This window comes from Corynebacterium sp. HMSC074H12, assembly GCF_001813755.1.
Taxonomy (GTDB): Bacteria; Actinomycetota; Actinomycetes; order Mycobacteriales; family Mycobacteriaceae; genus Corynebacterium; species Corynebacterium hiratae.
The window spans coordinates 105,970-162,826 of record NZ_KV813901.1; the positions used below are offsets into that span (position 1 = coordinate 105,970).

Sequence of the window (56,857 nt, forward strand, 5' to 3'; positions counted from 1 at the left end):
CAAGGTGATGCGCTACCAACTGCGCTACATCCGCGTGACGAGCTCTCGCTCGTCGCGGGCTCCAAATGGAAACCCTGTGCGCGATACTGGGATTGAACCAGTGACCTCTTCCGTGTCAGGGAAGCGCTCTCCCACTGAGCTAATCGCGCATATGTATTTATCAAGACCCTCCACTCACTTATGCCAAAAAGTTTGGCGTCAAGAAAGTCTTGGAGCGGATGACGAGACTCGAACTCGCGACCCTCACCTTGGCAAGGTGATGCGCTACCAACTGCGCTACATCCGCATTCGAAACCAGGCCCGGTTTCTAGGACAAAGTCCTTGTGCGCGATACTGGGATTGAACCAGTGACCTCTTCCGTGTCAGGGAAGCGCTCTCCCGCTGAGCTAAACGCGCTCGCAGCGCCCTGTTTGGGCGCCAGCATTTGAGGTGGAAACGGGAATCGAACCCGTGTGCACGGTTTTGCAGACCGTTGCCTCACCACTCGGCCATTCCACCGTGGCGATACCGCCTCACACACTACATGTGCTGGAGCGGATGACGAGACTCGAACTCGCGACCCTCACCTTGGCAAGGTGATGCGCTACCAACTGCGCTACATCCGCATTGCACGTTCCCGGCCGGTATGCCGTGGTGCGAGAAGAAACTTTATCGTGCGCCGCCGTAGTTTCCAAATCCGCAGCCCACGGCACTAATCCCCAGACTCCCCAAAGCCTGCGGATTACATCAGTGTGATTGAGACTGCAGTTACAGCGAGCGGCGGCGATGACAACAAGAGACCCCCTACCGATTCCACCACGACAGCCAGCGCCCACACATACAGCTTAAAGCGCGTTTGAGCTGGACGATTAGGGGGTTACTACACGCGCGGTGTACCTTAAGTGCTGCACCGAGGTTCTATAGCTCAGTGGGAGAGCGTTCCGTTCACACCGGAAAGGTCGCTGGTTCAATCCCAGCTAGAACCACCATCATAACTGCAGGTCAGAGACCTGCAGCATGTGGCACAAGCCTTCGCGTGGATACTATGTGGATTATAAATCTACATTAATGGTTTCTCGCGGGGGCGTTTTCTCATTGTGCCTCATCTTGGCCACAAGGGCTAGACGAAAACCTCGACGCGTTGGGGACACGGCACGGTTACACAAGACTGCATGACATTGAACCTGTCCCCCTCGCACACTTATCCGATTGCTCCATAAGGGTTCGATAGCAACAAGTGCAGGAATAGGGTGATTTTATGCGGTTGCCAAAGTGCGGCCCGGCCTGGGCCGGTGCCTTGATGGGTACCTCGATTGCATCGACTTTGTCGGGGTTGCATGGTTTAGGCGTAGCGCAGTTCGTCTTCGCTTTTATCGCAGCGGTGCTGCTGGTGATTGTTACCGCGGGGACGAAGAATGAGCCTCCCCGGCACCAGAACATGGCGGCGTGGGGCATGTACACGATGGGGCTGCTGGCGTGCGGCTCGGCATGGACCGCGCTTACCGGAAGCGATGCCTTCCAGTTGGCAAGTTGGTGGATTGGTGCACCGCTATCGGTGGTGGTCTGTTTGTGGCAGCTATGGGGGTTGTTCAAACAGCCGCACCTCTACGACAAGCCCGCTTTTCCTTGGGGCCTGGCACTTGTTTCTCCCATGGTGGCGGCGACCTCCGCAGGTCAGTTGGCTATCAACCACGGGCAGTTCTACCACTTTGCCGGCGAGTTATGCTTCTTCCTCACGTTCATCACCGCAATTCCACTATTCGCCTACTGTTACTGGTCCCTTGTACAACGCCGAGAAAGGCCGCGCGGGGCAGCTGCAGGGACAGCGTGGATCCCGCTCGGCGTGGTTGGACAGTCAACGGCAGCCTCGACACTGCTTTTTGACGCCCACCTCTACGGCATCATCATGTTCACCATTGGAGCACCCTGCGTCGCATTCGCAATGTACTGCTTCTACCGAGCGGTCTTCGAGTGGACTCCCTACAGCCCCGGCTGGTGGGGCTCGACCTTCCCGGTCGGAACACTGTGCCTAGGTTCATGGAATGAAGGCTGGCACCGGTTGTCCTTCGTTCTCTTGGTGCTCTTATTGCTCCATTGGGGAGCCTGCGCGCTGCGCTTCGGCACATGGCGGCTCCAGCGCGCCTAATGGCATGAGATCCACTTCCCCAGGCAGTAGCCACCCTTTGCGGTACCGTGGGGCGCCATGAGTGACACTGCGCTGATAGAACGCCTACTGGGGCCAGACCGAGAAGGAATCCGCTTGATTGCGGTGAGTACGCTCCACGGCTCCGCCACCATCGATGGCACTTCCGGTCCCATGGGTAACGACACTGACGCCGAGCTCTTGGCGGCTTTACGCGAGTGGTCCGATATTGCCGTCGTCGGCTCAGCCACGGTGAAGGCGGAGGAATATGGGCCGTCGACAAGCACGCGCCTCGCCGTGCTTAGCCACTCCCTCGATTTTGCCGGTTTCGAGGATTTCATTGCAGCAGGCCCCATCGTGCTTACCCCGGCAGAGCGCGCGTCTTCGCCCGAGGCACGGCGCTTGGCCGACGCCGGTGCCGAAGTCATCAGCACAGGTACCGGAACCATGAGCGAGGCTGTTTCAGCTCTTCACGCTCTAGGCGCGCGCCGCATCAGTTGCGAAGGTGGCCCATCCGTTTATTCCGCCTTTATCGCAGAAGGCCTCGTCGACCAGCTTTATCTGACGCTCGATCCGCACCTTTCCCCTTCCGTCGAAAAGCCCGTCGTCGACGGCGAGGCCACCTCCCCCGCGCTCAAGCTCGAGCTGGAGAACGTCGACACCGTCGACAGCACGGTGTTTCTGCGCTACCGGCGCGCACAAACCCCGTAAACTTTGCTGCCGTGACTTCTCCGGCTCCCTCATCCCCAGCTTCCGCGCGACTGTGGACGGCCGCCGCCTGGCCCGCCGCCATCGTTTTAGTCCTTCACCGCGTGTTCGTGCTCGCTGTTAACGGCTCGGTGACTGATGACTTCGGCACCGTCTACCGCGCGATCCGGAGGTTGTGGGAAGGCCACCCGGTTTATGAACAGAACTATTCCTTCGTGGAACCGCTCTACCTGTATAACCCAGGGGCCACCGTCCTGCTGTCTCCCTTAGGACTCGTGTCTGAGGAACACGCGCGCATCGCCTTCATTCTGGCCAACGCCGCTGCCATCGTCGCTGCCTTGGCCCTGCTGACCCGCTTCGTAGGTCACAGCCTGCGGGGCCCGCTGTGGCCGGTCAGCATCGCCGCAGCCTTCGCTACCGAATCAGTCATCAACACGTTGGTCTTTACCAACATCAATGGCTTGTTGCTGCTCGCGATGGTGGCGTTCCTGGCTTTGTTGGATAAACACGGATGGGCCGCTGGACTCTGCATCGGTCTGGCGATTCTGGTTAAGCCGCAATTTGCCCCGCTGCTCTTCCTCGCCTTGGTGCGCAAGCGCTGGCTCACCTTAGGTTTGGGCGTGGCTATACCGCTGGGGAGCAACGTTGCTGCATGGCCGTTCGTTCCGGGCGCGGAAGGCTTCCGCGCCAACCTTCTTCCTTACCTGTCCACCACGCGCGACTACGCCAACGCCTCATGGCCGGGCGTGCGCGCTTACTTCGATCTCCCCGGCGTCATCTACTACCCCATCTGGATCCTTTTCGCGGCGCTAGCCGCAGTGGCGATCCTCGGTCTGCTGCGCTGGCGCGACAGCGAGCCGACCTTCTGGGCGCTGAGCACAAGTGGTGCCATCATGGTCGGGATCTTCTTCCTTTCCTCCTTGGGACAGCAATACTACTCCATGTGGCTTATCCCAATGCTGTTTACGGTGGTGCTGGGCCGCTCGGTCTTCCACACGTGGGGAGCATGGTTGGCCGCATTTTTATTCTTGGCGCCGCTCGAGTGGACGTCGTCCAGCATGCCCACCGCCGCGCACTGGATGAGCGTGTTCATCGCCACCATCGGGTGGGGCCTGCTCATCGTCGTGACCGCTGCCTCCGTGGCCGGCTGGTGGAGCGCGGAACGAGGGGCTAGCCGGCAAGCTCAGTCGAGCGATAAGATTCCCGCATGACTGATTTCAAGCTCATTGCCGATACCGAATGGCGCCAGCGCCTGAGTCCTGAGGAGTACCACGTCCTGCGTGAGGCCGGCACCGAGGCACCGCACGTCGGCGAATACACCAACACCACCACCGAAGGCGTGTACTCCTGCCGAGCCTGCGGCGCCGAGCTCTTCCGCTCCACGGAAAAGTTTGAATCGCACTGCGGATGGCCGTCCTTCTTCTCCCCTTTGGCTGGCAACGCCGTCATTGAGCGCGAGGACAATTCACTGGGCATGCGCCGCATTGAAGTGCTGTGCGCCAACTGCGAGTCCCACCTAGGCCACGTCTTCGAAGGCGAGGGATACGATACGCCGACGGACCTGCGCTACTGCATCAATTCCATCTGCCTCAACCTAGAAGAAAAGCCGGTCGAGGACTAAACCCTCAACCGGCTTCCGGCGCTATAACGACCCTTTAAGGCAAAATCGCGATGAGCTCAGCCACATCCTTCACGCGGCGACCGGTGTGGAAGGGAATCTCCTCGCGCACGTGGTGGCGCGCCTCGGTGTAGCGCATGAGGTACATCAGATCCACGATGCGGTGCAGCTCCGGGGCCTCAAAGGCCAGGATCCACTCGTAGTCACCCAGCGCGAAGGCCGGCACGGTGTTCGCGCGCACGTCCGGATAATCACGCGCCTGCATGCCGTGCTCCATGAGGATGCGGCGGCGCTTTTCCTCGTCCATGGTGTACCAGTCGTAAGAGCGCACGAAGGGGTAGACGGAAATCCACTCACCGGGCTCCTCGCCCATGATGAAGGACGGCAGGTGGGACTTGTTGAACTCCGCCGGGCGGTGCAAGGCGTTTCCTACCCACGTCACCTCAGAGACCTGGCCCAGGACGGTCTCGCGGCGGAAGTCCGCGAAGGCCTTCTGGATGTCGGCGAATTCCTCAGCGTGCCACCAGATCATGAAGTCAGCGCTCTCCCGCATTCCGGACAGATCGTAGATACCGCGCACGGTAACCACGCCTGCTTCCTCGAGCTCAGAGAAGAACTTCTGCGCCTGCGCGACGATCTCCTCGCGCTCAGTGCCCAGCGCCCCCGGGATGACCTGGAACACCGCGTGCTGCGAGTAGCGCTGGACCTTGTTGAGCTCGGCGAAGTTGACCTTCGACATGCCTCTCTCCTTTTTCAACCGACAAAGTTTCTTATCCATCATAAGTTGGAGACGCCCTCGCGCGCCACTAGCCTTTCGGCGCGCCTTCCACCGCCACACGGGCGGAGCTTATACCTTGAACCCCGTGAGCAATTCCGACGTTTCTTCGCGCAACCTTGCAGGGGCACCGACCAACCTGCACGATCGCGCCGCCGCCTCTCCCGCCGAATCGCGCCCCGCAGAACCGAGCACTCCGGCTGCCTTCACGGAGGCCGTCGAGTCCCTCCACGCTGCGCAGCTGCGCCCAGAAATCACCTTGGGCACCATCCGACCCCCGCAGCGACTGGCCCCGTTCAGCCATGCCATTGGCCTGGAGGTTGAGCGTCACGAGCAGGAGGAGGCTATCCCCACCGACTCTGAGGGTGATGCCTTCGGCCGCCTTATCCTGTTGCACGACCCAGGCGCTGAGGAAGCCTGGGAAGGTGCGATGCGCCTGGTGGCCTACATCCAGGCAGACTTAGAGGATGCCGTAGCCGGGGACCCGCTGCTTCCCGACGTCGCCTGGGAGTGGCTCACCGAATCACTCGACGTGCGCGAGGCAACACACACCAACCTCGGAGGTACTGTCACCTCGACTGCCTCGGTGCGCTTTGGCGAGATCGGTGGCCCGCCGCGCGCCTATCAGTTGGAAATGCGCGCGTCCTGGACCGCAGCCGACCTGGATCTTGCCCCACACGTCGAGGCTTTTGCACAGGTGCTTTCTCTCGTCGCAGGCCTGCCGCCCGAAGGCGTCACCGAGCTCGGGCGCTAACATGAGCGAACTGCGCCAGGTCCCCGTCGACGGCACGCCGAAAGTCCTGCTTTCTCCCCGTGAGTTCCAGGCGGGTGCCGCGCGCCTGGCCGCGGGGACTGGACCCTTCGCCATTGATACCGAACGCGCGTCGGCCTACCGCTTCGATGACCGCGCCTTTCTAGTGCAAATTCGCCGGGAAGGCGCAGGCACGCTTTTGTTTGCCCCGGAGAATCGTCGGCATGAACTGAGTTCCGCGCTAGCGCCGGTGCTCAACGGTCAGGACTGGGTAGTCCACGCCGCTCCTTCCGATCTTCCCTGTCTGGCCTGGCTGGGGCTACACCCCGGAACACTGTTCGATACCGAACTCGCCGCCCGCTTCGCCGGTTTTGCACATCCCAACCTGGGGGCGATGGTGCTGGAGCTGTTCGACGTCGAACTGGAAAAAGGTTACGGGGATTCCGATTGGTCCCAAACCCCCATTCCCCGGACATGGCGCAACTACGCGGCGCTCGACGTGGAGCTGCTCAACGAGCTTGCTGTGACGTTGCGCGACATCCTTGCGGAAGAAGACAAACTCGACTGGGCCTTTGAAGAATTCGACCGGATCGTCGACGAGCACGCCGGGATTACCGGCCCTGAGCCTCGAACATGGCGGGAGCTGAAAGGTGTGTCTTCGCTACGCACACGCGAACAGCTCGCCGTGGCTCGCGAGTTGTGGCAACGCCGTGAATCCATCGCACGTTCCCAGGACATCGCCCCCAACCGGGTGCTGCCGCACCGCGTGCTCGTGGACATAGCGCGCCGCGTGCCTCGCACCCCGCACGACATCAATCAGATTAAAGGGTTCCCCCGCCGCCGCGGTGGGGCTACGTTGCGCTGGCTCGATGCCGTCACGACTGCGCTGGACAGCCCGCGCCAGGAGTGGCCAAAGCCACTGCGCAGCCCCCGCCCGGTGCCCTCCAAATCAGTATTTAACCGGGATTTTCCCGAGCTGTGGCAGCTCTACTGCGAGATCCGCCATGACTTCGAGGACCTCGGTGACGAACTGCGCATGAGCTACGAGCTGATCCTCAAACCCAGTCTGATACGTACAGCGGTGTGGGCAGCGTTCGGGCCAGAAGGCGGCGTCGCGGGGGAGATCGCGGAAGATGCCGATATCCCCGATTTCCTGCGCTCCCAGGGCGCGCGCGACTGGCAAGTCGAGCTGGCCACGCCGCTCCTGCAGCGCGGGTTAGCCCGGATGCGCCCTACTCCCCCGCGCTCTTAGCAGACTCCTCAGCATCGCGTGCAGCTACCCACTCACGTACTGAGTTCGCGATGCCTTCCGGGGTCAAGCCAAAGTCCTCGAGGATTTCTCCACGGCTGGCATGCTTGGGGAAGCAGCCGGGTACGCCGAGCCTGTGTACTGGAGTGTCCACATCGGCGGCGTCGAGGGCCTCGGCCACCATGGACCCCACACCGCCCCGCAGGATGCCATCCTCCACCGTCACCACGAGATCGTGATCGGCCGCCAACGCGATGATGGATTGCGGTACCGGTACCGGCCAGCGCGGGTCCACGACGGTCACGTTGAAGCCTTGGGCTTCGAGCAGCTCAGCTGCACCCAGGGAACGCGCGCTCATGGCACCGATGGCGACGATAAGCACATCAGTAGCCTCCTCCGTAGCGGCAGCAGCATCGGAATAGCTCAGGATGTCTACCCCGTCATCGAGCCGCTTGAGTTCGTCGCGGTCATCAAGGAGGTTGCCCTTGGGGAAGCGCACCACGGTCGGGCCATCCTCGATTGCGATGGCTTCGTTAAAGAGTTCCCGCAGGCGGGCACCATCGCGCGGGGCGGCGATGCGCATGCCGGGGACGATGCTCATGAGCGCCATATCCCACACACCGTTGTGTGAAGCGCCATCAGAGCCCGTGACACCGGCGCGGTCGAGGACAATGGTCACTGGCAGCTTGAGCAGCGCAATGTCCATGATGACTTGGTCCACCGCACGGTTGAGGAACGTAGAGTACACCGCCACCACCGGGTGCATCCCGGCCAGCGCCAGACCGGATGCAGAAGCCATGGCATGCTGCTCAGCGATGCCGACATCAAAAAAGCGCTCCGGGAACTCCTCTTGGAAGGGGGTTAGCCCCGTCGGCCCAGCCATGGCGGCAGTAATGGCAACGATGTCCTCGCGGGCGTGGCCCGCCTTGATCAATTCTTCCGAGAACGCCGCGGTCCACCCCGGTTGCTTCTGTCCCTTAGATACACCGGTGACCGGGTCGATGGCGCCGGTGGAGTGCATCTGGTCCTTCGGCTCGTTGACCGCAGGAGCAAAGCCATGCCCCTTCTCGGTGACCGTGTGCACGATGATGGGACCGTCATAGTCGCGGGCGTAGCTCAGCGCCCGCACAACTGCCTCAATATCGTGGCCGTTAATCGGGCCAATGTATTTGATGCCCAGCTCCGGGAACATCTCCGTGGGCATGACGGTCGACTTCACACCCTCCTTGACCGCGTGCAATGCATCAAAGGTGCGCTCGCCTACCCAACCCATGGACTTGAGGCGCTTCTTGCCCAGCGCCATGAACTCGTCGTATCCGTGCTGCGCACGAATGCGCCCCAGGTTCTCTGAGAGGCCGCCGATCGTCGGCGAATAGGAACGCCCGTTGTCATTAACGATGATGACAACGTTGCGGTCCTTGTCGGCAGAAATGTTGTTGAGGGCTTCCCAGCACATGCCGCCGGTAAGGGCGCCATCGCCCACGACCGCCACGGCATTGCGGTGGGATTCACCCCGAATCTTGAAAGCCTTGGAGAGCCCGTCCACCGTGGATAGCGCTGCCGAGGCGTGGGAGGATTCGGTCCAGTCGTGTTCTGACTCTGCGCGGTCCGTGTAGCCGGACAAACCGCCCTTCTGACGCAGCGTATCGAATTGGGAGGCGCGGCCCGTGAGCATTTTATGCACGTAGGACTGGTGTGACGTGTCGAAGACGATGGGATCCCGCGGGGAATCGAAGACCCGATGGATCGCCACGGTGAGCTCCACGACGCCCAGGTTAGGGCCTAGGTGGCCGCCTGTAGCGGACACCTTCTCAATAAGGCGCTGACGGATTTCCGCCGCGAGCTCAACCAGTTGCGTCTTGCTCAGGGCTTTAAGATCGCCTGGTGAGTGAATGGAATCCAGAATGCCCATAGAGCTTGCCTTAAACCCCTTCATCGATCGTTTTCTTCTTTACCACCGTACCCGTTGACACGCGTGACGCGTCAATCATTGCCCGACCACTCCCGCGGCACCCCCTGTGCGCCCTAGGCCAGTGGAACCAGGAGTGCCAGGGTTTCAAAGTGATGTGTCCCGGGGAAAGCATTCACCATGGCGAGGCGCTTCGCGCGGTAACCATGCTCCGACCAAGCAGCCAAGTCCCGGGCGAACGTAGCAGGATCGCAACCGATATGCAGGATGCGTTGCGGCTTTGCCGCGGCGACAGCGGCCACCACGTCGTTGCCAGCACCGGTACGCGGCGGATCCAAAATCACCGACGCCGGCTGCGGAAGCTGGCTGGCCACCTGCTCCACCTTGGCGGTGCGGAAGTGCACGTCAATACCTGCGAGCCCCGGCTGCGGCGCCGCTGCTGCGGGCGAATAATCGACGGAATACACGGTCGTGTGCCCGCCCTGGGGTGCGGTGACCTCTGCGAGCGCGGGAACGAACAGGCCAACGCCGCCATACAGATCCCAGGCCACTGCATGTACAGCGGACTCGTCCGCTGCCTCAGGTTCACCGCCGTTCCCGTGGCCTTCTGCGCCGAGCCACTCGCGTGCAAGGCTGGTGTAAACGTCCGGTGCTCCGACGTGCGCCTGCCAAAAAGCGGTGGGCGGGAAGCGGAACTCGTGGCCGTCAGCACGCTGCACCACGTTCTCAGTTGGCGCCTCGATGACCTCTCGAATGGTCTCGATTCGCCGCCCCCGCGGCGCCTTCCGGGTTTCCACGACGTGCCTATTGCCGTCGCTATCCATGACCGCGATTACCTCTGCACCTGGATTAAAGGTACGGGCATCAGGCCCCACTAGGCCGTCGACGAGCCCCGGAATCAGCTGGCTGCACGCAACGTCGGTGACGAGCTCCGTGGAGCCACGCTTGCGCAGACCAGCACGGCCCTGCTTGTCGACGCCCAACCGCACTCGCGTACGCCACCCGCGATGCGGTGCCACATCGATGGTCTCGACGTCGGGAGCATCCTCGATGTGAGCCACGCGGCGCAGCTGATCGAGCAAGACTGCGACCTTGATGTCTGGCTCCGCCGCGGGATCGAGCTCAGCGAAGTCACAACAGCCGGCGCCACGCTGCGCGGCCGGGCACGCAGATTCGACACGGTAGGGCCCAGGTTGTACGACGGAACTCAGCGCGGCTTCCACAAAGGACTTCTTCACCTTGGTCGCAGTCACCGTGACATGGTCGCCGGGGAAGGCACCCGGGACGAAGCACACGCGCCCGTCGGGGGCCGCCCCGATTCCGACACCGCCGTGCCCCATACGTTCGATGGTGGTGTCGAATGACTGCCCTTTGCTCAGGCTTCCGGCAGCGGCGCTCTGATCTTTCGCAAAGTTGTGATCAGTCGCGGTCATGGATCTTCTCCTTAGAGTTGTCGCTGCCCTGTGCTTCCTCCACGGCGGCATTCGCGCGGCGCACCATCCAGATAGTGAGGAGGGTGACAATACCCGTTAACGGCCAGCCCATGAGAATGCGGACGATACCAAGCGTTGTGGTGGCATCGGCATCGTAGAGCGCGCGTTGCACCGCAAAACGGGCGATGAACACCGTCGCCCACCCGGCGGTGGCATAGGCATAGGAGCGTCGCGCCCGTGGCACTGTGCGCCACCCCATGTCCTCACCGTTGAGGCCTTTCCATACCACGCCGACAAGCGGCCAGCGCAGAATAATGGAAACGATCGCGACGATGAACAGCACGAGCGACATCCAAATTCCGTAGAGGAAATAGCCTTTGGCATCCCCGGTAAACCACGCGATTCCGGCGCAGATGGCCACGCCCAGCAGACCAGAAAAAGCTGGTTGCAGGGTTTCCTTGCGGGCAAGGCGCCACAGGCTGATAGCCAGCGCCACGCCCAGTGCCGCAACAAGCGCCGGCCCCAACCCCCAGACGTTGTTGACCGGGATGAGAACCAGCACGGGCAGGGTCGCAGACACGAGCCCGGTCAGCCCACCCATCTGGTCGAGCAACGACGGCTCCGGATCAGCTTCTGGCGACACCGTCGCTTGTCCTGCCGCCATGTCGGCGCCAGGATTCGAGGATGGCTCAGGGGCAGGTTCAGTAGCGCGCTCGGTGGTATCGGGGTCATGCGCAGACGCCGGGGGGCGGTAAGGCTCGCGCTCTTCGGGAGTAGGGCTGGTCACGTGCTTAAGGGGTCCTTTTCGGTAGTGCCGGAGGGGTCTGGCCGGCAGGCTGAAGTGCGCTACTTGTTCTCGTTGTCTTCGAGGTCGCGCAACTGCTCGCGGGCCTGGGACTCCGCGGTCTTTTCTGTTTCCGTGGCCGTGTCCGCTGGCGCTGCACTATCCGCGCTGGCTGCCTGCGCGGCCTGCTGCTGACGTTCCTTCAGCGCCTGCTGAACTTGCTCAGCCAGCTGCTGCGGAAGCGTGACAGGCAGGGAGCTGCCAGCCAGGATGGGATCCTCACCGCGGTAGACAAAGGTGCGGGCAACGACTTCGCGCCCTAGCTGCGCCAATTCCTCTTCCTTGCCGGCAGGTGCGGCCAGGGTCAGGCGGTACATCCACCGCGGCCCCTCTACACCAATGATGCGTATGCCGCCTTTCTCGCTGCTGCCAACGATCTCAGAACCCCACGGGCCATCCTCCGGGTGGGCAGCGAAACCATCGGCTTCCAAGCCTTTGATGATGTCCTCCGCAGACTCCGCCCACTGCCCCGGCGTGCGCGGCGCGGCAAAGGCCACTGGGGTCATGCGGCCGTGTGGGGTGAGAATGTGGAGCATGCGCGGGCCTTCCTGGCCCATCTCCACCTGGACCTGTGAGCCCTTCGGCAGCGGGATGCGCAGTGAGCCCAGATCCAACAGGCCTACGGAGAAGTCCTCAAAGTTAAACTCAGCGATGTCGACATTATCCCCATCGTAGGGACCCATGTCGCCGTTGATGGCATCGTGAGCCACAGCCTTCACGGCTAGAGAAGCCTGAGTATCATCTTCATCCTCACGGACAAGACCCGCGGTTGGCTCGGGAGCGGCCTCAGCGGCGCCATCGTTTGCGTTCTCCGCTGCCGGGTTCACTGCGGTGGTGTCCTCGGCCACGGCCTCGGTAGCCACCTCTTCTTGGTGGACGGCAGAGTTCTTCTTCTTTTTTCCAAAGGGCCACATCGCCATAGTTTAAGCCTTCCTCATTCCGTGTCTGCTTTGTTGAACTTAGTTAACGCCGGTTGATCCATACCCGCCGTCGCCACGAGCGGTGTCATCAAGTTCCTCGACTTCCTGGAAGCCCACCAGCTCCACGCGTTGGACAATCAACTGCGCGATACGCATTCCCCGCGTGACCTCAAAGGTCTCCTCTGGGTCGTGATTAATGAGGCATACTTTAATCTCACCGCGATACTCGGCGTCAATGGTGCCGGGTGTATTCACGACGGAAATGCCGTGCTTGGCCGCCAGGCCCGAGCGCGGGTGGACCAAGCCTACCGTGCCCATCGGCAGGGCAAGGGCAATGCCCGTACCGACAAGAGCGCGCTCGCCGGGCCGCAAAATAACGTCGTGAGCAGCGTAGAGATCCGCGCCCGCATCGCCGCCGTGAGCGCGATGCGGCAGCGGAAGCTCCTTATCAAGACGCTTGACCTGAATGTCGCCGAAGGGACTAACCGGATCTACGAGAGGGTGTTGCTCATTCACGGGGCCCAGCCTACCTTGTCCCCTCCATCCCCAACCGTCAGGGCTGGAAGCCGCGTCAGCCTGGCAGCCGCGCCTACTCTGCGTGTTGGGCTCTCCCCTGCCCCGACGGCTAGACTCGAAGGTCATGACTTCGAGTTCTTCGTCTGCTTCTCCCTCGGCACCAGCCGCTTCCCCAGTGATCCTCTACCGTGAGCGCCAATGGGTGCCGTGGTACTGGTGGCTGATGGCGGCCTTTGTTGTCGCGATCTCCACCGCCACAGTCAGCCTCAACCGTGGAATCATGTGGGTCATCGTCCCCGCCATCCTGCTCAGTGCCATCGCCGCGTGGGTCCTGCTGACATGGTCCAACACGGTGGTGCAGGTGGAACAGGATGCCGACGGCACACGGTGGCTCACCGTCAAGGACGCGCAGCTGCCGAACGATGTTGTCGCCCGCAGTACCGCGGTGCCGGCCACTGCCCGCCGCAACGCGCTCGGTCCACAGCTCGATCCGGCTGCCTTCCTCGTCACACACGGCTGGGTACCCGAACACGTCATGCTCGTCCTCGATGACCCCGAAGATCCAACGCCCTACTGGCTCATCGGATCCACCAACCCCGAAAAACTCCTCGCAGCCTTTGTCCCCGAGCAGGCCGCAGCAGCTACAAGGCGCAGCAATTAAGGCTTGAATTAAGGCCTCAGCCACGCCTCGGTGAAACTGGCCTACTAGGCGCAGTCCATGCAGATTGGCTCGCCGTCCTCTTCATGGTCAAGGCGCTTGTTGGACTGCACCAAGAAACATACAGAGCAGGTGAACTCGTTTTCTTTGCGCGGAACGACGGTGACGTTGAGCTCTTCACCGGTCAGGTCCACTGACGGCGGTTCGAAGGCCTCGACGATTTCTCCATCGTCATCCATGCCATTGTTATCGTTTTCAGCCGCCTTCAGGCCCTCGAGGGAATCGGCCTCGAGGTCGTCTTCAGCGCGGCGACGCGGTGCGTCATAATCCGTGGCCATAATGCTTGCCCCTGTGAGTCAGATCGATAGGTATGTGTATTTATCGACGGCATCCTAAACCAGACTGGCCTCTGTGTCACACTCGCCCCGCCGTGGGGGCACCAAACCCTGCACTATCCTACCCCCTATTACGCCTCCTTCACCCCTGTGACCTGCTGATTCCAGCTCTATAGCGGGCCGCAAGAATTTCATCACAGTCTGTGCCTACCGCCAGCCCAAAAAGCGCGTCACGCACCGCAAACCGCACGGCACTACCGCTACTGCCCTTTTCATCCCTCGGATCATGCCGCATCATCGCGCGGGTCCACATAGACTGTCGGTATGACCGCCCATGAATCACAGCACCAGGACACGAAACCGAGCCCGCAGCACGAAGGCCACGCCTTCGGCATCGATGTTGGAGGCTCTGGCATCAAGGGTGCCGAAGTCGGCCTCGCAACGGGAGAGTTCGTTGGTGACCGCCTCAAGATTGCTACTCCCCAGCCCGCAACGCCGGACGCCGTCGCCAAGGTGATTGCCCAGATCATCGAAGAGAAGAACTGGGACGGTCCCGTCGGCATTACCATGCCAGCGGTGGTAAAGGACCAGGTAATCCGCAGCGCGGCAAACATTGATAAATCCTGGATCGGCACGGATGCACAGGAATTGTTGAGCTCATACCTCGACGTTCCTTTTACCGTGCTTAACGACGCCGACGCGGCCGGCCTCGCCGAGGTGGCTTATGGCGACGAGATTGCGCGCTCCGGCCCCGTCATCTTCCTCACTTTGGGCACTGGTATTGGTTCCGCTTTCCTGCTAGATGGCCAGCTTTTCCCCAATACGGAGATTGGGCACCTCATCGTTGGCGAGAAGGAGGCGGAGCACCAAGCTTCTTCAGCCGTCAAGGACCGCGAGGGGCTCAAAACCAAGCAGTGGGCGAAGCGCGTCAACCGCGTACTCCACGAGTATGAGGCCCTGTTTAACCCTTCAGCCTTCGTCATCGGCGGAGGAATTTCCCGCAAGTTTGACAAGTGGGGAGAGCACCTCCGCATCGAAACGCCCGTCGTTGCAGCTCAGCTTCGCAATCGCGCCGGTATAGTAGGCGCAGCCATGGCAGCACAAGAAGGTATTCGCCCATAAGGCAACCGGGGGCCAGCATTTCCGAGTTGACCCCAGTCACCGCCTAGTGCAAGAAATGATCTATACTGGGCTGTCGATTATCCAATATCCAGCGGCGCGCCTCCCCTGCTCATCTCGGAGGCGGGCTAGCATCGGGGACTAGTCGCGACTAACTTGCGCGTCCCCATAGTTTCCACTCAGAGAGCAAGTCGAAAGGGCGTACGTGGCAGCCACTGATTCTTCAGACCAGGTACTCGGCGCGGGCGAGAGCACCTCCGAGGCATCTGCACCTGCACAGAAGACCGCCAAAAAGACGGCAAAAAAGACCGCTAAGAAAACGGCCAAGAAAACCGCGAAAAAGACAGCCAAAAAGACAGCCAAGAAAACGGCTAAAAAGACGGCCAAGAAGGCAACAAAGAAGACCACCCGCAAGTCTGCACAAAAGGCCACAAAAAAGGCGGCCAAGAAGACTGTGCGTAAGTCAGCAGCCACAAAGGCAACGTCGCCTGAAGCTGCCAAGTCTTCCGAGGATCTCGCCGAGGATCAGACCGACGAGTTGGACGCCGACACCACTGACGATGCCGATATCGATTTCGATCCGGACAACGCCGAGATGGATGATGAAGACGAGTTCGGCGACGACGATGATGACCTCGAGGGCGACGACGCTGATGAGGACGAGGACGATGGTTCCTCGGTCTGGGACGAGGATGAGTCCGCAGCCCTGCGCCAAGCCCGCAAAGATGCGGAGCTGACCGCGTCGGCAGACTCTGTCCGCGCCTACCTGAAGCAAATCGGTAAGGTCGCCCTGCTCAATGCCGAGCAAGAGGTCTCCCTCGCCAAGCGAATCGAGGCTGGCCTCTACGCTCAGTACCGCATGGATGAGATGGAAAAGGCCCGTGCCGAAGGCGACAAGGCCGCCAAGCTTTCCCCCATGGAAAAGCGTGACATGCGTGCCATCGCTCGTGATGGCCGCAAGGCGAAGAACCACCTTCTCGAGGCAAACCTGCGTCTCGTGGTGTCCTTGGCCAAGCGCTACACCGGCCGCGGCATGGCCTTCTTGGATCTCATCCAGGAGGGCAACTTGGGTCTCATCCGTGCTGTTGAGAAGTTTGACTACACCAAGGGCTACAAGTTCTCCACGTATGCCACCTGGTGGATCCGTCAGGCTATTACCCGCGCGATGGCAGACCAAGCACGCACCATCCGCATTCCTGTGCACATGGTCGAGGTCATCAACAAGCTGGGCCGCATCCAGCGAGAGCTGCTGCAGGATTTGGGCCGCGAGCCCACGCCGCTGGAGCTGGCGAAGGAAATGGACATCACCGAGGAAAAGGTGCTGGAAATCCAGCAGTACGCTCGTGAACCCATCTCCTTGGACCAGACCATCGGTGATGAGGGTGACTCCCAGCTGGGTGACTTCATCGAGGACTCCGAGGCTGTCATTGCTGTCGACGCGGTCTCCTTCACCTTGCTGCAAGACCAGCTGCAGGACGTGCTCACGACCCTGTCTGAACGTGAAGCCGGCGTGGTTCGCCTGCGCTTCGGCCTCACCGATGGCATGCCGCGCACTTTAGACGAAATCGGCCAAGTCTATGGTGTCACCCGCGAACGTATTCGCCAGATCGAGTCCAAGACCATGTCCAAGCTGCGCCACCCTTCGCGCTCCCAGGTGCTGCGAGACTATCTCGACTAAGCCCGCGGACACGACAATGGCGGCGAGGAAAGATTTCCTCGCCGCCACTTTTCTTTCTGTATGTTCCAGGGCTCTGGGGTTCCTAGCGGCTCTAGGGATTGAGTCCCATGACCACCATCATGGCCATGGGAACGAACGGTGCGATACAACTCCAACAGAATCCGATGATCATCCCGGACACTGTGATGCCGGTTCGCCTATGCTCCGGGCTTCGCCCTGATCCGAGGATGAGCGCCACGATCCCCAGCCCCACCGCGCACCAACCGGTAAAGATCGTCAGCATCGACGACAAGAATCCCACTGCACCCCACAAGAGCGTCAGCACGATGATGACGAGTGGCGGAAGCACCGCCAGCCCCAGTACCCACGGCGCGAGGGGATTCGGCGTGGAAGGGTGTTCTATCGGAGACGTGTACGACCCCGCAGAGGAGTAAGGGGAAGTATTCGGATAAGCCTGTACGTAATCGGGCTGGTTCATGGATTCCCCGCTTTCAAGAGAACTCAACTAGGACGCTGCCTTTTACCCTATTCGAAGGCAGTGGGAGCGTCCTTCCGTACGGGGGACAGTGCCCGCACGCTTCTAACCGTCGAGCCCCAGCTCGATGGCCGTGGCAATCCGGTCGATGACTTCCTTATCGGAGATATCTCCGCTAATGGTCACCGATGCGCCCTGGCAAGCACCGAGCGACATCAGCATCATCGCGGAGTCTGCCTCTACTGCCTCACCGTTATAGGTAAGGACGATATCGCCCTCTGCTTCAGCCGCCATTTCAGCGATCTTGGACGCGGGACGAGCATGTAGTCCTGCTTCATCGGCAATGGTCACAGTCAGCGAGTATCGATGTGGATCTTCCTCTTGGTCTTGCTCGCGCACAGTCCCGGGATCAGCAGGCTGCTGAGGAGTGAAAGCCTCGATAGCTCGTCTAGCGGCGTCAGCAACTGCCCCCAGATCATCGCCTTGCTGGGCGGCGGTTGCCGCAGCGATAGTGGCCTCGACCAGTGGGGCATCAACGAACAGTGCTTGCTCTTCGTCCAGAAACTCCAGAACCGATTCGACGGTCATCGTTGCCGAGCCCAAGTCCGTGAGCACAACAACGCTGAGACCTTGACCTATGGCGTGGCTGATAGCGCCTTCGATGAAGTCATAGGACGTTCCGATACTGCCGTCTTCCAAGCCACCTGCAGGAAGGATGGTGACATCAGCGGCCATCTGGGCGGCGAGCTCAGCCAATCCTTCTGCGAGCTTCGCGGAATGCGAAACGAGAACGAGTCCAACGCGCGGCTGTGCCATGCTCTACGCCCCCTTCCCAGTAGTGTCGGCGGCGTCAGCAGCCGCAGCGAGGAAAAGCGCCGAGGAGGCGGCACCCGGATCCTTGTGCCCGGCAGAACGCTCGCCCAGGTAGGAAGCGCGTCCCTTAGTCGCAACCATCGGGATAGTAGCGTCCGCGCCGGCTGCGGCCGCGTCGGCAGCCGCGCGCAAGACCTCGGCGGGGCTCTGTGCGGCATCGGCGGCGTCGCGGGCAGCGCGCGCCGCTGGCGCCCAAGCATCGACCATGGTCTTCTCCCCTTCCGTTGCTTTGCCGCGGGTCATGATTCCCTCGAGGGCGGCCTCAATAAGCGCAGCCGTCGTAGAAGCATCAATGTCACCGGTGCCGGCGGCCTTCGCCGCACGCAAGAAGGCGGTGCCCAACAATGGGCCGGAGGCTCCGCCGACGGTGGACATGAGAGTCTTCGCGGTTAGTTTGAGTACATCAGCGACCGTTGAGTCATCCGAAGAGATATCCGCAGCAACCTTGTCGACGACGGCGCGGAAACCACGGTCGACGTTTTCTCCATGGTCGCTATCGCCGATGGCACGGTCGAGCTCGATGAGCTCCTCACGGTGTTCACGCGCGGCTTCGGCACAGCTTTTCATCCATTCCTGTGCCCACGCGCTTGAAAGAGTTTCAGAATTCGTCATAGTTAGATTGTTACATTCCTTGGCGTAGTGCGGAGGTGTGGCAGGGAGCGTCGAAAAGCGCGAGGTCCTCGTCGTCCGCTCGCATGACGGTAACAGAGCACCCAGCCATGTCCAGGCTGGTGACGAAGTTACCCACGAGGGAGCGCTCAATGGCGATGCCAGCCTGCTGGAGACGCTGGGCCACGCGGCGGTAGACCACGTACAGCTCAGAGGCCGGGGTGGCGCCCATGCCATTGACGACGACGATGGTGCGCTCCCCCTCGCTCAGCTTAAGATCTGCCAAGACGGGGTCGAGTAGGTGATCAGTAACGTCATCGGCAGAAACCAGTGGAATTTCCTTGCGGCCCGGCTCGCCATGGATACCCACGCCGAGTTCGACTTCGTCTTCCCCAAGGTCGAAGGAGGGCTTGCCCACGTGCGGCACCGTGCAGGCGCTCAGTGCCGCGCCCATGGTCGCGGTATTCTCCACTACCTTCTTAGCCACCGCTGTCACCGCAGCAAGATCATCGCCGCGCTCGGCTGCGGCACCTGCCAGCTTCTCTACCAACAAGGTTCCTGCCACGCCGCGGCGTCCGGCGGTAAACGTAGAATCCTCCACCGCGACATCATCGTCGACGATGACCTGGCTGACCTCAATATCATCGAAGTCAGCCAGCTCGGCTGCCGTATCAAAGTTGAGAACATCGCCGGTATAGTTCTTGACGATGTAAAGAACGCCCGCCCCAGCACTTACCGCTTCGGTGGCTGCTTGGATTGCATCCGGTGTAGGCGACGTAAACATGGCGCCCGGCACCGCCGCGTCCAGCATGCCGTAACCAACGAAACCCGCGTGCAAAGGCTCGTGCCCAGAACCACCACCGGAGACAATAGCCACCTTGCCGTGTTCTTTCTTCTGTGCGCGGGCAACAAACAGCGGTTCCGTGTTGCGAGTCACAATGTCACCGTGGGCTAACGCGAAGCCTTCTACTGATTCGGCTACTACGTTGTCCGGCGAGTTGACGAGCTTTTTCATCATCCATCTCCTTAGGTTGTCTTTGGCCTAGAGCACTCTTCTCACAATGCTGCCGAGCCTACCCTTCGCTGCTGGATGTTTCGCTGAAACCGTTGCGCCAACACCGTGGGCTACGCCCCCTTGCTTAGCCCTGCGCTGCTTTGCGGACCTGCAACGCACCAATAAAACCGAGCCCTAAGAACGCAACTGCGGTCAGCAATGACCAACGCGCTGCATCACTCATACCGTCGCTGAGTGCTCGGACCAACACGGCAGTCTCCTCTCCGAAGGGACTGGCGGCACCCTGCGCACGCAGCCCAGCGATACTCGACCCAGCCGATTGACGCGCTGCTTCCGCTATTCCTTCCGCAGCCGGACCATCGAAGCCAATGGTATTAAGCGCCTTCGGCAGAGACAGCGCTAGCGAGACGGAAAAGACCGAACCGGAAATCGCGGTTCCCAGGGAAGAACCAATTTGACGAACTGTGCTCTGTGTCGCGGAAGCTTGGCCTGAGTTTTCCACGGGGATGTCACGCAAGACGGTTCCGGTTAACTGCGCAGAAGCGAATCCTAGGCCCACTCCATAGATCACAAGCGGCAGCGCGATGAGCCATCCGCTGGTGTCGGGACCGAGAATTAACGCGAGTATGAGAGCACCGACGACCTCGAGGCTCAGGCCGATGAGTACGGTGCCAGGGGCGCCGAAGCGCCCAGCGACGTGGCGTGCAGCTGCACCTGAAATGAAGGCTCCGACGGCCATCGCCGCGAGCACAAGGCCGGCAGACATTACGCTTAAGCCCAACGCATTAATGAGGTATATCGGCAAGACGAAGATGATGGCGAACTCCCCGATGGCTACCGCACCGGCGGTGGTATTTCCCCACGAAAACGTAGAGTAGGAAAAGAGTCCTAGATCCAGCAATGCGGAACGCTGCACTCTCTCGCGGTGCTTCTCCCAACGGATAAACAAAGTGAATCCGACCGCGGCGATGAGCAGCGCCACCGGCACAGCGGATACCGGCGCGGTGGTAGGCCACGTCCACCCGAACACAGTCAGCTCCGCTTGCGGTGTCCACCAGCCAAGGCTGGGCCCCTCGATGACGGCGAAAACAAGGGCCCCAAAGGCAATCGCGCTCAACTGTGCGCCGTCGACGTCGACTCCAGGGCGAGTCTCTGGGCTGCGGGTTTCCCGGACGGTAAGGACAGCTCCACCGGCCACGATAAGGCCGATGGGGACGTTGACCAGAAAGATCCAGTGCCAAGACACCCACTGAGTAAGCGCGCCGCCGGCTAAAGGGCCTACGGCAGCAGCGCCTGAGATGACGGCGCCCCACACGCCGAATGCGGCTGCACGATACTTCCCGCGGAATACGGCGTTCACGGTGGACAGGGTGGAGGGCATGATAAAAGCCGCGCCCACTGCCTGCACGGCACGTGCCGAGATGAGAATTCCCGCTGTTTCGGAGAGACCAGCCCACACGCTGCCTGCTACGAATACAGCGAGGCCGAGAAGGAAAGCTCGTTTGCGGCCCCAACTATCCGCGATTTTTCCTGTGGACAGTAGCAGTGCGGCCAGCACTACCGCGTAGAGGCTGTTGACCCACTGTGCCTGGGTGATATCCAGGTTGAGGTCCGTGATGATGGCGGGCAATGCCACGCCGACGATAGTGCCATCAAGAACAATGACACCCAGCCCTACCGATAAAACCGCAAGGCTAATCCAGTCACGGCGGGTCGGTGCCACCGTGCTGGATTCTGTTGTAGCCGCGGGCATAGCTAGGCGCTCACAGAAGTTGCGGCGGCAGGGTTAGCGGGCTCGTTCAATGCGCGGCCAAATGCGACGAGGAAGAGTGCCAGACCCACCGTGATGAAGATGTGTCCGAGGCCGGCGATTCCGGCGATCATCGCGGTCGATTCCTCCCCCAGCACAGTTAAGCTACCGTGCCAGATGAGCATTCCAACGGTAAGCACAACGCCAATGTTGTAGGACCAGAAGAAGGAGCTAAAAAGCTTCGTGTTGCGGGACACGGCGAAGACCTTGTCCACCACAAGGAAGATGAGGAACATCATGAACCCCAGCGCCAAGAGGTGGGTATGGGCCACTCCTAGCTGGGTGAACTGTCCCTCCGGGAAATCGTTCGCGCGCGTGAACTCGCGGTAGAACACGCCGGCGCTCAACCCCATGACAAGGTAGAAGATGGCTGCTCTATAGAGGGACTGCATTGTGTGTTCCTTCCTAGCCACGCTGCTGTGGCGATTGCGTCGAGGATGGTGATTGGCCTTTAGACCATCTGCTATCCATCCTGCTTCGCGCTCACAGCGTTTCCATCGCGTAGCCGGTTGAGTTTCTCATCAACCAACTAGTTGATAGCGCGGCCGCGCCGGCTACCACTTGCGCAGGTAATCGATGCGCTCCCGCAGCTGCTCGGCGTCGCACAACGCAGTCGGCGGGCCACCGCAGGCCTTGCGGGCTTCGGTGTGGATGGCACCATGCGGGCGCCCGGTGCGTTGGGCGGTGATAGACACCACCGTGTTGAGTTCTTTGCGCAGCGCGGAAATCTCATCCACCACACCTGGCTGGGAACCAGCACCGCTTGCCGACGCCTCTGCCCCACGCTTGGGTGCATGTGGGGTGCCGTAGAGCTTGCGGTGTTGTTCCTCTGCTGCTTCCGCAGCCCGGCGCGCCTTCTCTTCTGCCTCGCGGCGGTCCAACTCTTCGGACTGCTTTTTGCGCAAAAGGTCCTTGACCTGGTCGGCGTCGAGAAGCCCGGGAATTCCAAGGAAGTCTTCCTCTTCGTCCGTGATATTGCCCGTCGTGAACTGCGAGCCGTTATAAAGCAGCCCGGAAAACTCTGCCTCCGCTCCGAGGGACTCGTAGGAAGGCTCGAGCATATCGGGCTCGGTCTTCTTCTGGTTAGCGTCCTCCAGAAGCTCGTCGTCCCAGCCTTCCTTGTCGGGGTTCTTCTCCCCTCCCAGGACGTGGTCGCGCTGCTTTTCCATGTTCTCGGCAAGGCCCAAGAGCACCGGCACGGAGGGCAGGAAGACGGAGGCCGTCTCGCCGGGCATGCGGGAGCGCACGAAACGCCCGATGGCCTGAGCGAAAAACAGCGGGGTCGAGGCAGAGGTGGCGTACACGCCCACGGCGAGGCGGGGAACGTCGACGCCCTCCGACACCATGCGCACGGCCACCATCCACTCGTCGGTGGATTCAGAGAACTCCGCAATGCGCGCGGAGGAGCCTGGGTCATCGGAGAGGATGACGGAGACTGGAGTATTGGAGATCTGCTTGAGGATCTTGGCGTAGGCGCGCGCGGTTGTCGTGTCGGTAGCAAGTACCAGACCGCCGGCATCCGGCATGTTGCGGCGCATCTGCATCAGCCGCGTGTGCGCCGCCTGCAAGACGGTGGGGATCCACTCGCCTTTCGGGTCGAGGGCCGTGCGCCAGGCGCGGGCTGTCTGCTCCGGATTGAGAATATCGCCGAGACGGGCCGCATGTTCCTCACCGGCGCTATCACGCCAGCGGGATTCGCCGGAGTAGCTGAGGAAGACCACGGGGCGCACGACACCGTCGGCAAGCGCATCGCCATAGCCATACGTGTGATCAGAGCGGGATACGAGGTGGCCTTCCCCGTCCTCCTCATAGCGCACGAAGGGGATCTGCGAGTCATCGGAGCGGAAGGGCGTACCAGTCAGTGCGAGGCGGTGCTCCGCATCATCATAGGCCTCACGCACGCCATCGCCCCAGCTCTTGGCATCTCCGGCGTGGTGAATCTCATCAAGGATCACCAGGGTGCGCCGCGCTGAGGCAACCGCGCGGTGCTTGTACGGGTGCATGCCCACCTGCGCATAGGTCACCACGACACCGTCCATCGCGGGGTTGACTCCCGAGGAGTTTGTGAACTTGGGGTCGAGAGCTAGCCCTACGCGGGAGGCGGATTCCGACCACTGCACTTTGAGGTGCTCGGTGGGCACCACCACGATGACGCGCTCTACGGTGCGGTCCGCCATGAGCTCTGTGGCTACCCGCAGGGCGAAGGTGGTCTTACCTGCGCCTGGCGTTGCCACCGCCATGAAATCCTTCGGCTTGGTGGCTAGGAACTTATCCAAAGCCGCGCGTTGCCATACGCGCAGCGAACCGTTATTGGCAAATCTCTGTGCTGGAGTCTGAGTAGACACGGTCAGCGACTTTCCCCCTCTAGTTATCCCAACATCCCGCTCTTGTGAAGTTTTTCGTACGCTTCGGTTTACGCCGACGCAGGATGAGCGTCGACGTCAGACTTAACGGCGGCGCAAGCTCTTATATATGCGCTCGCAGTCTGGGCACACGGGTGAGCCGGGCTTCGCTTGCTTGGTCACCGGGAAGGTCTCTCCACACAGGGCAACGACGTACTTGCCGTTGACCGCGGAATCGAGGATCTGGTTCTTCTTCACGTAGTGGAAGAACTTCGGGGTGTCGTCGTTGGTCGACGTATCCTCGCGGACATCAGGGCGTTCAATAGTCTTAGTCGTCGTACTCACGCCCCCTATCATGCCGCATCGGTATCGAAGTTGGCGAGTCCTGCAGCTACGCTAGTAGGCATGACCCCTTCGAACTCGCGCGATAACCCCCGCCATACCCCACGTTCGGGGCAGCGGCGCGGGCGCCGATTCGGCCGCGAGACGCACCTCATCACGACTGCCAAGCTCGCCCCCGGTCAAGACCGGCATCGCCGCGAGATCATCTACTCCATACTGCAGTTTTTGCGCGTTCCATCCCTCCTGATAGCCGGGGCCATGGTTTATGTTTGGCAGTGGTGGATCCCCGCTGCCCTCGTCGTGGCCGTCACCTTCCCACTGCCCTGGATCGCTGTGGTCATTGGCAATGGTCGGGGTCAAAAGAAAGACAAGCGCGAGAAGGCTGTTTATAAGCCCGCTATGGCCCGGCAAATGGCGCAGGCCCAGCGCGAGCAACTGACAAGCCGGTCCCATGGAGCGCTTCCCGGCGCGCCGTCATCACACGACGATACGGCGAAGCAAAACACCATCGACCACGAAGACTAGACGTTTACCGTTTACCTCCCGAAGCAATGTAAGGACACTTTTGTGAGCACACAACAGCCTTCTCCTTTTGGCCCGGAGATGAACCCAGAGCACCCCGTCGCGGATGTCGCGGCCGACCTCGCCCGTGTCTTTGCTGACGCGGGATTCACCGCGGACGGCATCGCGGGACACTTAGGGCCGGAGTACACCGAAGCCCTACATCGCGGGGAGCCCGAGGCCGTGGCGCTGGGTGCTAGCGGCGACTCCCGTCTCGACCGCCTCATCCGCATCTTTGTGTTGCACGAGCACGTGCCGGCCACGCTGCTTTCCGACGTCCTCGGTGCCCGCCTAGCCACCCAATTGCTTGACAGCGGTGTCGCGCTTACCGACGATCACGGCACTGTCTACGTGGCATACGACATTCGGCCGCACGTCATCGTGGGCAAGAATCGCGTGGTGTTTTCCGATGTTGATGCTTCCCTCGTGGACCACGTTCCTGGTCCCGAGCACGTCTTGGGTGTCGGCTCTGCCAGCCTTTCCCTACTTCATTCGACTCCCACTACTCCGGTGTCATCGGTGCTGGATCTGGGCACAGGCTCTGGCGTGCAGGTCCTGGGGCAGCTGGATTCTGCAGAGCGCATCGTCGCTACTGATGTCCATGAGCGAGCCCTTGAGCTCGCCCGCGCTACCGTTGCTGCAGCGGACGCAAAGGAACGGGTCGAACTGCGCCAGGGTTCGTGGTTCGAGCCGGTACAACACGAGCGCTTCGACCGCATCGTGGCCAATCCTCCATTCGTGGTGGGCCTTCCTGAGGTCGGCCATGTGTACCGAGATTCCGGACTCAACCTCGATGGTGCTAGTGAGCTCGTGGTGTCCCAAGCCGTGGAACACCTCACCCCTGGAGGAACCGCGCACGTGCTCGCCGCGTGGGTTCATCAAGGCGAGGAGTCCTGGCAACAGCGGGTTGCCTCGTGGTTACCGGACACCGGTGTAGCCGCATGGATCATTCAACGCGACGTGGCAGATCCTGCTCTGTATGTGTCCACCTGGTTAAGCGATGAGTCCGTGGATGTTCGCAGCCCTGAGGGAAGGGAGCGTTCGCGCCGCTGGCTCGAACACTTCCGCGAGCACGAGGTCACTGGCATCGGATTTGGTTTCGTAGCCATCCAGCGTATTGGGGACGACGAGCCCTCGGACATTCTGGCGGAGACAATGTCACAGCCGCTCATTGGTCCACTCGGACCAGAAATAGAAGAGTATTTTGCGCGCGTCGAATGGCTGCGCGCTTTGGTGCCGGGTGAGCTGGAGACCAAGCACGTTCAGCTGCGCCCCAGTGTTGCTCGGGAGGACGTGGCCCTGCCAGATGCTGAGCTTGGCATGGGCTTTGAGCGCGAAGCGCTACGTTTGAGCCGGACCGACGGTCCGCGCTGGCAGCATGATGTCGACGAGCACCTCGCGGCTATCGTCGCCGGGCTTAATCCACATGGGTTGAGCATCGGCGAAACCATCGAGCTTTACGCCGCCGCACAAGGCTTTGATGAGACCGCACTGGTGAGTGCTGCGCTTCCTGCCATCGTGGATCTCATCCGCCATGGTCTGCTGATCCCCACGGAGCTGCTAGCTTTTAGCAACACCGAGTAGACCAAGTAGTTCGCGTTAGCTGTATCCCCAGGAGCCTCATTGCGTACTGAAAACTTCTCCACAAGAAAGGTTGTGTATCCCCGTCCATGCGTGCTGTTCTCACCCGCGTTTCTGAAGCTTCCGTCACGGTAGAAGGCGACGTTGTCGGTTCCATCAGCTGTCCCGACACCGGCGGCATCCTAGCGCTCATTGGTGTATCTCGTGACGATGTCACGGCAGGCGCCGAAGCTGGTCCTGCCGACGGGCCATCCTTGGAGGAGCGGATGGACACGATGGCACGCAAGATCGCCGAGCTGCGCATTCTCAAGGGCGAAACCAGCGTGGTTGACAGTGGAGCTCCAGTGCTAGTGGTAAGCCAGTTCACTCTCTACGGGCGAACGGCGAAGGGCCGCCGGCCATCGTGGTCAGATGCCGCACCCGGGGACGCGGCGGAACCGGTGATCCAAGGGGTTGTCGCTCGCCTGCGGAAGCGCGGGATCACCGTGGAGGAAGGTCGCTTCGGAGCCATGATGCAGGTCTCCTCCGTCAATGAGGGGCCGTTTACCGTGCTCGTTGAGGTGTAGCCTCGGCGCGCCTCCCCCAAAATGGCCTAAAACCCACCTCGCAGACCGGGATGCGTGAACTTTTTTCAAACCGTGGGAACTATCTGCGCCGAAGGTCCGTTGTAGGAGATGAACCAAGCCGCAACTTAGGAGGCATGAGATGGCCACATCATCCGCTGCTAGCGTCCAGGACGAGGACGGACAGGAAGTTGACCGCGGCTCACGCCGTAACCAGACTAATGACAATCCCTCCGCGGACTTGGTCCGCGTTTACCTCAACGGAATCGGCAAGACTGCGCTGCTGAGCGCCGAAGACGAGGTTGAGCTTGCACAGGCAATCGAGGTGGGCCTGTACGCCGAGTACAAGCTCGCCAATGCCGAAAAGCTGACCCGCGCCGAGAAGCGCGACCTCAAGATTCTCGCCCGCGAAGGCAAGAAGGCACGCTCCCACCTCCTCGAGGCTAACCTGCGCCTCGTGGTCTCCCTGGCTAAGCGTTATACCGGCCGCGGCATGCCGCTGCTGGACCTCATCCAGGAAGGAAACCTGGGCCTGATTCGCGCAATGGAGAAGTTTGACTATGCCAAGGGCTTCAAGTTCTCCACGTACGCCACGTGGTGGATCCGCCAGGCCATTACCCGCGGCATGGCTGACCAGTCCCGCACCATCCGCCTCCCGGTGCACCTGGTAGAGCAGGTCAATAAGCTTTCCCGCATCAAGCGCGAGATGTATCAGTCCTTGGGCCGCGAGGCTACGAATGAGGAGCTGGCCGAGGAATCCGGCATCGAAGAGTCCAAGATCGAAATGCTGCTGCGCCAGTCTCGCGATCCCGTCTCCCTGGATATGCCTGTGGGCACCGATGAAGAAGCACCGTTGGGTGACTTCATTGAGGATGCCGAGGCAACCGATGCGGAAACCGCCGTGGTGGCATCCATGCGCCACTCTGATATCCGCTCCGTCATCGGCTCCCTCGAGGAGCGTGAGCAGGATGTCATCCGCCTGCGCTATGGCTTGGACGACGGTGTTCCGCGCACCCTCGATCAGATTGGACGCAAGTTCGGTCTCTCCCGCGAGCGTGTTCGCCAGATTGAGCGCGAGGTCATGGCCAAGCTGCGGGAGGGCAACCGCGCCGATCGTCTCCGCGAATACGCGCTTTAAGTTCTGTTTCATAGCTTGGCGCTAGCCATCGAGGTTCATCCCTCCTGCCCACCTAAATTGTTGGCTGGGCTCGGGGAGGTCGATGCTCGGTGGCTTTCGTCATTTCTCGAGGGCCGTGAATCTCTTTGTCCATATCTTCCTATTCACCCCGCGCAGCGTGCAGCGCTGCGTGCGCTAAGCCCTGAAAAAATACGCTATTGTTTAAGATATTCTCTTAATACACTCCTATTACCGCGCCTAAACCTATGTGGCTACGGACCGCCGACAACGCAGAAAGGTAAGCCCACGTGAGGGATCTAGTTGACACCACGGAAATGTATCTGCGAACCATTTATGAGCTCGAAGAGGAAGGAATTACCCCACTGCGTGCTCGCATTGCAGAGCGCCTAGAGCAATCTGGGCCGACTGTGTCCCAGACTGTGGCTCGCATGGAGCGCGATGGCCTGCTCCACGTGCGCACGGACCGCAGCCTCGACCTCACCCAGCAAGGTCGCGAACTGGCCACCAATGTCATGCGCAAGCACCGCCTCGCTGAGCGCTTGCTCACGGACGTCTTGGGCCTCGATATTCACAAGGTTCATGATGAGGCCTGCCGTTGGGAGCACGTCATGAGCGAAGAGGTAGAGAAGCGAGTCATAGCCGTTCTTGAGGATTCTTCCCGCTCCCCCTTCGGCAACCCCATCCCAGGTTTGGCGCAGCTTGGCATGACCCCCGCGGAACTCGACCTGGGGACTCGCGCCATCGATCTTCCCACCGGGCAAAAGACTGCAGCCACCATCGTCCAGATCAACGAGGTTTTGCAGGCGGATAACTCGACTTTCCACGAGCTTTACTCGTGCGGTATTCAGGTTGGTTCGAAGGTTACCGTGGTCAATGAAAGCGGAACGATTACGCTGACCACGGAGTCGGGCCACACCGTCGAGCTTGTCGACGACCTCGCGCACGCTATCCGAGTCAAGGAGGACTAAGGCGATGAAGCTACTTGTTACTGGCGGTGCCGGCTATGTCGGCAGCGTGTGCGCGGCCGTCCTCGTGGAGAAGGGGCACGACGTCACCATCATCGATAACTTTTCCACCGGCAACCGCGAAGCTATCCCAGAGCAGGCCCGCCTCGTCGAGGGTGACGTGGCCGATGTCGCTCGTGAAGTGCTATCTGAAGGAGGCTTCGACGGCGTTGTGCATTTTGCCGCTCGCTCCCTCGTTGGCGAATCCGTTGAGGCTCCGGCTGACTATTGGCAGCACAATGTCGTCACGACGCTGCAGTTGCTCAACGCCATGCGCGAATTCGGCGTCACCAACCTTGTGTTTTCTTCGACCGCGGCAACGTACGGCGAGCCTGCACAGGTTCCGATCACAGAGACGATGCCTACGAAGCCGACGAATCCTTATGGCGCATCCAAGCTCGCAATCGACTACATGATCACCTCATATGCCCAGGCCTACGGCTTGGGGGCGACGTCGTTGCGCTACTTTAACGTCGCCGGTGCCTACGGCAGCATTGGCGAGAACCGCGAGGTGGAAACCCACCTCATTCCGCTTGTATTGCAGGTAGCACTTGGCCATCGCGACAAGATCTTCATTTTCGGCGATGACTACGACACTGCCGACGGCACCGCCGTCCGCGATTACATCCACATCCGTGACCTGGCCGACGCTCATGTGCTCGCGCTTGAAAGCAACGCTGCGGGTACACACCGCATCTATAACCTCGGCTCCGGAGACGGTTACTCTGTCAAGCAGGTCATTGAGGCCTGCCGCGAAGTCACCGGACACCCCATCCCCGCTGAGCTGGCGCCCCGCCGCGCAGGAGATCCCGCAACCCTCGTGGCTTCTTCGGAAAAGATCAAATCCGAGCTCGGATGGGATCCCCGTCGCACCGATCTGACCACCATCGTGACGGATGCCTGGAACTTTACCCAGCAGCTCGGCGAGCGGGCGCACTCCGCTCAGCGTTAGCATCACCCTCCTGGGCCGCATCCCCTACCGCGTTGTCAAAAGCTTTGCGCGCGCCCGTGTAGATCGAAGCGCGTATCTTTTCGTGCAATCCGTGGCGATAGGCCTGGCACAACAACGATCCTAATCGGTGACTGGGGAACTCTTCCGTGACGAGCTGCAGTGCCGGTCCAGCCAGGATGTCCCACTCCTGTTCCATGTGTGCCAGGGCAAACAGGGTCAGAGCATTCGCCCGTAATTCTTCGCCGAATGTGCGCGCTGCTGCTAGGAGAAGGTACGCACCGGTTTCGCCAGCCTCCGCGCAGATGCCCACCACGAGGTCGCGCGTCCACGTCGTCGACAGCCACACGGCGCATGATGCCAACAGCTCTACATCTTCTTCGGCTTCCTCCACAGACGCCACCTGGTGAAGCGCCCACTGAGCATCATCCACAAAGTGCTCAAGGAGTTCCTTGCGCTTCTTCCCTTTCGCCGCGGCCACCTGGGCGCGAAACTGAGTCGCGGTATCGCGTGCTTGCCGGCTCAGGGCTTCGGCTTCGGCAGAATCGAGGTGTGGGTTTCCCGGCGCGAAAATGGCAAAGAATTCTTCCCTATTGAGCTCTGGAACAACATTGTGATTGACGCAGGAGCGCATCGAGGAGGCGTCGGTAAGCGCCGGTATAGTGCCTTCTACCCACTTTTTCATCGGCCCGCTCCCATCTGCGTTGACGGTTCCGTGCAACAGAACGTAGGGCTCATGTTTGGTGATTTCCTTGGCGTACCAGGCCGCGTCAATCTCCAACCCGTCACAGGAACGATCCAGGCCGTAGAGCCAGTGGGTCACCTCCCGTAATTCAGTAAGCGGGCGCTGCGAAATGAGGAAGGCGAAGACGCCTTCGCGGGCATTCTCTGCCAGCATCGCCGCGATGTCTGGCAGGGCTCCGGCGGCATCGGGGATATCGACGCGGGCGAGCGGACCCATGGCCGGGCCGCGCGGGGTGGTGTCAATGGCCATGAATACCACCGATTCGGTGGGATAGAAGCCAAGGAGTCCGGGGATGTTAGCAAGGAGATGACCAGGTGTCGTAATCGGTGGGGTGTTATCTGTGTGCGTTGAGAATGTGCTCATACTTGTACCCTGAACCAGGGCTGCCACAGGACGCTAGGGGGATCACGCCACACACGGAGAATCTGTGGATAACTAGTCCGGACTGGTCTGCAATCCGAGGGAAAGAGCCAAGTTATTCACACCCACCAACTCGACATGCTGGCACAACGGATGGCCATGTGGCATGCTTGAACGATCATCACCAGTGCCCATGATCAATCCCAGCTCGGCTTGGCAAGGAACGCACAATCGCAGCTGGGAATAGGTAGTAGCCCTACAGCGTTGCAAGGCACAGAACGCTGATTAGGTCCGTACGCTTCTAAAGAAGCGCACGGATAGAAGGAGGAGTCACAATCATGCAGGAAGAACAGGGCCGCATGTATGAGCTGGAGTATCCCGCACCAGTGGTCAAGGACGATTCCGCCCCAGGCAATGGCCCTACGATGATCGTGGCCATGAATGGCTATGCCGATGCGGGCCAGGCCGTCGAAGCCAGTGCTGATCACCTCAAAGCCGCGTTGGAGAACCGCCAGCTGGCTTCGTTTAATAATGACGAGCTTATTGACTACCGCTCTCGCCGCCCCGCCGTCACCATTGACCACGACCGCACGGTAGAAATTGAGAACACCGATCTGGGCATCAAGGTGCTCCGGGATAACTCCGGCACACCTTTCCTGCTGCTTTCTGGACCGGAACCGGACTTGCGCTGGGAGGCATTTACGGACGCGGTGGTGAACTTGGTGGAAAAGTTCGATATCAAGAACACCATCATGCTGTACTCGGCCCCTATGCCGGTGCCGCACACCCGCCCCACCGTGGTCACGGCGCACGGCAATGAGCCGGAGCTCCTTAACTCCATGGTGCGCATGGAATCCACCATGATGGTCCCGGGCGCCGCCGCCCTGTATATTGAGCGAGCCTTGGATAAGAAGGGCCGCCGCGTTGCTGGATACACCGCTCATGTTCCGCACTACCTTGCGGCGTCTCCTTACCCGGCCGCCACGCTACGGCTGTTAGATTCGGTCGCCTCGGCGGTTGACCTCAACATTCCGCTGGGCAGCCTGGAAGCGGACGTTGCTCGCATCAACCAGCAGTTGGAGGAGCAGGTTACCGATTCTGAGGAGATCGCTGGCGTCGTACGTCAGCTAGAAGAGCAGTACGATGCCTACATGGAGCGCTACCGCTCCCGCCACCCGCAGGCCATCATGCCAGGTGAGGAGCACATGCCCACTGGCGAGGAGATCGGTGCGGACTTTGAGGCCTTTCTTGCTGGCCTCGATGACAGCTCGGACATCCTGTCCGAAGATATCGATGACCGCGAAGACAACTACGGCCGCGATGAAGGCCCCGGCTTAGACATGGATGACGACGTCTAAGCATATCTTGCCCAGCCGCACAATTAGAGGCAGGGCAGTGAAGTTGGGGCGCAGGGCCGACGCTCTGGTTAATAGAGCTTTTCGCCTAAGGTGGGACGGGTGAACCTTTCTCAGATGTTGCCCGATCTCGCCGAAGTCCCCGAGTCGATGGTTGATGAGGCCATCTGGGACACATTTTTGTCCTGGACTTCCGGCCGCGGTATCTCGCTTTACCCGGCGCAGGAAGAGGCCTCCCTTGGTGTTCTCGCCGGGGATAACGTCATCTTGGCCACCCCCACCGGATCTGGTAAGTCCATGGTGGCCAACGCCGCCCACTTCACTGCTTTAGCACGCGGCCAGCGCAGCTTCTACACCGCTCCCATCAAGGCCTTGGTGAGCGAAAGGTTCTTCGCTCTCTGCGAGATTTTCGGCCCCGAGAACGTCGGCATGATGACCGGCGATGCCACGGTCAATGGCTCCGCCCCGATTATCGCCGCCACCGCTGAGATCGTGGCCAATATTGCGCTACGCGATGGCGCAGAAGCCGCCATCGATCAAGTGATCATGGACGAGTTCCACTACTACTCCGAACCCGATCGCGGCTGGGCCTGGCAGGTACCGCTCCTGGAGCTACCGAAGGCCCAGTTCCTGCTCATGTCCGCCACCCTGGGTGATACCGCCTGGCTGGAGAAGGATTTGACGGAGCGTACCGGCCGCACGACGACTCTGGTAGCGGGAACAACTCGCCCAGTGCCCCTCGACTTCTCTTATGTCTTTTCCGCGGTCCACGAAACAATCGAAGAATTGCTCGCCGATGGCAAAGCCCCTGTCTATGTCGTCCACTTCTCCCAACGCGAAGCCTCAGAGCGTGCGCAGGCGCTCACTTCGCTGTCGAAGATCATCACCGCAGAGGAGAAGGAGGCCATTGCCGCGGAGCTCGCGGGCTTCCGCTTCACCACGACGTTTGGCAAAGACCTCTCTAAGCTTCTGCGTAAGGGAATCGGTGTCCACCACGCTGGCATGCTGCCGAAGTACCGGCGCTTGGTTGAGCGCCTGGCCCAGAAGGGCCTTCTCAAGATTATTTGCGGCACCGATACTTTGGGTGTGGGCATCAACGTCCCCATCCGTACAGTGCTGATGACGGGTTTGGCCAAGTATGACGGGACCCGCCAGCGCATTCTGAAATCCCGTGAGTTTCACCAGATTGCCGGCCGCGCTGGCCGCGCCGGTTATGACACGGAAGGCACCGTCGTAGTGCAGGCGCCGGAGTATGAGATTGAGAACGCCAAAGCGCGGCGCCGTGTGGGCGATGACCCGGCCCGCCTCAAGAAGCTGAAGAAGAAGTCTGCGCGCGACGGTGAAGTGTCGTGGTCGGAGCAGACTTACGCCCGGCTTATCGACGCCGAGCCGGAGCAATTGACGTCCCAGTTCCGAGTGTCCAACTCCATGTTGCTCAACGTGCTCGCCCGCCACGGCAACGGCTACGAGCACCTTAAGCACCTGCTCCGCACGAGCCACAACACGCGCGCCCGCCAGAACGAGGACATCCTCACAGCGTTGAGTCTGTTCCGAGGCCTCCTCAATTCGGGCGTGGTGCAAAAGTCTACGAAGGGGCTCGATATCTACGGCCGCCCCTACCACGTGGTCCGTGAGATGCCGCGCGATTTCGCCCTCAACCAGCCTTTAGGCCCCTTCGCGCTAGCGGCACTCACCTTGCTGGATCCCGAGTCCGAGACCTATGCCCTCGATGTCATCTCTGTCTTTGAATCGGTGCTGGATGATCCACGCCAGGTGCTTATTGCTCAACAGAAGCAGCGGCGCGGTGAGGAGATAGCAGCTCTCAAAGCGGAGGGCGTGGACTATACCGAGCGCATGGCCATCGTGGAAGACATCACGTGGCCAAAGCCCCTGGAAGAACTCCTCGAACAATCCTATGAGACCTTCTGCCAGACCAACCCATGGGCTAAGGAGTTCGAGCTGCGGCCTAAGTCTGTAGTGCGCGACATGCTGGAGAGCGCCATGACTTTTTCCGATCTCGTCGCCACCTACGGTCTTGCCCGCTCGGAAGGCGTCATTTTGCGCTACCTGACGGATGCCTGGCGCACGCTCAAGCAGTCGATTCCCGCGGAGTTCCTCACAGAAGAACTCGAGGACATCATCGTCTGGCTCGGGGAGCTTATCCGCCAAGTAGATTCTTCGCTTGTCGACGAGTGGGCTGAGATGGCTGGCGAGGACTCCCCCATTTCCCAGGAGGATTTGGACCGCGAGTTGGCCTTTGGAGTTGAGGATCCCACTGCCTTGACCGCGAATCAGCGGGCTTTCAGCATCATGGTGCGCAACTACTTCTTCCGCCTTGTTCAGCTCTTTGCCTTGGAGAAGGAAGAGCGCTTGGCAAACCTATTGGATTACTTGGAGGAGATCCCCGACTTCGGCCGCGCCCTCGATGACTACTTCGATGATTACGATGACATCGACACTGGGCCAGCGGCTAGGGGGCAGGAATATTTTGTCTTGGATAAGGGTGACACGGGCTCGGGCGCTCGTGGAGTTGGCGGCTCGCGGTCGTGGACCGTGCGTCAGATCCTTAAGGACCCAGAGGGTGATAACTCCTATCAGCTCGTTGGCATCGTAGATCTCGATGCCTCCGATGAAGCCGGGGAAGTACGGCTTTCTGAGCTGCGCGTGGAGTACTAGGGCGCATAAGCAGGGACTATTAATACCCCCTTTTCTGAATTAATATTTTCCGTTCATCGCATATTATTCGTATGATTGGAGAATGAGCACGGCACAACAGATAGACGAACGCAAGCTTTCCCCAATTCCTCACGCCAGCGCAGCCCCCGCGGCCGAGCGCCTCACACCCGGTTCCTTCACCATGAAGGTCCTCAACGGCATCTCCATCGCCGTCGTGGTGTCGCTGGTTCCGCAAGCTCTACTGGGCGAACTGGCCAAGGCTCTGCTGCCCTTCTGGTCTGGCGCCGCCACCGTCATGGCCCTCACCGGTTTGGCCGCTAGCCTTTTGCCCGTCATGATCGGTGTCCTCATTGGCATCGAATTCAAGATGACACCCATCCAAACCGCCGCGGTGGGTATTGCCTCCTTCTGCGGCTCCGGCGTGGCCACAGTGAATCCCGAGGGCGGCTTCTTCCTCAAAGGTACTGGCCTTGTGATTAACTCAGGACTTACCGCAGCCATCGCGGTGGGACTGCTTCTTTTCATCGGCGATAAACTCAAGAACTACTCAATCTTGCTGCTCTCCACCATTGTGACTCTGGTCGCGGGCACGATTGGATGGGTAGTCACTTACCCCGTTGTTAAGGTCTTCACCCTGTGGTTGGGCAACTTGGTCAACGGCGCAACCACTTTGCAGCCGGTCCTTATGGGCGTGGTCCTCGCTATCCTCTTCGCCATCATGATTGTCTCCCCAGTCTCCACCGTTGGCATTGCCACTGCCATCTTCATTGACGGTGTTGCCTCCGGTACCGCCAACCTGGGTGCCGTGGCCGCCGGATTTACCCTTCTGGTTGCTGGTTGGCGCGTCAACGGCTTCGCCACCTCCATCCTGCACGTCCTCGGTTCCCCCAAGGTGCAGATGGCCAATATGCTGTCCAAGCCAGTGACCTTCCTCCCGGTACTTTGTTCCGCGGCAGTTTTGGGCGGGGTCGGCGGCGCCCTAGGGATTTCCGGTACCCCGATTTCCGCCGGTTTCGGCATCTCCGGCCTGATGGGCCCCTTGGCCGCCCTCAACTACGAAGGCTGGGGCTGGAGCGCTGGCAACGTAATGATTATCACCTTTGTCTACCTCGTCCTGCCGCTCGCCCTTGCGCTGCTCTTTTGCTGGCTCTTCGAGAAGGTCCTGCATCTCACCAAATCTGAATACTTTTCTCTCGATTTCACATAGCCACGTGGGGAGTACAGTGGGTGGCGCTATGAATACCCCAGACTCCCCAGCCACCAGTATTCGCCTCGCGGGCGTTCACTTTGAAACGCAGGATGACGCCGTCACGGTCCACTGGCTTCTCGGAGGCCTTCCCCACCACCGTGACGTCGTGTTTAAGCTACACACCCTCGATCTTCAACTCATCATCCACTTTGAACAAGACCAGCTCGCCTCCATGGAAATCGCTTCCTTTGGTGAGGACACCAGGGATGCCCACCGGCCCGTCGATTATCACTACATCTACACCCCCGAAGAGCTCGTAGTCACCGTGCCAACGGCTCATTTTGAACTCACCGACCAGGTTTTCACCATGGGTCTGTCTGTGGACGGCGCCGCCTGTGGCGAATGGACTGGCACTATTGTCTAAGCCTTCGCTCCCTGCATTCAGCTAAGCCTACACACGCTTTACAGGGCGTTGACCAGCAACAATACTGGAGAATAGAAAGTTCTCTAGACAATTGCGAGAGCCCTAGAGCACGATGCGGACACCCTAGACTTCGAGGAGCTGGCAATGCCCCACCATGGCAACGAACCCCACGGATCTTCACACAACGCACGTCTCAACTCTTTGCGGGCAGGCGTTCTCGGCGCCAACGACGGTATCGTCTCCGTCGCCGCGCTTCTACTCGGAGTGGTGGGCTCGGGGGCGTCGGCAAGCGCCATCCTCACCGCAGGCTTGGCTGCTACCGTGTCCGGTGCCGCCTCCATGGCGCTCGGAGAATACGTCTCGGTGTCCGCGCAGCGCGACTCCGAGCGGATGATGATCGACAAGGAGACCCGCGAGCTGGCGGAAATCCCCGAACAAGAACATGCTGAGCTCGTCTCCATGCTTGCCAGCTACGGCATGGGAACTGATACCGCAGACACCGCAGCGCGCGAAATCGCCGCCGAGGATCGGCTGCTGGAGGCACACCTCCGACTTGAAATGGGCATCGACGGCGAGGATCTGACCAATCCCTGGCATGCGGCTTTCTGGTCCGCAGTATCCTTCCTCGCCGGCGCCGCACTCCCCCTGTTGTCGATCTTCCTCGCCCCCATGAGCATGGCTGCAGCAACAGTCGCCATCGTTACCTTGGTCGCTCTTGCCATCACAGGCTACGTCTCCGCCCGCCTCGCCGACACGAACACTGGGCGTTCCGTGCTCCGCCTCGTCATCGGTGGTGCACTGGGCCTGGCCGTCACTTATGGCATCGGCGTCGCGTTCGGCGGGGTCGTCGGCTAAAGGCAGGAAGAGAGCTGTCCCACGCGCCCTCTGCGCACCGACGCCCCTCCCCGACGGGCCCCAAAACAGAAAGTCCCACCTCCCGCCAAATGCGGGCAGTGGGACTCTACGTTTAGCTAGGAAAGTGCTAGCTGGCTTTACTCAGCGGTGCGCACGGCCTCGGCCTGCAGCGCCTGGGCCACAGCCTCGATGACGCCAGCTACCTTGATACCTTCCCAGATCTGCTCCTTGGTCACGCCCTCCTCCAAGAGGGTGTTGGCGTGAGCGGACAGGCAGTGCTCGCAGCCGTTTATGGCGGAGACCACGGTGCTCCACAGCTCAAACGTGGTCTTTTCCACGCCAGGCTTAGCGATGATGTTCATGCGAAGACCGAACTTGACCTGAGCAAAGTCATCGCCCAACCAGCTCTTTGCGCGGTAGGCCACATTGTTCATGGCCATCACCGTGGCAGAGCCAAGAGCTGCGTCAATTGCCTCTTCGCTGAGGTGCTCGCGGGCTTCCTCAAGAATCTCCGACAACACCAAGTCATTGCGGGTAGCGGCCGCGGCAGCAACCAAGCTTCCCCACAACTGCTCCTCATTCAGTTCGGTCGTACGAGTAAGGGTACCGATGTTGAGCTTCTGATCCTTGGCATATGCCGGAAGCGCGGACTTCAGGTTTTCGATGGACATTGATGTAACTCCTTTAAGGTTGGACGGTTGTGCTTAGTGCTGCTTTACAGAGCGGACTGAACAACCTCGAGCTTGTCGATGTTCTTGGTCGGGTCATTAGCCTCCCAGTTGCAGGCACAGACCTCTTCGGACTGCAGGGCGTCCAGCACACGCAGAACCTCATCCACGTTGCGGCCGACAGCATCCGGAGTCACGGACACGAACTGGATAACACCGTCCGGATCGATGATGAAAGTAGCGCGGTCAGCAACACCGTCGGCATTCTCCACACCGAGGGCACGGATCAGGTCGTGGCGAATATCAGAGAACATCGGGAACGGAACTTCCTTCAGCTCTGGGTGGGTTGCACGCCAGTTGAAGTGTGCGAACTCGTTATCGGTGGAGCCGCCAAGGACCTGGGTATCGCGGTCCAAGAACTCCTCATTCAGCTTGCCGAAGGCCGCAATTTCAGTCGGGCAGACGAAGGTGAAGTCCTTCGGGTAGAAGAACACAACCTTCCACATTCCCTGGTACTTGTCCAGAGATACCTGCTCGAAGTAGTCCTCCGGTTGGTTAGCGTTGACGTCGTGGAGGTCGCCACCCTTCAGCGCGGTCAGATCGAACTCCGGGAACTTCTCGCCAACAGTCAAAATAGGCATAGAAGACTCATCTCCTTCAATAGTCACAACAATGCTCAAAAGTGATGCAGATCTCTACGACCGCACACCACTTTGCCTTTTAGCTGGTACGCAGCCGTACGCCTGTTAAGTATGCCACGAAAGATTTCGCGCGTCAATAGGCTCCGCGAATTATAGGTGTTAGAGTTATAGGCATGAACAATAAGGAGTATCGTCCGACCCTCGCCCAGTTGCGTACCTTCGTCACGATCGCAGAGAACAAGCACTTTGGCTCCGCGGCCGCCAAGCTCGATATCTCCCAGCCTTCGCTCTCCCAAGCCCTCGTCGCGCTCGAGCAAGGACTGGGAGTGCAGCTCATTGAACGCTCCACCCGCAAGGTCATCGTGACGTCCACCGGCGAGATGCTCCTGCCCTATGCAAAGGCGGCCCTCGAAGCCTCCGATGCCTTCCTGAGCCAAGCCCGCGGCGCCAACGGCACACTCACCGGTCCCCTCACCATCGGCATCATCCCGACCATCGCGCCCTATATCTTGCCGGGTCTGTTGCGATCCATCGATGATGCTTACCCCGATTTGGAGCCCCGCTTCGTCGAGGAGCAAACCCAGCATCTTCTGAGTAAGCTGCGCGAAGGAAACCTTGACTTAGCCGTTGCTGCACTACCCACTGAGGCTCCCGGCATGGTGGAGATCCCTCTCTACACCGAGGCCTTCACCGCAGTAACTCCAGCGGCGCATCCACTCGCAGGGCGCGATGACCTCACGCTGTCGGAGCTCGAGCATCTCGATTTGCTCTTGCTTGATGACGGCCACTGCCTCCGCGACCAAGTCCTCGACCTGTGCCGCCGCGCGAAAGTGAACCCCTCCGAGGCCACCAACGCCGTCACGCGCGCCTCGTCATTGACCACTATTTTGCAGCTTGTCATGGGAAACCTCGGCACTACCCTTGTCCCTGAATCAGCGCTCGCAACGGAATGCCAAAACCCTCAGCTTGCGGTCGCCCATTTCGCCCCCACGGTAACGGCGGAACGCCAGGTTGGACTCGTTTTCCGATCGTCTGCTGCCCGCGCCGATGAATACCGCACTTTCGGGACACTGGTCACCAGCGCATTTGAGGACGCCGTCGAGCGCTCTCGGGACCTCTTTTCGTCTCCCTAGTCAGCTCCCTCTGATCAACACGCGTGCCCCAGCGCGACACTCAAAACGCCAAAGCCGCCACTGACCGGCCTCCTTGTCTAGGCCCTCCTCTGTGAAAGGGCTATCCGAAGAGGACAGTCAGGGCGGCGGCGCGCGTTAAATGCGCTACGTGTGGCCTTTAGTGTTTAGGCTGCGGGGGCATAACGCCCTTGACACTGGCGGCACAGGTGCGCGGTTGCCAGCTGCATAGCCGGTGCGATGACTACCAGCGCCAAGCCCAACGTGATGAAGGACGCGGCAAACATGAGAGCCGTAAGAACGATGAACAGCAGGATGTGGCTGTAATTCTGTTTGCCTAGCTTGAGCCCCTGCGAGAACGCCTCACCGATTGAGGAGGTATCCGCTGCCAACCAGGGCATGAGGGTAAAGAAGGGCTGGATGAATAGCCCGATCAGCATGAGCACGGCGAGAATACCGAAGATGGAACCGACGAGCGCGAGAATCTCCCCGTCTCCGAGGTTCTCGACGTTCTGCATATCCATTGCAGAGGCCCCGCCGAAGCCCACAGCAAACACAATGACGACAACAATCACGAGGGCTATAGCGCCAAGAATACCCAGGACCAGGTTCACCACAAGCGGCGACACCCAGCGAACACCTTGGAAAAGAGTGCCCCACGTGGGGCTTGGCTTATCGATCTCGCGATAGGCCAAGCGGTACACAATCAAAGAGATAACGATGGAGAGTATAGACACGGCAAAGGAGAAGAAGCTCACCATGACGCTCGCGCCCGTACCATCGGCGTTCTGCTCGCCAACGCTGATGCCAATTTGTGGAATAACCTGAATAAAGAACACCACGACAGCACCCAGCACCCACAGCATCGCATTACCCAGCGCAGCCTTGAAGCCCCATTTGATCGCCTCTAGGGCGCTGACTGGGCCCGTGTAGGCAGGGCCGGCGCCCGGACCAGGGCCCTCATATCCGGAATCGCCTCCGTAGCTTGCCCCGGCGTATCCCGGCTGACCGGCGTTGTAGGCGCCATAGGAATTGCCACCATAGGGCTGAGCGCCGTAGGACTCGCCACCGTAATTGCCATAACTGCCGGACTGGCCGAAGCCAGCCTGATCCTCTGGGTGCGTGGTGGGTTCATACCGCGGCAGGCCGCCATTGTTTCCCGAGGAGTTATTGGCGTTGTTTCCCGGATTGTTGCCGAACCCGCCGTGGGAGCCGTTGTCATCCGGTTTCGGATCAAAAGGATTGGTCATACACTTTTGCCCTTCTGTAATCTCTTTTCACACAGTCACCACAAGAGTACCAATTTCTCCACCTCGACCTGTGAGCGAAAAGCACTTCCGAGTAGACTTCTAGGTCGACTATGACTGCTACTCGCGAAGACCTCTACAACGCCCTCACGACAGTTTCCTTGAGTGATGAGCGTGCTTTCCGCCGCCGCCTCCGCAAGGCTCGCTCCCCCAAAGCGCTTGCAGCTATCGGGGCTGATATTGCATCTGCCCAGGAAAAAGTGAGCGCCATCGACGTAAACGTGCCGTCGATTTCCTACCCCGAGCAGCTTCCCGTTACCGGACGGCGGGACGATATCGCCGAGGCCATCGAGAATAATCAGGTGGTCATCATTGCCGGCGAGACTGGTTCGGGCAAGACCACTCAAATTCCCAAAATTTGTCTAGAGCTCGGCCGTGGACGCCGGGGTCTCATCGGCCATACCCAGCCGCGACGACTCGCAGCACGGACCGTCGCCGAGCGCATTGCGGAGGAACTCGGCCAATCAATCGGGGACTCCGTTGGCTACGCCATCAGGTTCGATGACCGTGTCTCCTCGACCACAGCCGTGAAGCTCATGACCGACGGCATCCTGCTGGCGGAAATGCAACGCGACCGCTTCCTCAACGCCTACGACACGATCATTATTGATGAGGCCCACGAGCGGTCCCTCAATATCGATTTTCTCCTCGGCTATCTCAAGAGGCTGCTTCCCAAGCGTCCGGATCTCAAGGTCATTATCACCTCCGCGACGATCGATCCGGAGCGTTTCGCCGAACACTTCGCTGACGCTGAAGGGAAGCCCGCGCCGATCATCGAAGTGTCCGGGCGCACCTACCCGGTAGAAATCCGCTACCGTCCCCTCGAAGTCGAGTCAGGGGGAAAGACCATTGACCTCGATCCACTGGACGCCCTGTGTGAAGCCATCGAGGAGCTCATGGCGGAAGGCGAAGGAGATATCCTGTGCTTCTTCCCAGGCGAGCGCGATATCCGCGATGCAATGGAAGCGATTGAGGGGCGTCATTGGCGCAACGTGGAAGTCACTCCGCTCTTTGGGCGCCTGTCCAACCAGGAGCAGCATCGCGTTTTCCGCTCACACAAGGGGCGCCGCATCGTGCTCTCCACCAACATCGCCGAAACCTCCCTGACGGTGCCGGGCATTCGCTATGTCGTGGATACCGGAACCGCACGTATCTCGCGCTACTCCACCCGCACTAAGGTGCAGCGATTGCCCATCGAGCCGATTTCCCAAGCCAGCGCTAACCAGCGTTCAGGGCGGTGTGGTCGCGTGGCCGATGGCATTGCTATCCGTCTGTATAGCGAGCAGGATTTCCTCTCCCGGCCGGAGTTTACCGACCCTGAGATTCTGCGCACTAACCTAGCCAGCGTTATTCTCCAAATGGTTTCGCTGCGCCTCGGCGACATCGCTGATTTCCCCTTCGTCCAGGCCCCAGAGCCCAAAGCCGTGCGTGACGGCCTGCTCCTCCTCCACGAGCTGGGCGCACTCGAGGGCAAGGAGAAAGACGGGCTACCGGTGCTGACACGCATTGGGCGGGATCTTGCCCGCATCCCGGTAGATCCGCGCATGGCTCGCATGCTCGTTGAAGCCAACACCTCCGGATGCCTCCACGACGTCATGGTCATCGTTGCCGCCATGACAATCCAGGATGTGCGTGAGCGCCCCATCGACAAACAGGCCCAAGCCGACCAGGCCCATGCTCGCTTTAAGGACAAGTCCTCAGACTTTATGGCGATGCTCAACCTGTGGGACTTTGTCCAAGAAGCTCGCGATGAGATGAGCGGCAATGCTTTCCGTAAGCGGATGAAGGCTGACTTCTTGCATTACATGCGCATCCGCGAGTGGTTTGATCTGGTTCGACAACTCAGGGATGTCGCTAAGCAGCTCGGGTGGACGACCCAGGAGAGCACCGAGCGCCGCGCGGATGACATCCACATGTCCCTGCTGTCTGGCTTGCTGTCCAATATCGGCGCACGCGATGGAAACTCTAAGGAGTTCATTGGCGCACGAAATACCCGCTTCCTCATCTTCCCCGGATCAGCACTAGCAAAGAAACCGCCAGAGTTTCTCATGGCGGCCGAGCTGGTGGAGACCTCACGTTTGTGGGCCCGCGACGTAGCGGCCATCGACCCCGCTTGGGTAGAAAAGCTGGCCAAGGACCTGCTCAAGCACAACTATTCGGACCCGACATGGTCGCGCAAGCGAGGCTCTGCGGTAGTCACCCAGCGCTCGACCCTCTACGGTGTCACTGTGGTGGCCGATCGAACCGTTCCCTACCATCGCGTCGATCCCGTTGCGGCACGTGACATGTTCATCCGCAATGCGCTTGTCGACGGCGACTGGACCACCCACCATAACTTCTTCCACGACAACAAGCGCAAGCTTGCCGAGGCTTCCGAATACGAGGAAAAAGCACGGCGCCGCGGCCTCGTTGTGGACGAGGACACGCTCTTCGACTTCTACGATCAGCGCATCCCGGAATCTGTGACCACTGCCCGGCACTTTGACTCGTGGTGGAAGAAACAGAAAAACAAGCATTCTCTGGACTTCGACCCAGAAGCACTTCTCGAGGATGACCACGATGTCACCGAGGACGCCTTCCCGGATCGGTGGTTGAAGGGAAGCATCGATTACGACCTGACCTATAAGTTCGAGCCAGGTGACCCGCTTGACGGCGTCACGCTCAGGGTTCCAGTTCCCCTGCTGGCTGGATTGGATACTGAGGGATTCGACTGGCTCGTGCCGGGCCTGCGTCTAGAGCTTGTCACTGAGCTGATCCGCTCGCTACCGAAAGCGCTGCGCCGTACTGTGATTCCGGCCCCCGAGTTCGCTGAGCGGGCCTTGCCCAAGCTCCTTCCCTATGAAGGAGCGCTCATCGACCAGCTCGCAGCGGTGTTGCGGGACATGGGCGGCCAGGGTATCAACGCGGCTGATTTCCGCCCTGATCAGCTCCCGCCCCATTTGCGCATGAACTATGCCGCAGTGGACAAGCGGGGCAAGATCATCGATTCCGATCGCGATTTGAAGGCGCTCGTGCAACGCCAAGCCGGGCATATCTCGTCCTCCGTGTCGCGCGTCGGCCGCGCCGCCGAATCCGCTTCCGTCAAGGAATGGTCGGAAGACACGCTGGGCGCTATCGATGAGGAAGTGACCACGGTGGTTGATGGGCATGAGGTCACCGCTTATCCTGCACTTGTCGCTACGAAGGAGGGCGTGGCGCTGAAGGTGCATCCAACCAAGGCGGCTGCCGACGCCTCCATGATCACCACCACCCTGACGCTGCTACTCCGAGAGATTTCCGTAAACACGCAGCATATGGTCAAGGGTCTACCCCTGCAGCAGCGGGTTGCTGTCGACGCCTACCCGCACGGCGGGGCCGAAGGTCTCGTCAACGATGCTCGGGTCGCCGCAGTACGCGACATCATGATGGAGAAGGGCGGGCCGGTACGAAGTCCTGGTGAATTCACCACTCTTCTCAACGCGGTTAAACCGGAGGTGCCAGGCCGCGTCCGCCAGGCGGTGGTCGCGATCGCACCTGGTTTGGCAGAGTATTCGAACCTCAACGCTGAGCTCAAACAGTGGGAGGGGCCGGCAATCGATGATATTCGCGATCAGCTGAAGTTCTTGTTGCCCCCGAATGCGATCACTATGCACGGCATGCAGCACCTTCGCCACCTGCCGCGTTATATCCAAGCCGCGCGCATCAGGCTCGAGGACATGAATCTAGACACGGATCGGGATGCCGACCGCCAAGCCGATGTCGACGAAGCGAAGGCATATCTGAACAATCGTTTACGCACGCTGCCCGCCGGCCGCGAGAAGACCCGTGAGGTCAAGGACATCTACTGGATGATCGAGGAGTTGCGCGTATCGCTCTTCGCACAACGCCTGGGTACCGCGCATGCGGTGTCCGTGCGGAGAATCCAAAAAGCCGCGGACAAGCTGCGCTAAAACGTTAGAAGCTGTCGCGGTCGCGCCGGCGCATGAGGCGAATTTCGGATTCAAAGTCGTCGGCGCTCTCAAAAGACTTGTATACCGAGGCGAAGCGCAGATAGGCCACCTCATCGAGGTCACGCAGGGGTTCCAAGATAGCGAGGCCGATATCGTTGGCGTTGACTTGTGACGATCCGTGACTGCGCACGGTTTCCTCGACCTCTTGCGCAAGCTTTTTCAAGGCATCATCGCTAACATCCCGCCCCTGGCACGCGCGCTTCACGCCGCGGATTAGCTTGTCCCGGCTGAAAGGCTCGGCCAAGCCATTACGTTTGACCACCGACAAGACAGCCTTCTCGATGGTGGTAAACCGGCCTCGGCACGCAGCACACTCGCGACGTCGGCGAATTGACGTTCCACTGTCGATCACTCGGGAGTCAATGACTCGTGACTGTTCGTTGTGACAGAACGGGCAATACACTGTGCCGTATCCTTCCTCTCGACCGCTGCGCAGACGCCTTCCGGCCCCTCGGGAAGTCTAGCGCGAAGAAACAACCGCTGTGGCTGATGCACCGCTAGCGCTAGGGGCCTCACCATCAATACTAAGACCACCCCACACGGTGCCGATAAATACCGCTGCACCGAAAACTGCTCCAAGAACATAGTTACCTACGTTCGAGCCGCTACGGCGAGGTAGGGACGCAGCACGCTGGTATGAAACTGAGGAATCCCCTATTCGATCTGTGCGCCCCTGTGTTCTATCTCTCGGCTCGAGCGTTCGAACACGCGACAAACCACTTTCACGCGTTAACGCGAACGAGTGACACCGCTCAGGTTCCCACACGGCCGCGGGCGGGACGAGCACAGGACCCTTTCCGGACTTCTCGGGAGTTACTCCATGCAGAGCAGAGCTGGTATTAAGTGCAATGGCCATGACAGTTCCTTTCCAGGACTTCTTCTTCATTGTGGTGATGCCTGAAGTGTAAGAGCGAGGTTCGACATCGTCGAACACTTCCATCGACCAACCGTTCGATTTGGTCTGTATGTTCGATTTATAGCAGGCGCTCGAAAGTTTGTCCACATCCAAGCGGCGTTAGTCGAACATTTTTTCTTTACGTGCTAAAAAGGAAACGGAAACACCAATACGGCGCACGCCACGATGAGCAACCAACGAGACGTCACCGCGATGCCCACCAGCGTCCTGCACGCCTCAACCCGACGCGCTGTTTTGCGCACACCGATAGCCCTAGGAGTAAGAATGCCCCGCAAGCCGAAGCGAAGCGACCAACCTACCCTCGACTCACTTTCCGCCCGTCAGCGCCGCATCTTGGAAGTCATCCATGACGCTGTCATGCTGCGCGGGTACCCGCCAAGCATTCGAGAAATCGGCGATGCAACAGGCCTACAGTCCACGTCTTCCGTGGCCTATCAGTTGAAGCAACTAGAGGAGAAGGGCTTTCTTCGCCGCGATCCAAACAAGCCGCGCGCCGTTGATGTGCGCCACTTCCCCGGCGCCGACGATCCAAAGAAGCCGGGCCGCAAAGCCGGGCAGGCCAACACCACAGCAGGGCAGTCCACTCCCGACGTCCCCGAGGATGCAGCAACGCCGAACTACATCCCAGTAGTCGGCCGCATCGCCGCGGGCTCTCCTATCACCGCCGAAGAAAACATCGACGGCTACTTCCCCATGCCAGGTGAGATCCTGGGAAGCGGAGAACTTTACATGCTGCAGGTCGTCGGCGACTCTATGCAGGACGCCGGAATCCTCAATGGCGATTGGGTTATTATCCGCTCCCAGTCCGTCGCCGAAGAAGGCGAATTCGTCGCTGCACTCCTCGAAGGCGAAGAAGCAACTGTAAAGGAGTTCCACCGCGATTCTTCTGGAGTGTGGCTCCTCCCCCACAACGACGCCTACGCTCCCATCAAGGGCGATGAGGCCGAAATCATGGGCAAGGTTGTATCGGTGTTCCGCAAGCTTTAGGCACCCCTAAGCCACAGCTATCCCTCCCCCAACCGGTTGCCCACGCCACCGCTTATTTCCACTCGGTGCGGGCGAACTGGACGGAGGGATTTTTTCTTTTTACCCCCTTGTGTGTGTACATGTCCGAATCGCGCCGTTTAAGCGTCCGACATCACACATTTGCAAACATGCAGTATAAACATTGTTTTTCTCGCACGGTTGCCGCCAGCAATGTGAGCTTTTATTTGTTTGGTTCCGTTTTGTTCGCATTCAGTGGGACAATAGAAGCATCGCCGCAACATTCGTTGCTCTCTTCGCTCACATGCCCCGGCCCCACTTATTATCACCGCCGGGCGCAGCGACTACCACAGGCAAACTTCACTGGGAGGAACTATGTACGCAGAAGAGCGTCGCCGACAAATTGCGTCATTGACCGCCGTCGAAGGCCGAGTCAATGTCACTGAGCTTTCCGAACGCTTCGATGTTACCGCTGAGACGATTCGCCGCGACCTCGCGGTCTTAGACCGGGAAGGAGTTGTCCACCGCGTTCATGGCGGTGCGGTTGCTTCCCAATCGTTCCAGACTGCAGAATTTACACTCGATACTCGTCAGCGTTCCGCCACGGGCGCGAAAATGGCTATCGCCCGCGCCGCACTAGAGCAGCTTCCCGACGGGGGCAGTATCTTCATCGACGCTGGAACTACCACCAACGCCCTCGCTGACCTCATCGGACAGCGCTATTCTGCTGGCCAGTTCAGCATTGTGTCGAATAGCCTACCGATCGCCCTCTCGTTGGCCAGCAATGGTGTTTCCGAGGTGCAGCTCCTAGGCGGCACGGTGCGCGCGATCACCCAAGCCGTCGTCGGCGATACCGCCCTTCGCACCATGGCGCTGATGCGCGCAGATGTTGCTTTCATCGGCACCAACGCCCTGACCATCGACCATGGGCTATCCACGGCGGACTCACAGGAAGCAGCTATCAAGTCGGCCTTTGTTACCAACGCGCATCGCGTCGTCGTCTTGTGTGACTCGTCGAAGCTCGGCAATGACTATCTGGTCAGCTTTGCCTCGCTCGATGAGATTGATGTCGTCATTACGGACGCCGCTGCTCCAGCCGCCTACGTCGAAGCCCTGCGCGAGCACGGCATCGACGTGATTATCGCTTCGGAGAAATAGGCGGTTTCATCCCACGACCGCGTAAGGGCGGTGTGGTTCCCCGAGGGGCCTCTCGGGGAACCACACCTCCCTGTTTCAGCAGCGGCCTAAACCAAGCTAGAGCTACTAGGCAGTCTGGTATTCCTCCAGCAGCGCAATCACTGCGGATCGCGCATCTGCTGGGCTTTCGGCGTTGATAGCCGCCTCCGCCATCTTCTGGCACTGCTCGAGTGTGAGCTCAGCCAGCTGTGCGCCAACGCCCGCAACTGCGGTCGACGCTGCGGACAGTGAGGTGACTCCAAGGCCAGTCAGCACGCAAGCGAGCATGGGATCGGCGGCGGCCTCACCACAGACACCAACCGGCACATTGTTATCGCGACCCACCACGCACGTGTGCTGGATCAAACGCAGCACGGCCGGCTGCCACGGATCGGTCAGGTAGGCCAGCTGCGGCGACAGGCGGTCCGCGGCCATCGTGTACTGAGTCAAGTCATTGGTACCGATGGACACGAAGTCGAGGTGCGGCATGATGGTATCGGCCATCAGGGCCGCTGCAGGCACCTCAATCATCGCGCCGGCGATGAGCCCGCGCTCACGACACAGTTCAGCAAACCACTTCGCCTCTACTGCCGTGGCCACCATGGGCGCCATGACCCAAGTGGTAGCGCCATCAGCACGCTTTTCCGCGGCCTGTGCGATGGCGTCGAGCTGACGGGTGAGAAGCGCCTCGTTGTTTCGGGCGATGCGCAGGCCGCGCACACCCAAGGCCGGGTTCTCCTCAGAGTCCAACGTGGCGTAGGAAATCGGCTTATCCGATCCGGCGTCGAGCGTTCGAACGACGACCTTGGATTCGGGGAAAGCGTTGAAAACCTTGCCGTAGATGCGTGCCTGCTCCTCCACGGTCGGTTCTTCGCTGGCAGAGAGGAAGGAAAGCTCCGTGCGGTACAGGCCGATCCCCTCTGCCTGCGAATCCGAGGCGATGCGAGCTGCGTTCCCGTCGGCCACGTTGGCCAACAGCTGCACGCGGTGACCGTCCTTGGTCTGGGCAGGGCCACGCCACTCGGCCACCCGCGCTGCCTTCTCGCGGTATTCCTCAACTGCCTTAAGTGAGGTGTCACGATCCGCGCCAAGGGACACCGTTCCCACGGAACCATCGACGAAGATCTGGGTTCCCGCTTCAATCGAGCGGAGATCAGCGCCAACTGCGACGATGCACGGAAGGTCCAGCTGGCGGGCGATGATTGCAGTATGGCTCGTCGGCCCGCCGAGCTCGGTGACCAGTGCCTTGATATGCGCAGTGTCCAAGGTAGCGGTATCCGCTGGAGCGAGGTCATCCGCCAGCAGCACCGCCTCGCCTTCGACCATGGGCAGGCCCGGTTCCTGCTCACCGCGCAGTTGTGCGATGACGCGATCGCGCACATCCTTGAGGTCGGTTGTGCGCTCTGCCATCACGCCGCCGGCGGCCTCAAACATGGTGACGAACCTGTCTGTTGCGCCGACGACCGCATACTCGGCGTTCTTGCCGCTACGAATACCCTTGCGCACTGCCTTGTGCCAACCTCGGTCCTTGACCATTCCGGCGGTAGCACCGAGAACCTCAGCAGCCTGGCCTTCAGCCCCAGCTGCACGCTGCTCAAGGCGGCTGGCAACAATGTCCGCCGCTTCGAGGAAGCGATCGTACTCAGCATCGCGCTGCTCCTCCGGCACGGTTTCTCCCGCCGTGGGCAGTTCTGGGCGTGGGCGGACCCACACCGCCTCAGCGTATGCAACGCCGGCGACGACGCCGGTGCCTTTAATGGTGGATGGGGATGCGTTTTCCATGACACATATCCTTACGGAGACGATGTTTTCTCTATCCAGATCATCACAAGTCGGTCAAAAATGCAACGAAAACCACAGTGATTCCGTTGACATTCGGACACATACGGGCAATAATCAACATTAAGCAACATTAGTTTCACGCTGACCACGGGCAATCTGCACCGAAGTTCTTGTTCGAGCCGCCGCGGCGCTTTTGCCCCAATATACGCACTCCGCGAAAGGGGACATTGTCCACGATGATCCTTACTTTGACCCCCAACCCGAGCATCGACGCCACAGTGCGCCTGAACGAGGCGCTCGACCCCGGTGCTGTCCACCGCGCCGAGTCTGTCTCCAGCGTTGCTGGCGGTAAAGGCGTCAACGTTACGCATGCCGTAACGCTCGCCAACGTCGACAGCTTGGCGCTGCTCCCCGCCGCCCCCGCTGATCCTTTCTTGGCCCTTGCTGATGACGCGTCCATCCCCGTACATGCAGTACACACGGCCGGCGCGGTGCGCACCAATACCACTCTGACCGAGCCAGACGGCCGGACGACCAAACTCAACGGTCCCGGCCCCACGCTCGATGAGTCAGTTCAGCAAGACGTGGCACAGGCCGTTGCTGAACACTGCGCCAACGCCGAGTGGATCGTCATGGCAGGCTCCCTGCCCAAGGGGGTTCCCACCGACTGGTACACGCAGCTCATCACTGTCGCTCGCGAGGCGAACCCCAACATCCGTGTAGCCGTCGACACCTCCGATGCCCCTATGGTGGCTCTCGGAGAGAACCTCGAGGTAGCCAGCCCCGATCTCATCAAGCCCAATGGCCTTGAGCTTGGACAGCTAGCCAACGTTGATGGCCAGGCCCTCGAAGCTGCCGCCGAGAACGGTGATTTTAGCGGTGTGGTCGAGGCCGCGAGGGTCGTCGTCAAGCGCGGCATTCCTGAGGTTCTCGTCACCCTAGGTGGCGCTGGCGCAGTGCTGGTCACCACCGATGAAGCGTGGGCCGCTACTCCCCCGCCCATTACCCTCCGTTCCACCGTGGGTGCCGGCGATTCTTCGCTCTCCGGCTATATCCTCGCCCGCCGCAGCGGTGCCTCCTACCCCGAAGCGTTGCGTCAGGCCGTGGCCTACGGATCGGCTGCCGCAGCGCTCCCAGGAACCCAGATACCAACCCCTGAAGAACTCGATATTAAACACACGACGGTTCAGGCCGTCACCGACCTTTAGCAGTACTGAGGAGTACTTACCCGATGTCATCAGAACTCATCACCACCGACCTTGTGGCGCTCGACGCCGACTTCGGTGGCAGCATCGAATCAGTCATTACCAACCTGGCCACGCTTGTCCATGACACCGGCCGCGCCACCTCCATCGAAGAGCTGGCCGGCCCCGCCATCGAGCGTGAAGCCAAGGCCGGCACCGGTGTTCCCGGCGGGGTTGCCATCCCGCACTGCCGCTCCGCCGCAGTGTCTGAACCCACCTTGGCCTTCGCCCGCCTCTCGCGCGGCGTGGACTTTTCCGGCCCCGATGGTGACGCCCACCTGGTATTCCTCATTGCTGCCCCGGAAGGTGGCGGTAAAGCACACCTGAAGATCCTCTCCAAGCTTGCCCGCGCGCTGGTGAAGAAGGACTTCCTGGAGGCTCTGCGCACCGCGCAGACCAAGGAGGAAATCGTCTCCCTGGTACTCGACGTGGTTAACGCCGAAAAGCCGAAGAAGAAGGCGACGTCCAGTGAATCGGCACCTGCCGCTGCGGCTGCGGCTCCTGCTTCGAGCAAGGCTGCAGATTCAAAGAAGACCCGCATCGTCGCCGTCACCGCGTGCCCGACCGGCATTGCCCACACATACATGGCGGCCGACGCCCTCACCCAGACCGCCGAGGAGCGCGACGATGTCGAGCTCACCGTAGAGACCCAGGGTTCCTCCAACAACACCGCTGTTTCGGCAGACACCATCGCGGCTGCCGACGCCGTCATTTTCGCCACCGACGTCGGCGTTCGCGACCGGGAGCGCTTCGCCGGCAAGCCCGTCATCGAATCGGGCGTTAAGCGCGCCATCAACGAACCGGGCGTGATGCTCGATGAGGCCATCGCCGCGTCGAAGAATCCCAATGCGCACAAGGTGGCAGGCACGGCAGGCGCAGCCTCCTCTAGTTCCGCGGAAGAAGGCGAAGGACTGGGCTGGGGCAAGCGCATTCAGCAGGCCATCATGACCGGCGTGTCCTACATGGTGCCCTTCGTCGCCGCCGGCGGCCTCCTCTTGGCCTTGGGCTTCCTCTTCGGCGGTTACGACATGGCCAACGGATGGCAGGCCATCACTACTGATTACTCCCTGACCAACCTGCCGGGCCATGACGTCATGGTTGATGGCGAAATGATGACCTTCCAGAAGGCAGGATTCGCCCTATACATCGGCGCCGTGCTCTTCGCGATTGGTCAAGCATCGATGGGATTCATCGTCGCAGCGCTCTCCGGCTACATCGCCTTCGCACTGGCAGGCCGCCCGGGCATCGCGCCGGGCTTCGCCGGCGGTGCTATTGCTGTTACCTTGGGCGCCGGCTTCATCGGTGGTCTGGTCACCGGTCTCATCGCTGGCTTTGTTGCGATGTGGATTGGCAAGTGGAAGGTCCCGCGCTGGATCGGCTCCCTCATGCCTGTGGTCATCATCCCGCTGCTCGCCACGATGATTACTGGCCTGCTCATGTATCTGCTTCTCGGTGCCCCGCTGGCCGCCATCATGGAAGGCTTGCAGAACTGGCTGTCCTCGATGTCCGGTTCCTCAGCAGTGCTTCTGGGCATCATCCTCGGTCTCATGATGTGCTCCGACCTGGGTGGCCCAGTCAACAAGGCTGCTTACCTCTTCGCTACTGCTGGCCTGTCCACGGGTGATGAGGCTTCCATGAAAATCATGGCCGCCGTTATGGCCTCCGGCATGGTTCCGCCGATTGCGCTGTCCATCGCTACCTTCGTACGCAAGAACCTGTTCACGCCCGCGGAGCAGGAGAACGGCAAGTCGGCCTGGCTGCTGGGTCTGTCCTTCGTTTCCGAGGGCGCTATCCCGTTCGCTGCTGCCGACCCGCTGCGCGTCATCCCTTCCATGATGCTCGGTGGCGCAGTAACAGGTGCTCTGTCGATGTCCTTGGACGTCATGTCTCGCGCCCCGCACGGCGGAATCTTCGTTATCTTCGCTATCGAACCTGCGTGGGCTTACTTCGTGGCCATCCTCGCTGGCGTCATCGTCTCCGCCATTGCAGTCATCGCGATGAAGCAATTCTGGCCTAACAAGGCTGCTGAAGAAGCTGCTGCGAAGGCAGACAAAGCCAAGGCTGCCGCCTAGCGCTTAACCCGCGTACACTTGTAAGCACGAAATACCGTAATTCGAAAGGATTATCATCATGGCTTCTAAGACCGTCAAGGTTGGCTCCTCCGTCGGACTGCACGCACGTCCGGCCTCCATCATCGCTGACGCCGCCGCTGAGTTCGACGAGGACATCTTCCTCACCCTCGTTGGCGATGAGGACGAGGATGAGACCGATGCCGCTTCTTCCCTCATGATCATGGCTCTCGGCGCCGAGCAGGGAGACGAAGTCACCGTGACCTCCGAGAACGAGGCCGCTGTGGAGAAGATCGCCGGCCTCATCGAGCAGGACCTCGACGCTTCCTAAACGGCATCCTGCCGCTTAAGGCCCACGCTCCCGCTTCCCTCTTTGCTGAGGGTAGCGGGAGCTTTCTGTTGCTTGGTTGTCTAGCACAAGGTTCCAGTCATCAGGCTCTACTCAAACGGTTCTGTTGGGGGCAAGGAAACCAAATAGAGGTGCCTAGAAGGTTCATTTGACCTCAGAAGAACCTTCTGACCCAAACCGTTTGAATGGAACCATGTGTATGCGCGTCTTCATACCGCAGAGGGACCGAAGTAAAAGCACCTTATGCAGATTCCTGCACGAATTCACCTGGGGGCTTTCTAAAACAAAGCCCCCAGATGGTGCCTTTACTCCGGTCCCTTATCCTCGCTAGTCGGCGGAAGCGCCTCTAGTACTTCGCGCCGCGGCCCTCACCGATGGTGCTATAGAGCTTCTTCATCACCGGGTAGAGCACGATGATGCCGACAGAGCCCCAGGCAATACCTTCCAGCGTCACGCCGAAGACGTCGAGAGTGAGGTTGCCAATACCCGCGATGAGCGCCACCGCCGCCGCCGTGAGGTTAACCGGGTTGTTGAAGTTGACCTTGTTGTCCATCCAGATGCGCACGCCGAGCATGCCGATGAGGCCGTAGAGGACGATGCAAGCGCCACCCAGCACGCCGGTGGGGATGGTGAAGATGAGCGCGCCGAACTTCGGGATGAAGGCCAGAGCGATGGCTGTGATAGCAGCTACCCAGTAGGCGGCCGTGGAGTAGACGCGGGTGGCGGCCATGACGCCGATATTCTCCGCGTAGGTTGTGGTGCCGGAGCCGCCGAAACCACCGGCCAAGGAGGTGGCCAGGCCGTCGGCGATGAGGGCGTCGCCAGCGAGATCATCGAGATCGCGCTTAGTCATCTCAGAGACTGCCTTAACGTGACCGACGTTTTCCGCAATCAACACCACCAGCACCGGAAGTGCTGCCGCGATGGCGGAGACGTGGAACTCCGGCGCATGGAACTGGGGGAAGCCAATCCAGGCTGCTTCGCGGATGGACTCCACGGCCCCCTCGCCCAGGTTGCCCGTGGCAGCCGCGAAAGCCCAGCCGACGACGACACCAATCAGAATCGACAGACGCGAAACCATGCCGCGACCGGCGACGGTGGCCAGGATGATGACCGCCAGCGTCACCGTGGCAACCAGAGGCTGGCTCGAATAGTTGGTGGCAGCATTGGGTGCCAAGTTAAGGCCGATCAGCGCCACAATGGCGCCGGTTACGGCCGGCGGCATGACGGCGTCAAGGACCTTGCGGCCCGCCGCCTTCACCGCGAAACCAATCGCCACCAAGACTAGGCCCGTCACCAAGACGGAACCTGCCTGCGCACCAATGCCGTACTGCTGGGAGGCGCTCAGCGGTGCAATGAACGCGAAGGAGGAGCCCAGGTAGGAAGGCAAGCGGTTGCGGGTAATCAGGAGGAATAGGATTGTTCCCAGGCCTGAAAACAGCAGCGTCGTATTGACCGGGAATCCGGTCAGGGTGGGCACCAGCAGCGTCGCGCCGAACATGGCCACCACGTGCTGCATGCCGATGCCGATAGTGCGGCCCCAGCTCAATCGTTCTTCGGGTGCGACAACCGCGCCCGGCTTAATCGTTTTTCCGTCCCCGTGGACGGCCCAGCCAAAATTACTCACGAACCATAATTATGGCTCACGGGAGCACCGAAACCTAAGCGTCCTCACCAGACACGCGAAATTCGCTGAGTTCGGCGGCGATGGAGGCGGGCAGGCGGACGTCGACAAGCGTGCCCTCCCCCGTGTACTCCTCGCTGCGCACCGTACCCTGAGTATGGATGCGATCGACCACGTCCCCGCGAGTAAACGGAATGAGCAACTGCACATGCTCGTCCTGAGAATTGAGGAAGAGCTCCACGCGCGTGGTGAGCTCATCGATGCCCTCCCCCGTCTTGGCGGAGACATACACCACGTTGTCACGGTCGAGGGCGTGGCGAAGCTCCGCCAGCACCAGCGGATCGGCCTGGTCTATCTTGTTGATGACGATGATCTCCGGCGGGGCCTCCTCGCCGGTTTCCTTCACGATGTCATAGATGACCGCATTAACCGCCTCAATTTGCTTCAGCGGGAAAGGATCTGAGCCGTCCACGACGTGCAGCATCAAGTCTGCTGCGAGGACCTCCTCCAAGGTGGACTTGAAGGCCTCCACCAACTGTGTGGGAAGGTGGCGGACGAAACCAACGGTATCGGTGAAGACAACCTGGCGGCCATCAGCAAGCTCGGCGCGCCGGGTGGTGGGGTCCAAGGTAGCGAACAGCGCATCCTCCACCAGCACGCCAGCGCCCGTCATTGCGTTGATGAGCGAAGACTTACCAGCGTTGGTGTAGCCGGCGATCGCAATCTGCGGGATCGTCGATGACGCACGGCGCGAGCGCTTAATCTCACGCGCCGTCTTCATCGCCTTAAGCTCCTTACGCAGCAGCGCCATCTGCGTGCGGATACGCCGACGGTCCGTCTCAATCTTGGTTTCACCGGGGCCGCGCAGACCGACGCCGCCGTTGGAACCAGCACGGCCGCCCGCCTGGCGCGAGAGGTTGCCGCCCCAACCACGGGTATGCGTATAAAGATATTCCAACTGCGCGAGCGAAACTTGGGCTTTGCCTTCCTTGGACTTGGCGTGCTGCGCAAAAATATCCAAGATGAGCATGGTGCGGTCGATAACTTTGGTGTTGAGAGCGCGTTCCAAGGCAGAGAGCTGGCCGGGGGTTAGCTCGCCGTCGCACACCACGGTATCCGCGCCAGTGGCAGCCACGATATCCTTGAGCTCGTTCACTTTGCCGGAGCCGATATAGGTACCCGGGTCCGGCTTATCTCGCTTCTGATACAGGGCTTCTACCACTTCGGCTCCCGCGGTTTCCGTGAGCGCCGCGAGCTCCGACATCGTGGCCTCAACCTCGGCAACGGTGCCTTCAGTCCACACTCCTACGAGGACTACTTGTTCAAGGCGCAGCTTGCGGTACTCCACTTCGTAGCCGTCGGTGGTGTCTTCTGCGCGAATGGTGGTCTCGCGGGTTACCCGGCGGAAGGCGTTGCGCTCAGCTAGGTCGAGATCACCGGTAGTCGGCTCCGGTGAGGTGGGCGCGGGCTCACCAAA

Annotated in this window: 50 protein-coding genes and 6 tRNA genes (1 of these 56 cut by a window edge); 29 read left to right on the plus strand and 27 right to left on the minus strand. The window is 60.5% G+C overall.

What is annotated here, in order from left to right; genetic code table 11:
- Window positions 1-77 precede the first annotated feature (77 nt).
- From HMPREF2932_RS05040 to HMPREF2932_RS05060, 5 genes are all read right to left on the minus strand, one after another.
- Window positions 78-149: transfer RNA gene (locus tag HMPREF2932_RS05040), tRNA-Val, on the minus strand.
- Window positions 150-210: 61 nt separating this feature from the next.
- A tRNA-Gly gene (locus tag HMPREF2932_RS05045) sits at window positions 211-286 on the minus strand.
- 38 nt (window positions 287-324) lie between these two features.
- Window positions 325-396 (minus strand) — tRNA-Val (locus HMPREF2932_RS05050).
- A gap of 31 nt (window positions 397-427) precedes the next feature.
- Window positions 428-498 (minus strand) — tRNA-Cys (locus HMPREF2932_RS05055).
- 31 nt (window positions 499-529) lie between these two features.
- A tRNA-Gly gene (locus HMPREF2932_RS05060) sits at window positions 530-605 on the minus strand.
- A gap of 288 nt (window positions 606-893) precedes the next feature.
- Between HMPREF2932_RS05060 and HMPREF2932_RS05065 the strand changes: the two genes are divergently transcribed.
- From HMPREF2932_RS05065 to msrB, 5 genes are all read left to right on the plus strand, one after another.
- Window positions 894-968, plus strand: a tRNA-Val gene (locus HMPREF2932_RS05065).
- Between the two features lie 269 nt (window positions 969-1,237).
- Window positions 1,238-2,125: a TDT family transporter gene (locus tag HMPREF2932_RS05070; RefSeq protein WP_070547084.1), complete on the plus strand. Its 888-nt coding sequence runs from the start codon at window positions 1,238-1,240 to the stop codon at window positions 2,123-2,125.
- Between the two features lie 57 nt (window positions 2,126-2,182).
- Window positions 2,183-2,833: a dihydrofolate reductase family protein gene (locus HMPREF2932_RS05075; protein ID WP_070547087.1), complete on the plus strand. Its 651-nt coding sequence runs from the start codon at window positions 2,183-2,185 to the stop codon at window positions 2,831-2,833.
- Between the two features lie 11 nt (window positions 2,834-2,844).
- Window positions 2,845-4,041 (plus strand): glycosyltransferase family 87 protein, encoded by a 1,197-nt coding sequence (locus HMPREF2932_RS05080; protein ID WP_071409736.1) that lies wholly within the window; start codon window positions 2,845-2,847, stop codon window positions 4,039-4,041.
- On the plus strand, window positions 4,038-4,451 hold the full coding sequence (msrB, locus tag HMPREF2932_RS05085; protein WP_070547092.1) for a peptide-methionine (R)-S-oxide reductase MsrB: 414 nt from the start codon (window positions 4,038-4,040) through the stop codon (window positions 4,449-4,451). Before HMPREF2932_RS05080 ends, msrB begins: the two co-directional genes overlap by 4 nt.
- 34 nt (window positions 4,452-4,485) lie before the next feature.
- Here msrB and hemQ read toward each other — a convergent pair whose 3' ends face one another.
- Window positions 4,486-5,187 (minus strand): hydrogen peroxide-dependent heme synthase, encoded by a 702-nt coding sequence (gene hemQ, locus HMPREF2932_RS05090; RefSeq protein WP_046648171.1) that lies wholly within the window; start codon window positions 5,185-5,187, stop codon window positions 4,486-4,488.
- A gap of 124 nt (window positions 5,188-5,311) precedes the next feature.
- Here hemQ and HMPREF2932_RS05095 point away from each other — a divergent pair, with 124 nt between their 5' ends.
- Window positions 5,312-5,977, plus strand: a complete 666-nt coding sequence (locus HMPREF2932_RS05095; RefSeq protein ID WP_175973075.1) for a DUF3000 domain-containing protein — start codon at window positions 5,312-5,314, stop codon at window positions 5,975-5,977.
- 1 nt (window position 5,978) lies between these two features.
- On the plus strand, window positions 5,979-7,226 hold the full coding sequence (locus HMPREF2932_RS05100) for an HRDC domain-containing protein (RefSeq protein ID WP_046648172.1): 1,248 nt from the start codon (window positions 5,979-5,981) through the stop codon (window positions 7,224-7,226).
- Here HMPREF2932_RS05100 and dxs read toward each other — a convergent pair.
- The 5 genes from dxs to dut all read right to left on the minus strand — a co-directional run bounded on the left by dxs (window position 7,207) and on the right by dut (window position 12,845).
- Complete coding sequence (gene dxs / locus HMPREF2932_RS05105) at window positions 7,207-9,135, minus strand: 1-deoxy-D-xylulose-5-phosphate synthase (RefSeq protein ID WP_070513166.1); 1,929 nt, start codon at window positions 9,133-9,135, stop codon at window positions 7,207-7,209. The genes HMPREF2932_RS05100 and dxs overlap by 20 nt on opposite strands.
- 113 nt (window positions 9,136-9,248) lie before the next feature.
- Complete coding sequence (locus HMPREF2932_RS05110; protein ID WP_070821297.1) at window positions 9,249-10,565, minus strand: class I SAM-dependent RNA methyltransferase; 1,317 nt, start codon at window positions 10,563-10,565, stop codon at window positions 9,249-9,251.
- Window positions 10,552-11,229, minus strand: a complete 678-nt coding sequence (locus HMPREF2932_RS05115) for a DUF3159 domain-containing protein (protein ID WP_071409760.1) — start codon at window positions 11,227-11,229, stop codon at window positions 10,552-10,554. Before HMPREF2932_RS05115 ends, HMPREF2932_RS05110 begins: the two co-directional genes overlap by 14 nt.
- A 182-nt stretch (window positions 11,230-11,411) precedes the next feature.
- The gene (locus HMPREF2932_RS05120) at window positions 11,412-12,329 is read right to left on the minus strand and encodes a DUF3710 domain-containing protein (protein ID WP_071409737.1); all 918 of its coding nucleotides are present in this window, start codon (window positions 12,327-12,329) and stop codon (window positions 11,412-11,414) included.
- Window positions 12,330-12,368: 39 nt separating this feature from the next.
- Entirely contained in the window at window positions 12,369-12,845 is a 477-nt protein-coding gene (dut, locus tag HMPREF2932_RS05125; protein WP_046648177.1) for a dUTP diphosphatase, read from the minus strand.
- A gap of 124 nt (window positions 12,846-12,969) precedes the next feature.
- Here dut and HMPREF2932_RS05130 point away from each other — a divergent pair, with 124 nt between their 5' ends.
- A complete protein-coding gene (locus HMPREF2932_RS05130) occupies window positions 12,970-13,506 on the plus strand; it encodes a DUF3093 domain-containing protein (protein ID WP_046648178.1) in 537 nt (178 codons plus the stop codon).
- Window positions 13,507-13,550: 44 nt separating this feature from the next.
- Here the strand turns inward: HMPREF2932_RS05130 and HMPREF2932_RS05135 are convergent, their stop codons facing one another.
- The gene (locus HMPREF2932_RS05135) at window positions 13,551-13,841 is read right to left on the minus strand and encodes a DUF4193 domain-containing protein (RefSeq protein WP_070700444.1); all 291 of its coding nucleotides are present in this window, start codon (window positions 13,839-13,841) and stop codon (window positions 13,551-13,553) included.
- A 321-nt stretch (window positions 13,842-14,162) separates the two neighbouring features.
- Between HMPREF2932_RS05135 and ppgK the strand changes: the two genes are divergently transcribed.
- The 3 genes from ppgK to HMPREF2932_RS05150 all read left to right on the plus strand — a co-directional run bounded on the left by ppgK (window position 14,163) and on the right by HMPREF2932_RS05150 (window position 17,069).
- Window positions 14,163-14,960 (plus strand): polyphosphate--glucose phosphotransferase, encoded by a 798-nt coding sequence (gene ppgK, locus HMPREF2932_RS05140; protein WP_071409738.1) that lies wholly within the window; start codon window positions 14,163-14,165, stop codon window positions 14,958-14,960.
- Window positions 14,961-15,162: 202 nt separating this feature from the next.
- Window positions 15,163-16,635: an RNA polymerase sigma factor gene (locus HMPREF2932_RS05145; RefSeq protein ID WP_070513148.1), complete on the plus strand. Its 1,473-nt coding sequence runs from the start codon at window positions 15,163-15,165 to the stop codon at window positions 16,633-16,635.
- A gap of 107 nt (window positions 16,636-16,742) precedes the next feature.
- A complete protein-coding gene (locus tag HMPREF2932_RS05150; RefSeq protein WP_070821292.1) occupies window positions 16,743-17,069 on the plus strand; it encodes a hypothetical protein in 327 nt (108 codons plus the stop codon).
- Between the two features lie 146 nt (window positions 17,070-17,215).
- Here HMPREF2932_RS05150 and dhaM read toward each other — a convergent pair whose 3' ends face one another.
- The 7 genes from dhaM to HMPREF2932_RS05185 form a co-directional block, all read right to left on the minus strand.
- Window positions 17,216-17,926, minus strand: coding sequence for a dihydroxyacetone kinase phosphoryl donor subunit DhaM (gene dhaM, locus HMPREF2932_RS05155; protein ID WP_070679684.1), 711 nt, complete (start codon window positions 17,924-17,926; stop codon window positions 17,216-17,218).
- 3 nt (window positions 17,927-17,929) lie between these two features.
- Window positions 17,930-18,595, minus strand: a complete 666-nt coding sequence (gene dhaL, locus HMPREF2932_RS05160) for a dihydroxyacetone kinase subunit DhaL (RefSeq protein WP_070513139.1) — start codon at window positions 18,593-18,595, stop codon at window positions 17,930-17,932.
- A gap of 10 nt (window positions 18,596-18,605) precedes the next feature.
- The gene (gene dhaK, locus HMPREF2932_RS05165) at window positions 18,606-19,607 is read right to left on the minus strand and encodes a dihydroxyacetone kinase subunit DhaK (RefSeq protein WP_070513136.1); all 1,002 of its coding nucleotides are present in this window, start codon (window positions 19,605-19,607) and stop codon (window positions 18,606-18,608) included.
- Between the two features lie 124 nt (window positions 19,608-19,731).
- On the minus strand, window positions 19,732-21,360 hold the full coding sequence (locus HMPREF2932_RS05170; protein WP_071409739.1) for an MFS transporter: 1,629 nt from the start codon (window positions 21,358-21,360) through the stop codon (window positions 19,732-19,734).
- A 2-nt stretch (window positions 21,361-21,362) separates the two neighbouring features.
- Window positions 21,363-21,809: a DUF2871 domain-containing protein gene (locus HMPREF2932_RS05175; RefSeq protein WP_071409740.1), complete on the minus strand. Its 447-nt coding sequence runs from the start codon at window positions 21,807-21,809 to the stop codon at window positions 21,363-21,365.
- A gap of 162 nt (window positions 21,810-21,971) precedes the next feature.
- Window positions 21,972-23,762 carry a DEAD/DEAH box helicase gene (locus tag HMPREF2932_RS05180; RefSeq protein WP_071409741.1) on the minus strand — a complete coding sequence of 597 codons (1,791 nt, stop codon included), beginning with the start codon at window positions 23,760-23,762 and terminating at the stop codon, window positions 21,972-21,974.
- A 102-nt stretch (window positions 23,763-23,864) separates the two neighbouring features.
- Window positions 23,865-24,116: a DUF3039 domain-containing protein gene (locus HMPREF2932_RS05185; protein ID WP_046648196.1), complete on the minus strand. Its 252-nt coding sequence runs from the start codon at window positions 24,114-24,116 to the stop codon at window positions 23,865-23,867.
- A gap of 48 nt (window positions 24,117-24,164) precedes the next feature.
- Here HMPREF2932_RS05185 and HMPREF2932_RS05190 point away from each other — a divergent pair, with 48 nt between their 5' ends.
- The 6 genes from HMPREF2932_RS05190 (at window position 24,165) to galE (ending at window position 29,900) form a co-directional block, all read left to right on the plus strand.
- Entirely contained in the window at window positions 24,165-24,626 is a 462-nt protein-coding gene (locus HMPREF2932_RS05190; RefSeq protein WP_046648197.1) for a DUF3099 domain-containing protein, read from the plus strand.
- A gap of 78 nt (window positions 24,627-24,704) precedes the next feature.
- Complete coding sequence (locus HMPREF2932_RS05195; protein WP_210397760.1) at window positions 24,705-26,246, plus strand: DUF7782 domain-containing protein; 1,542 nt, start codon at window positions 24,705-24,707, stop codon at window positions 26,244-26,246.
- A gap of 86 nt (window positions 26,247-26,332) precedes the next feature.
- Window positions 26,333-26,809 carry a D-aminoacyl-tRNA deacylase gene (gene dtd, locus HMPREF2932_RS05200; RefSeq protein ID WP_071409742.1) on the plus strand — a complete coding sequence of 159 codons (477 nt, stop codon included), beginning with the start codon at window positions 26,333-26,335 and terminating at the stop codon, window positions 26,807-26,809.
- A gap of 139 nt (window positions 26,810-26,948) precedes the next feature.
- Window positions 26,949-27,944 (plus strand): sigma-70 family RNA polymerase sigma factor, encoded by a 996-nt coding sequence (locus HMPREF2932_RS05205; protein WP_046648202.1) that lies wholly within the window; start codon window positions 26,949-26,951, stop codon window positions 27,942-27,944.
- Between the two features lie 287 nt (window positions 27,945-28,231).
- Window positions 28,232-28,912 (plus strand): metal-dependent transcriptional regulator, encoded by a 681-nt coding sequence (locus tag HMPREF2932_RS05210; RefSeq protein ID WP_046648203.1) that lies wholly within the window; start codon window positions 28,232-28,234, stop codon window positions 28,910-28,912.
- Window positions 28,913-28,916: 4 nt separating this feature from the next.
- Window positions 28,917-29,900 (plus strand): UDP-glucose 4-epimerase GalE, encoded by a 984-nt coding sequence (gene galE / locus HMPREF2932_RS05215; RefSeq protein ID WP_071409743.1) that lies wholly within the window; start codon window positions 28,917-28,919, stop codon window positions 29,898-29,900.
- Here the strand turns inward: galE and HMPREF2932_RS05220 are convergent.
- Window positions 29,857-31,005 (minus strand): DUF4192 domain-containing protein, encoded by a 1,149-nt coding sequence (locus tag HMPREF2932_RS05220; RefSeq protein WP_071409744.1) that lies wholly within the window; start codon window positions 31,003-31,005, stop codon window positions 29,857-29,859. The two genes, galE and HMPREF2932_RS05220, sit on opposite strands and share 44 nt — an antisense overlap.
- Before the next feature lie 335 nt (window positions 31,006-31,340).
- Between HMPREF2932_RS05220 and HMPREF2932_RS05225 the strand changes: the two genes are divergently transcribed.
- The 5 genes from HMPREF2932_RS05225 to HMPREF2932_RS05245 all read left to right on the plus strand — a co-directional run bounded on the left by HMPREF2932_RS05225 (window position 31,341) and on the right by HMPREF2932_RS05245 (window position 37,501).
- On the plus strand, window positions 31,341-32,360 hold the full coding sequence (locus tag HMPREF2932_RS05225; RefSeq protein ID WP_070513116.1) for a PAC2 family protein: 1,020 nt from the start codon (window positions 31,341-31,343) through the stop codon (window positions 32,358-32,360).
- Window positions 32,361-32,459: 99 nt separating this feature from the next.
- On the plus strand, window positions 32,460-35,033 hold the full coding sequence (locus HMPREF2932_RS05230) for a DEAD/DEAH box helicase (RefSeq protein ID WP_071409745.1): 2,574 nt from the start codon (window positions 32,460-32,462) through the stop codon (window positions 35,031-35,033).
- Window positions 35,034-35,214: 181 nt separating this feature from the next.
- On the plus strand, window positions 35,215-36,240 hold the full coding sequence (locus tag HMPREF2932_RS05235) for a PTS sugar transporter subunit IIC (RefSeq protein ID WP_369816161.1): 1,026 nt from the start codon (window positions 35,215-35,217) through the stop codon (window positions 36,238-36,240).
- Window positions 36,241-36,268: 28 nt separating this feature from the next.
- Window positions 36,269-36,646 carry a hypothetical protein gene (locus HMPREF2932_RS05240; RefSeq protein ID WP_071409746.1) on the plus strand — a complete coding sequence of 126 codons (378 nt, stop codon included), beginning with the start codon at window positions 36,269-36,271 and terminating at the stop codon, window positions 36,644-36,646.
- Between the two features lie 144 nt (window positions 36,647-36,790).
- Window positions 36,791-37,501 (plus strand): VIT1/CCC1 transporter family protein, encoded by a 711-nt coding sequence (locus HMPREF2932_RS05245; RefSeq protein WP_071409747.1) that lies wholly within the window; start codon window positions 36,791-36,793, stop codon window positions 37,499-37,501.
- Between the two features lie 137 nt (window positions 37,502-37,638).
- Here the strand turns inward: HMPREF2932_RS05245 and HMPREF2932_RS05250 are convergent, their stop codons facing one another.
- Both HMPREF2932_RS05250 and HMPREF2932_RS05255 read right to left on the minus strand, forming a co-directional pair.
- A complete protein-coding gene (locus HMPREF2932_RS05250) occupies window positions 37,639-38,172 on the minus strand; it encodes an alkylhydroperoxidase, AhpD family (protein ID WP_071409748.1) in 534 nt (177 codons plus the stop codon).
- 44 nt (window positions 38,173-38,216) lie between these two features.
- The gene (locus tag HMPREF2932_RS05255) at window positions 38,217-38,810 is read right to left on the minus strand and encodes a peroxiredoxin (protein ID WP_070753995.1); all 594 of its coding nucleotides are present in this window, start codon (window positions 38,808-38,810) and stop codon (window positions 38,217-38,219) included.
- 173 nt (window positions 38,811-38,983) lie between these two features.
- Here HMPREF2932_RS05255 and HMPREF2932_RS05260 point away from each other — a divergent pair, with 173 nt between their 5' ends.
- Window positions 38,984-39,943, plus strand: a complete 960-nt coding sequence (locus tag HMPREF2932_RS05260; RefSeq protein ID WP_049157528.1) for a hydrogen peroxide-inducible genes activator — start codon at window positions 38,984-38,986, stop codon at window positions 39,941-39,943.
- 164 nt (window positions 39,944-40,107) lie between these two features.
- Here HMPREF2932_RS05260 and HMPREF2932_RS05265 read toward each other — a convergent pair whose 3' ends face one another.
- On the minus strand, window positions 40,108-41,190 hold the full coding sequence (locus HMPREF2932_RS05265) for a hypothetical protein (RefSeq protein WP_049157529.1): 1,083 nt from the start codon (window positions 41,188-41,190) through the stop codon (window positions 40,108-40,110).
- A 110-nt stretch (window positions 41,191-41,300) separates the two neighbouring features.
- Between HMPREF2932_RS05265 and hrpA the strand changes: the two genes are divergently transcribed.
- Entirely contained in the window at window positions 41,301-45,176 is a 3,876-nt protein-coding gene (gene hrpA / locus HMPREF2932_RS05270; protein ID WP_071409749.1) for an ATP-dependent RNA helicase HrpA, read from the plus strand.
- Window positions 45,177-45,180: 4 nt separating this feature from the next.
- Here the strand turns inward: hrpA and nrdR are convergent, their stop codons facing one another.
- Complete coding sequence (gene nrdR, locus HMPREF2932_RS05275; protein WP_046648225.1) at window positions 45,181-45,639, minus strand: transcriptional regulator NrdR; 459 nt, start codon at window positions 45,637-45,639, stop codon at window positions 45,181-45,183.
- A 777-nt stretch (window positions 45,640-46,416) separates the two neighbouring features.
- On the opposite strand from nrdR, the gene lexA reads away from it, so the two are divergent.
- Together lexA and HMPREF2932_RS05285 are read left to right on the plus strand one after the other, a co-directional pair.
- Entirely contained in the window at window positions 46,417-47,139 is a 723-nt protein-coding gene (gene lexA, locus HMPREF2932_RS05280; RefSeq protein ID WP_046648227.1) for a transcriptional repressor LexA, read from the plus strand.
- Window positions 47,140-47,511: 372 nt separating this feature from the next.
- The gene (locus HMPREF2932_RS05285) at window positions 47,512-48,294 is read left to right on the plus strand and encodes a DeoR/GlpR family DNA-binding transcription regulator (protein WP_046648229.1); all 783 of its coding nucleotides are present in this window, start codon (window positions 47,512-47,514) and stop codon (window positions 48,292-48,294) included.
- A gap of 105 nt (window positions 48,295-48,399) precedes the next feature.
- On the opposite strand, the gene ptsP is transcribed toward HMPREF2932_RS05285, so the two are convergent.
- Window positions 48,400-50,094 (minus strand): phosphoenolpyruvate--protein phosphotransferase, encoded by a 1,695-nt coding sequence (gene ptsP, locus HMPREF2932_RS05290; protein WP_049157532.1) that lies wholly within the window; start codon window positions 50,092-50,094, stop codon window positions 48,400-48,402.
- Window positions 50,095-50,330: 236 nt separating this feature from the next.
- On the opposite strand from ptsP, the gene pfkB reads away from it, so the two are divergent.
- Genes pfkB through HMPREF2932_RS05305 form a run of 3 tightly spaced genes read left to right on the plus strand, consistent with a single transcriptional unit; the run spans window position 50,331 to window position 53,738 of the window.
- Window positions 50,331-51,302, plus strand: a complete 972-nt coding sequence (gene pfkB, locus HMPREF2932_RS05295; RefSeq protein ID WP_070513101.1) for a 1-phosphofructokinase — start codon at window positions 50,331-50,333, stop codon at window positions 51,300-51,302.
- Window positions 51,303-51,325: 23 nt separating this feature from the next.
- Window positions 51,326-53,410, plus strand: coding sequence for a PTS fructose transporter subunit IIABC (locus tag HMPREF2932_RS05300; protein ID WP_071409750.1), 2,085 nt, complete (start codon window positions 51,326-51,328; stop codon window positions 53,408-53,410).
- A gap of 58 nt (window positions 53,411-53,468) precedes the next feature.
- A complete protein-coding gene (locus tag HMPREF2932_RS05305) occupies window positions 53,469-53,738 on the plus strand; it encodes an HPr family phosphocarrier protein (protein ID WP_010190265.1) in 270 nt (89 codons plus the stop codon).
- A 364-nt stretch (window positions 53,739-54,102) separates the two neighbouring features.
- Here HMPREF2932_RS05305 and HMPREF2932_RS05310 read toward each other — a convergent pair whose 3' ends face one another.
- Window positions 54,103-55,383: a uracil-xanthine permease family protein gene (locus HMPREF2932_RS05310; RefSeq protein ID WP_046648237.1), complete on the minus strand. Its 1,281-nt coding sequence runs from the start codon at window positions 55,381-55,383 to the stop codon at window positions 54,103-54,105.
- Between the two features lie 34 nt (window positions 55,384-55,417).
- A protein-coding gene (gene hflX, locus HMPREF2932_RS05315) for a GTPase HflX (RefSeq protein ID WP_070821284.1) crosses the window boundary here: on the minus strand, window positions 55,418-56,857 show its 3' portion. The gene runs 39 nt beyond the window's last position; the window shows 1,440 of its 1,479 coding nt (coding positions 40-1,479); the start codon falls outside the window, past its right edge — the gene reads right to left on this strand; the stop codon is at window positions 55,418-55,420.

What these genes read in the sequence shown, in the direction of transcription:
- HMPREF2932_RS05130 (WP_046648178.1), top strand. Translation starts at nt 12,970, where the DNA reads ATGACTTCGAGTTCTTCGTCTGCTTCTCCCTCGGCACCAGCCGCTTCC.
- HMPREF2932_RS05255 (WP_070753995.1), bottom strand. Translation starts at nt 38,810, where the DNA reads ATGCCTATTTTGACTGTTGGCGAGAAGTTCCCGGAGTTCGATCTGACC.
- dxs (WP_070513166.1), bottom strand. Translation starts at nt 9,135, where the DNA reads ATGGGCATTCTGGATTCCATTCACTCACCAGGCGATCTTAAAGCCCTG.
- HMPREF2932_RS05265 (WP_049157529.1), bottom strand. Translation starts at nt 41,190, where the DNA reads ATGACCAATCCTTTTGATCCGAAACCGGATGACAACGGCTCCCACGGC.
- HMPREF2932_RS05190 (WP_046648197.1), top strand. Translation starts at nt 24,165, where the DNA reads ATGACCCCTTCGAACTCGCGCGATAACCCCCGCCATACCCCACGTTCG.
- HMPREF2932_RS05075 (WP_070547087.1), top strand. Translation starts at nt 2,183, where the DNA reads ATGAGTGACACTGCGCTGATAGAACGCCTACTGGGGCCAGACCGAGAA.
- HMPREF2932_RS05205 (WP_046648202.1), top strand. Translation starts at nt 26,949, where the DNA reads ATGGCCACATCATCCGCTGCTAGCGTCCAGGACGAGGACGGACAGGAA.
- HMPREF2932_RS05070 (WP_070547084.1), top strand. Translation starts at nt 1,238, where the DNA reads ATGCGGTTGCCAAAGTGCGGCCCGGCCTGGGCCGGTGCCTTGATGGGT.
- HMPREF2932_RS05250 (WP_071409748.1), bottom strand. Translation starts at nt 38,172, where the DNA reads ATGTCCATCGAAAACCTGAAGTCCGCGCTTCCGGCATATGCCAAGGAT.
- HMPREF2932_RS05115 (WP_071409760.1), bottom strand. Translation starts at nt 11,229, where the DNA reads ATGGCGGCAGGACAAGCGACGGTGTCGCCAGAAGCTGATCCGGAGCCG.
- dhaL (WP_070513139.1), bottom strand. Translation starts at nt 18,595, where the DNA reads ATGACGAATTCTGAAACTCTTTCAAGCGCGTGGGCACAGGAATGGATG.
- dtd (WP_071409742.1), top strand. Translation starts at nt 26,333, where the DNA reads ATGCGTGCTGTTCTCACCCGCGTTTCTGAAGCTTCCGTCACGGTAGAA.
- HMPREF2932_RS05285 (WP_046648229.1), top strand. Translation starts at nt 47,512, where the DNA reads ATGTACGCAGAAGAGCGTCGCCGACAAATTGCGTCATTGACCGCCGTC.
- HMPREF2932_RS05170 (WP_071409739.1), bottom strand. Translation starts at nt 21,360, where the DNA reads ATGCCCGCGGCTACAACAGAATCCAGCACGGTGGCACCGACCCGCCGT.
- HMPREF2932_RS05260 (WP_049157528.1), top strand. Translation starts at nt 38,984, where the DNA reads ATGAACAATAAGGAGTATCGTCCGACCCTCGCCCAGTTGCGTACCTTC.
- galE (WP_071409743.1), top strand. Translation starts at nt 28,917, where the DNA reads ATGAAGCTACTTGTTACTGGCGGTGCCGGCTATGTCGGCAGCGTGTGC.
- HMPREF2932_RS05225 (WP_070513116.1), top strand. Translation starts at nt 31,341, where the DNA reads ATGCAGGAAGAACAGGGCCGCATGTATGAGCTGGAGTATCCCGCACCA.
- HMPREF2932_RS05150 (WP_070821292.1), top strand. Translation starts at nt 16,743, where the DNA reads ATGACCACCATCATGGCCATGGGAACGAACGGTGCGATACAACTCCAA.
- HMPREF2932_RS05240 (WP_071409746.1), top strand. Translation starts at nt 36,269, where the DNA reads ATGAATACCCCAGACTCCCCAGCCACCAGTATTCGCCTCGCGGGCGTT.
- HMPREF2932_RS05195 (WP_210397760.1), top strand. Translation starts at nt 24,705, where the DNA reads ATGAACCCAGAGCACCCCGTCGCGGATGTCGCGGCCGACCTCGCCCGT.
- hrpA (WP_071409749.1), top strand. Translation starts at nt 41,301, where the DNA reads ATGACTGCTACTCGCGAAGACCTCTACAACGCCCTCACGACAGTTTCC.
- ptsP (WP_049157532.1), bottom strand. Translation starts at nt 50,094, where the DNA reads ATGGAAAACGCATCCCCATCCACCATTAAAGGCACCGGCGTCGTCGCC.
- dhaM (WP_070679684.1), bottom strand. Translation starts at nt 17,926, where the DNA reads ATGGCACAGCCGCGCGTTGGACTCGTTCTCGTTTCGCATTCCGCGAAG.
- dhaK (WP_070513136.1), bottom strand. Translation starts at nt 19,607, where the DNA reads ATGAAAAAGCTCGTCAACTCGCCGGACAACGTAGTAGCCGAATCAGTA.
- pfkB (WP_070513101.1), top strand. Translation starts at nt 50,331, where the DNA reads ATGATCCTTACTTTGACCCCCAACCCGAGCATCGACGCCACAGTGCGC.
- HMPREF2932_RS05305 (WP_010190265.1), top strand. Translation starts at nt 53,469, where the DNA reads ATGGCTTCTAAGACCGTCAAGGTTGGCTCCTCCGTCGGACTGCACGCA.
- lexA (WP_046648227.1), top strand. Translation starts at nt 46,417, where the DNA reads ATGCCCCGCAAGCCGAAGCGAAGCGACCAACCTACCCTCGACTCACTT.
- HMPREF2932_RS05245 (WP_071409747.1), top strand. Translation starts at nt 36,791, where the DNA reads ATGCCCCACCATGGCAACGAACCCCACGGATCTTCACACAACGCACGT.
- HMPREF2932_RS05100 (WP_046648172.1), top strand. Translation starts at nt 5,979, where the DNA reads ATGAGCGAACTGCGCCAGGTCCCCGTCGACGGCACGCCGAAAGTCCTG.
- HMPREF2932_RS05220 (WP_071409744.1), bottom strand. Translation starts at nt 31,005, where the DNA reads ATGAGCACATTCTCAACGCACACAGATAACACCCCACCGATTACGACA.
- HMPREF2932_RS05175 (WP_071409740.1), bottom strand. Translation starts at nt 21,809, where the DNA reads ATGCAGTCCCTCTATAGAGCAGCCATCTTCTACCTTGTCATGGGGTTG.
- HMPREF2932_RS05185 (WP_046648196.1), bottom strand. Translation starts at nt 24,116, where the DNA reads ATGATAGGGGGCGTGAGTACGACGACTAAGACTATTGAACGCCCTGAT.
- msrB (WP_070547092.1), top strand. Translation starts at nt 4,038, where the DNA reads ATGACTGATTTCAAGCTCATTGCCGATACCGAATGGCGCCAGCGCCTG.
- HMPREF2932_RS05235 (WP_369816161.1), top strand. Translation starts at nt 35,215, where the DNA reads ATGAAGGTCCTCAACGGCATCTCCATCGCCGTCGTGGTGTCGCTGGTT.
- HMPREF2932_RS05300 (WP_071409750.1), top strand. Translation starts at nt 51,326, where the DNA reads ATGTCATCAGAACTCATCACCACCGACCTTGTGGCGCTCGACGCCGAC.
- HMPREF2932_RS05110 (WP_070821297.1), bottom strand. Translation starts at nt 10,565, where the DNA reads ATGACCGCGACTGATCACAACTTTGCGAAAGATCAGAGCGCCGCTGCC.
- HMPREF2932_RS05120 (WP_071409737.1), bottom strand. Translation starts at nt 12,329, where the DNA reads ATGGCGATGTGGCCCTTTGGAAAAAAGAAGAAGAACTCTGCCGTCCAC.
- hemQ (WP_046648171.1), bottom strand. Translation starts at nt 5,187, where the DNA reads ATGTCGAAGGTCAACTTCGCCGAGCTCAACAAGGTCCAGCGCTACTCG.
- HMPREF2932_RS05135 (WP_070700444.1), bottom strand. Translation starts at nt 13,841, where the DNA reads ATGGCCACGGATTATGACGCACCGCGTCGCCGCGCTGAAGACGACCTC.
- ppgK (WP_071409738.1), top strand. Translation starts at nt 14,163, where the DNA reads ATGACCGCCCATGAATCACAGCACCAGGACACGAAACCGAGCCCGCAG.